Origin of the sequence: Mucilaginibacter sp. cycad4 (assembly GCF_034263275.1) — a bacterium.
In the GTDB taxonomy this organism is placed as follows: domain Bacteria; phylum Bacteroidota; class Bacteroidia; order Sphingobacteriales; family Sphingobacteriaceae; genus Mucilaginibacter.
In genome coordinates this window covers 6,861,738-6,919,408 of the sequence record NZ_CP139559.1, presented here as the reverse complement: position 1 = coordinate 6,919,408, position 57,671 = coordinate 6,861,738, and the positions used below count along the sequence as shown (strand labels likewise).

43 protein-coding genes (2 of these 43 cut by a window edge) are annotated in these 57,671 nt (G+C 43.7%); 16 read left to right on the top strand and 27 right to left on the bottom strand.

Annotation, left to right across the window (positions count from 1 at the left end; translation table 11 throughout):
- Nucleotides 1-1,447, bottom strand: the 5' portion of a protein-coding gene (locus SNE26_RS28535) for a SusC/RagA family TonB-linked outer membrane protein (protein ID WP_321557220.1). It extends 1,850 nt beyond the left edge of the window; 1,447 of the gene's 3,297 nt are visible here — the first part of the coding sequence; its start codon is at nt 1,445-1,447; its stop codon lies off the left edge, out of view.
- 178 nt (nt 1,448-1,625) lie between these two features.
- Nucleotides 1,626-2,210, bottom strand: a complete 585-nt coding sequence (locus tag SNE26_RS28530) for a phosphonate degradation HD-domain oxygenase (RefSeq protein ID WP_321557219.1) — start codon at nt 2,208-2,210, stop codon at nt 1,626-1,628.
- Between the two features lie 299 nt (nt 2,211-2,509).
- Here SNE26_RS28530 and SNE26_RS28525 point away from each other — a divergent pair, with 299 nt between their 5' ends.
- Nucleotides 2,510-3,088 carry an XRE family transcriptional regulator gene (locus SNE26_RS28525; protein WP_321557218.1) on the top strand — a complete coding sequence of 193 codons (579 nt, stop codon included), beginning with the start codon at nt 2,510-2,512 and terminating at the stop codon, nt 3,086-3,088.
- Nucleotides 3,089-3,195: 107 nt separating this feature from the next.
- Here SNE26_RS28525 and SNE26_RS28520 read toward each other — a convergent pair whose 3' ends face one another.
- Both SNE26_RS28520 and SNE26_RS28515 read right to left on the bottom strand, forming a co-directional pair.
- Nucleotides 3,196-3,951 (bottom strand): AraC family transcriptional regulator, encoded by a 756-nt coding sequence (locus SNE26_RS28520; RefSeq protein WP_321557217.1) that lies wholly within the window; start codon nt 3,949-3,951, stop codon nt 3,196-3,198.
- A gap of 101 nt (nt 3,952-4,052) precedes the next feature.
- The gene (locus tag SNE26_RS28515) at nt 4,053-5,015 is read right to left on the bottom strand and encodes an aldo/keto reductase (RefSeq protein WP_321557216.1); all 963 of its coding nucleotides are present in this window, start codon (nt 5,013-5,015) and stop codon (nt 4,053-4,055) included.
- Nucleotides 5,016-5,270: 255 nt separating this feature from the next.
- On the opposite strand from SNE26_RS28515, the gene SNE26_RS28510 reads away from it, so the two are divergent.
- The 7 genes from SNE26_RS28510 (at nt 5,271) to SNE26_RS28480 (ending at nt 13,827) form a co-directional block, all read left to right on the top strand.
- Nucleotides 5,271-5,957 carry an HAD hydrolase-like protein gene (locus tag SNE26_RS28510; protein ID WP_321557215.1) on the top strand — a complete coding sequence of 229 codons (687 nt, stop codon included), beginning with the start codon at nt 5,271-5,273 and terminating at the stop codon, nt 5,955-5,957.
- A gap of 5 nt (nt 5,958-5,962) precedes the next feature.
- Nucleotides 5,963-7,306, top strand: coding sequence for a DUF5690 family protein (locus tag SNE26_RS28505; protein ID WP_321557214.1), 1,344 nt, complete (start codon nt 5,963-5,965; stop codon nt 7,304-7,306).
- Nucleotides 7,307-7,355: 49 nt separating this feature from the next.
- The gene (locus SNE26_RS28500) at nt 7,356-8,540 is read left to right on the top strand and encodes a TIGR03364 family FAD-dependent oxidoreductase (RefSeq protein ID WP_321557213.1); all 1,185 of its coding nucleotides are present in this window, start codon (nt 7,356-7,358) and stop codon (nt 8,538-8,540) included.
- A 112-nt stretch (nt 8,541-8,652) separates the two neighbouring features.
- Entirely contained in the window at nt 8,653-11,208 is a 2,556-nt protein-coding gene (locus SNE26_RS28495; protein ID WP_321557212.1) for a phosphocholine-specific phospholipase C, read from the top strand.
- Between the two features lie 164 nt (nt 11,209-11,372).
- Nucleotides 11,373-12,323, top strand: a complete 951-nt coding sequence (locus SNE26_RS28490; RefSeq protein WP_321557211.1) for a bifunctional helix-turn-helix transcriptional regulator/GNAT family N-acetyltransferase — start codon at nt 11,373-11,375, stop codon at nt 12,321-12,323.
- Nucleotides 12,324-12,514: 191 nt separating this feature from the next.
- Nucleotides 12,515-13,570 carry a hypothetical protein gene (locus tag SNE26_RS28485; protein ID WP_321557210.1) on the top strand — a complete coding sequence of 352 codons (1,056 nt, stop codon included), beginning with the start codon at nt 12,515-12,517 and terminating at the stop codon, nt 13,568-13,570.
- 83 nt (nt 13,571-13,653) lie between these two features.
- Nucleotides 13,654-13,827 carry a hypothetical protein gene (locus SNE26_RS28480; RefSeq protein WP_321557209.1) on the top strand — a complete coding sequence of 58 codons (174 nt, stop codon included), beginning with the start codon at nt 13,654-13,656 and terminating at the stop codon, nt 13,825-13,827.
- A 46-nt stretch (nt 13,828-13,873) separates the two neighbouring features.
- Here SNE26_RS28480 and msrA read toward each other — a convergent pair whose 3' ends face one another.
- Entirely contained in the window at nt 13,874-14,542 is a 669-nt protein-coding gene (msrA, locus tag SNE26_RS28475) for a peptide-methionine (S)-S-oxide reductase MsrA (RefSeq protein WP_321557208.1), read from the bottom strand.
- 123 nt (nt 14,543-14,665) lie between these two features.
- Nucleotides 14,666-15,160, bottom strand: coding sequence for a peptide-methionine (R)-S-oxide reductase MsrB (gene msrB / locus SNE26_RS28470; RefSeq protein WP_321557207.1), 495 nt, complete (start codon nt 15,158-15,160; stop codon nt 14,666-14,668).
- A gap of 263 nt (nt 15,161-15,423) precedes the next feature.
- Between msrB and SNE26_RS28465 the strand changes: the two genes are divergently transcribed.
- The 6 genes from SNE26_RS28465 to SNE26_RS28440 all read left to right on the top strand — a co-directional run bounded on the left by SNE26_RS28465 (nt 15,424) and on the right by SNE26_RS28440 (nt 21,165).
- The gene (locus SNE26_RS28465) at nt 15,424-16,020 is read left to right on the top strand and encodes a sigma-70 family RNA polymerase sigma factor (protein WP_321557206.1); all 597 of its coding nucleotides are present in this window, start codon (nt 15,424-15,426) and stop codon (nt 16,018-16,020) included.
- Between the two features lie 11 nt (nt 16,021-16,031).
- Nucleotides 16,032-16,304 (top strand): hypothetical protein, encoded by a 273-nt coding sequence (locus tag SNE26_RS28460; protein WP_321557205.1) that lies wholly within the window; start codon nt 16,032-16,034, stop codon nt 16,302-16,304.
- 262 nt (nt 16,305-16,566) lie between these two features.
- Nucleotides 16,567-17,283: a DUF4397 domain-containing protein gene (locus SNE26_RS28455; protein ID WP_321557204.1), complete on the top strand. Its 717-nt coding sequence runs from the start codon at nt 16,567-16,569 to the stop codon at nt 17,281-17,283.
- Between the two features lie 142 nt (nt 17,284-17,425).
- A complete protein-coding gene (locus tag SNE26_RS28450) occupies nt 17,426-18,244 on the top strand; it encodes a glycosyltransferase family protein (RefSeq protein ID WP_321557203.1) in 819 nt (272 codons plus the stop codon).
- A 534-nt stretch (nt 18,245-18,778) separates the two neighbouring features.
- The gene (locus SNE26_RS28445) at nt 18,779-19,858 is read left to right on the top strand and encodes an IS110 family transposase (protein ID WP_321555355.1); all 1,080 of its coding nucleotides are present in this window, start codon (nt 18,779-18,781) and stop codon (nt 19,856-19,858) included.
- 224 nt (nt 19,859-20,082) lie between these two features.
- Complete coding sequence (locus tag SNE26_RS28440; protein WP_321557202.1) at nt 20,083-21,165, top strand: Ldh family oxidoreductase; 1,083 nt, start codon at nt 20,083-20,085, stop codon at nt 21,163-21,165.
- A gap of 188 nt (nt 21,166-21,353) precedes the next feature.
- Here SNE26_RS28440 and lepB (SNE26_RS28435) read toward each other — a convergent pair whose 3' ends face one another.
- From lepB (SNE26_RS28435) to SNE26_RS28405, 7 genes are all read right to left on the bottom strand, one after another.
- Nucleotides 21,354-22,832, bottom strand: a complete 1,479-nt coding sequence (gene lepB, locus SNE26_RS28435) for a signal peptidase I (RefSeq protein ID WP_321557201.1) — start codon at nt 22,830-22,832, stop codon at nt 21,354-21,356.
- A 22-nt stretch (nt 22,833-22,854) separates the two neighbouring features.
- Nucleotides 22,855-23,994 (bottom strand): signal peptidase I, encoded by a 1,140-nt coding sequence (gene lepB / locus SNE26_RS28430; protein WP_321557200.1) that lies wholly within the window; start codon nt 23,992-23,994, stop codon nt 22,855-22,857.
- Nucleotides 23,995-24,183: 189 nt separating this feature from the next.
- The gene (lepB, locus tag SNE26_RS28425; RefSeq protein ID WP_321557199.1) at nt 24,184-25,638 is read right to left on the bottom strand and encodes a signal peptidase I; all 1,455 of its coding nucleotides are present in this window, start codon (nt 25,636-25,638) and stop codon (nt 24,184-24,186) included.
- 16 nt (nt 25,639-25,654) lie between these two features.
- Entirely contained in the window at nt 25,655-26,404 is a 750-nt protein-coding gene (gene dapB, locus SNE26_RS28420; protein WP_321557198.1) for a 4-hydroxy-tetrahydrodipicolinate reductase, read from the bottom strand.
- Nucleotides 26,405-26,427: 23 nt separating this feature from the next.
- Complete coding sequence (locus SNE26_RS28415; RefSeq protein WP_321557197.1) at nt 26,428-27,105, bottom strand: DUF5683 domain-containing protein; 678 nt, start codon at nt 27,103-27,105, stop codon at nt 26,428-26,430.
- Nucleotides 27,106-27,117: 12 nt separating this feature from the next.
- Nucleotides 27,118-28,029, bottom strand: coding sequence for a ParB/RepB/Spo0J family partition protein (locus SNE26_RS28410; protein ID WP_321557196.1), 912 nt, complete (start codon nt 28,027-28,029; stop codon nt 27,118-27,120).
- 3 nt (nt 28,030-28,032) lie between these two features.
- Nucleotides 28,033-28,836, bottom strand: coding sequence for an AAA family ATPase (locus SNE26_RS28405; RefSeq protein ID WP_321557195.1), 804 nt, complete (start codon nt 28,834-28,836; stop codon nt 28,033-28,035).
- A gap of 300 nt (nt 28,837-29,136) precedes the next feature.
- On the opposite strand from SNE26_RS28405, the gene SNE26_RS28400 reads away from it, so the two are divergent.
- Nucleotides 29,137-29,658: an NADPH-dependent FMN reductase gene (locus SNE26_RS28400; protein ID WP_321557194.1), complete on the top strand. Its 522-nt coding sequence runs from the start codon at nt 29,137-29,139 to the stop codon at nt 29,656-29,658.
- A 64-nt stretch (nt 29,659-29,722) separates the two neighbouring features.
- On the opposite strand, the gene SNE26_RS28395 is transcribed toward SNE26_RS28400, so the two are convergent.
- The 10 genes from SNE26_RS28395 to SNE26_RS28350 form a co-directional block, all read right to left on the bottom strand.
- Nucleotides 29,723-31,636 carry a gliding motility-associated C-terminal domain-containing protein gene (locus SNE26_RS28395; protein WP_321557193.1) on the bottom strand — a complete coding sequence of 638 codons (1,914 nt, stop codon included), beginning with the start codon at nt 31,634-31,636 and terminating at the stop codon, nt 29,723-29,725.
- 291 nt (nt 31,637-31,927) lie between these two features.
- On the bottom strand, nt 31,928-32,854 hold the full coding sequence (locus tag SNE26_RS28390; RefSeq protein ID WP_321557192.1) for a hypothetical protein: 927 nt from the start codon (nt 32,852-32,854) through the stop codon (nt 31,928-31,930).
- A gap of 119 nt (nt 32,855-32,973) precedes the next feature.
- The gene (locus SNE26_RS28385) at nt 32,974-34,164 is read right to left on the bottom strand and encodes an amidohydrolase (RefSeq protein WP_321557191.1); all 1,191 of its coding nucleotides are present in this window, start codon (nt 34,162-34,164) and stop codon (nt 32,974-32,976) included.
- Nucleotides 34,157-34,621 (bottom strand): SPOR domain-containing protein, encoded by a 465-nt coding sequence (locus SNE26_RS28380; RefSeq protein ID WP_321557190.1) that lies wholly within the window; start codon nt 34,619-34,621, stop codon nt 34,157-34,159. Before SNE26_RS28380 ends, SNE26_RS28385 begins: the two co-directional genes overlap by 8 nt.
- 130 nt (nt 34,622-34,751) lie before the next feature.
- Nucleotides 34,752-38,063: a preprotein translocase subunit SecA gene (gene secA, locus SNE26_RS28375; RefSeq protein ID WP_321557189.1), complete on the bottom strand. Its 3,312-nt coding sequence runs from the start codon at nt 38,061-38,063 to the stop codon at nt 34,752-34,754.
- 417 nt (nt 38,064-38,480) lie between these two features.
- Complete coding sequence (locus SNE26_RS28370) at nt 38,481-40,874, bottom strand: ABC transporter permease (protein WP_321557188.1); 2,394 nt, start codon at nt 40,872-40,874, stop codon at nt 38,481-38,483.
- Nucleotides 40,875-40,963: 89 nt separating this feature from the next.
- Entirely contained in the window at nt 40,964-43,324 is a 2,361-nt protein-coding gene (locus SNE26_RS28365; protein WP_321557187.1) for an ABC transporter permease, read from the bottom strand.
- A gap of 78 nt (nt 43,325-43,402) precedes the next feature.
- The gene (locus SNE26_RS28360; protein ID WP_321557186.1) at nt 43,403-45,778 is read right to left on the bottom strand and encodes an ABC transporter permease; all 2,376 of its coding nucleotides are present in this window, start codon (nt 45,776-45,778) and stop codon (nt 43,403-43,405) included.
- Between the two features lie 103 nt (nt 45,779-45,881).
- Nucleotides 45,882-48,251: an FtsX-like permease family protein gene (locus SNE26_RS28355; RefSeq protein WP_321557185.1), complete on the bottom strand. Its 2,370-nt coding sequence runs from the start codon at nt 48,249-48,251 to the stop codon at nt 45,882-45,884.
- A gap of 375 nt (nt 48,252-48,626) precedes the next feature.
- Nucleotides 48,627-51,410, bottom strand: a complete 2,784-nt coding sequence (locus SNE26_RS28350; RefSeq protein WP_321557184.1) for an ABC transporter permease — start codon at nt 51,408-51,410, stop codon at nt 48,627-48,629.
- A gap of 450 nt (nt 51,411-51,860) precedes the next feature.
- Here SNE26_RS28350 and SNE26_RS28345 point away from each other — a divergent pair, with 450 nt between their 5' ends.
- The gene (locus SNE26_RS28345) at nt 51,861-54,359 is read left to right on the top strand and encodes a M1 family metallopeptidase (protein WP_321557183.1); all 2,499 of its coding nucleotides are present in this window, start codon (nt 51,861-51,863) and stop codon (nt 54,357-54,359) included.
- 132 nt (nt 54,360-54,491) lie between these two features.
- Here SNE26_RS28345 and pyrH read toward each other — a convergent pair whose 3' ends face one another.
- From pyrH to rpsB, 4 genes are all read right to left on the bottom strand, one after another.
- The gene (gene pyrH / locus SNE26_RS28340) at nt 54,492-55,196 is read right to left on the bottom strand and encodes a UMP kinase (protein ID WP_321557182.1); all 705 of its coding nucleotides are present in this window, start codon (nt 55,194-55,196) and stop codon (nt 54,492-54,494) included.
- Nucleotides 55,197-55,321: 125 nt separating this feature from the next.
- Nucleotides 55,322-56,446: an N-acetylglucosamine-6-phosphate deacetylase gene (gene nagA, locus SNE26_RS28335; protein ID WP_321557181.1), complete on the bottom strand. Its 1,125-nt coding sequence runs from the start codon at nt 56,444-56,446 to the stop codon at nt 55,322-55,324.
- Between the two features lie 156 nt (nt 56,447-56,602).
- Nucleotides 56,603-57,454 carry a translation elongation factor Ts gene (gene tsf, locus SNE26_RS28330; protein ID WP_321557180.1) on the bottom strand — a complete coding sequence of 284 codons (852 nt, stop codon included), beginning with the start codon at nt 57,452-57,454 and terminating at the stop codon, nt 56,603-56,605.
- Nucleotides 57,455-57,626: 172 nt separating this feature from the next.
- Nucleotides 57,627-57,671, bottom strand: partial view of a 30S ribosomal protein S2 gene (gene rpsB / locus SNE26_RS28325; RefSeq protein WP_090529482.1) — the end only. The gene runs 798 nt beyond the window's last position; 45 of the gene's 843 nt are visible here — the last part of the coding sequence; its start codon lies beyond the right edge, outside the window; the stop codon is at nt 57,627-57,629.

The window sequence follows — 57,671 nt, the reverse complement described above, 5'->3', positions numbered from 1 at the left end:
AAGTAACGTTTAAGTTATCGTTGATCTTGAAGTTTCCTGACAAGTAACCGTAAACGTCATTTTTGTAATGACCACGGGTCCATTTTTCAGTTAACAGGTAAGGGTTATGATAACGGGTATACTCGGCAAATACCGATTGTACACCTTCTTTACCTGGCTGCCAAATGGCTTTGATATCGGGTGCATTGATATTCCAGTCGGCACCTGTCCATACAGCAATGTTGTAAATGATACTGTTAGGGCCGTACTGTACGTCCGGAAAGTTATCAGTTGATTGCCTGTTGAAATCAACGTTTGCTTCAAATCTCCAGCGTTTTGTAGGAGTGAACTGAGCGTAAAAGTTGGCATTAGCTATATCAAGGTATTGAGAAGGGATATAGCTTGTTTGGTGTTGCTGTGAAACTGAAAAACGGGTTACATAAGTATCACCAACCGAACCTAATGAAACGTTGTTATTGGTTTGATAACCTGTTTTCAAAAAGTTTTTCAGGTTGTCTTTACCACGTGCAACCCATGGGGTACCCTGGCGTACGCCATTAACAACAGGGCTGTCATACTGAGGGATCAACTGACCGGCAAAATATGGGCCCCAAACGTCATAATCACTATCCACACCACCCGGTGCACCACCTTTACCATCAACAAAGGTGTAAAAAGTATTTTCGCCCGGGCCAAATGTGCTTTGTGTACGTGGGAAAGCAAGGAAGCCGGTATTCATTACCGTACTGCTGTTTATATCAACAGTTAAACCTTTTTTGTTTTTTTCACCTTTTTTAGTGGTGATCAAAATCGCACCGTTTTGTGCGCGGCTACCGTAAAGTGCCGCAGCCGACGGGCCTTTTAATACAGTATAGGTTTCGATATCGTCAGGGCTGATGTTATAGGTATCAGTGTTAATAGGGAAGCCGTCTACTACATATAATGAAACAGCGTTACCCCTGATCAATACAGATGGGTTACCCAAAAGTTCGGCAGATGGGCCTACTGATAAACCTGCTACTTTACCTGTTAAACCTGTAATGGGATTAGGGTCGCGGGCCATGGTAACATCTGCACCATTTACTGATTGTGTTGAGTAACCAATGCGCCTGGTTTCTTTTTTAACGCCCAGCGCGGTTACAACAACCTCATTTAATGCTTTGCTATCGCCAATCAGGCTTACATTTATAGTTGTTTTGTTATCAACCACCACATAAACCGGGGCATAACCCACAAACGAGTAAACAAGTGTTTGACCTGCGTTTGCAGTAATACTATAACGGCCGTCAATATCAGTAACAGTACCTTTATTCTGGTCTTTAATTCTTACACTTACGCCCGGCAGCGGCAAGTGTTTGTCATCGGTAACAGTACCGTTTATTTTGGTTTGTCCGAATAAAATAGATGGAGCTACGCAAAATAACAAAACCGTTATTACGGTTCTTAATCTCTGGTAAATCTTGTTCATCTGCTAAAATTTAAGGGTGAAAGGATGGATGTTTTCATACAGCAATACTAAACTTTGTTTATTATTAGTAAACCAATTTAGTATTAAGCTATACTTAACTTGATGTTCACCCTGTGTTAAGCAGGTGATTTTTGTAACAGACAGATTATAAATTAATCACAAAAACTTAATATGGCCTTTATCCGTTTACCACTTGCAGGTGCGCAAGGGCAATAGCTTTTAAATGATCAACGTTATTTACAGGCACGTGCATTTCCTTGGCCATATCGTCCCAGTAGCGCAACCTGATAATAAGCTCTGCATCCTGGTTCAATTCAAATTCGGCTGCTTCTTCGGCAGTCATCACGCCTCCCTGAAACTCGAGGGTAGCCTTACTGGCATCCGACAGGCGGTTATAATATTCGGGGTATTTATAGGTAAGATATCTTTTGGCAATTACGTGACCCTGCACAAGGTTGGCAACCCTTTCAGAAAAACCACGCTCCAGCAGGTAATCGGCACCCAGGCGCTCATGATCAACATTGCCCATGCCATCCATGCTGCCTGCTTCTTCAGCATCGGCACAAAGATGTCCTATATCATGAAAAAACGCGGCAAGCACAACCTCATCATCATACCCTTCGGCCTCGGCCAACGTTGCAGCCTGCGACATATGTTCCAGTTGAGAAACAGGTTCTCCTATATAATCGGCATCGCCAAATTTTTCGTATAATGAAAATACTTCATCAACTACAGCTTTCGGATTATATTGAGATGGTGCCATGCTATTAAAATTTTTAGGTGCAAATAAACGGCATACAGGTTAGGTAATTATTAAATATTCATGAAATATATTAATTAAAACCAATATTTATCATTAATTTTTAATACCGCAAGCCGCTTATCTTATTAAATATAAACAATTTCAAAACTCATGTATTGGTTATGAAAACTTAACTAAGGCAACAATATTATATAAATACCCGTTAACATTTAAACTACGTTGTTTCAAAGCGTAACAAAAAAATCATTTTGGATAAATAGCCTGATTAATTACTTTGCGCACCAAATAACCTGCTATAAATGGAAGAAGACATACTGATACAAATCAGTAACCGGATAAAAGAACGCCGCCGCGAAAAAAATATAACCGTACAGGAACTTGCTATAAGGGCCAACGTAAGCAAAGGCCTGATATCACAAATTGAAAACAGCCGCACCATCCCATCGCTCATTGTACTGATAGATATTATTAAAGCACTGGAAATAGACCTGAACGAGTTTTTTAAAGATATGCGTTCAAAAAGCGATCATTTGCCAGTTTTGGTAAAGCGCAAACACGAATACGATCATTTTGAAAAAGAGCATGCCGATGGTTTTCATTACCAGCGCATCTTTACCCAATCGATAAGCCAAAGCACTGTTGATATTGTAATATTGGAGCTTGAACCCGATGCCACCCGCCCGCTTGTTGAAACCGAAGCATTTGAATATAAATATATCCTGTCCGGCCAGGTAGCTTACCAGTTTAATGATGATACCATCACCCTTAACCAGGGCGATAGCATGCTCTTTGACGGACGCATCTCCCATACTCCAAAAAACATGGGCAATACCACAGCCAGTATGCTGGTGGTTTATTTTTTTGAAGAAAAGAAATGATGGAGAATGGTTGATTGAGTGAGTGGTTAATTGAATAAGGGTAATGTAACTTCTCTTTCAGAGGTTATTACAAAAATTTATTCGTTATCAACAGAAAAAAAAGCTGATCAGTGCATCCACTCGGTAGGTGCTTTGCCAAATTCTTTTTTAAACGAATGGGAAAAATGGGCCAGGCTCTCAAATCCTAAATCGAGGTAAATTTCGGATGGTTTCCGGTTTTTGTTTTCGATGAGGTGACGCGCCTCTGCAAGCCGCCTGGCTTGCAGCCAATGCCGGGGCGAAGTATCAAAAGTTTTTTGAAAATCGCGTTTAAACCCCGCAAGGCTCCGACCCGTAAGTTGCGCAAATTTCTCGACAGGTATATTGAAATGAAAATTGCTGAGCATAAATTTTTCCAGGTCGATTTTATGCGGCTCCGAAAAATCGAACAGAAAATCTTTAAGTTCGGGCATAGTGTGCAGCAGTAAGTGCACAGCTTCCCTTACTTTCAGCATGCCCAGTTGCTTGGTTATTTTTTCGTTGGGATGGTGAACATAAGGGATCACCGATTGAAAAAAACCTCGTAAAAATTCATTTTCGGGGATCCTGATATTGGGTTGACCGGTGTATTTCTGCCCCGGTTCTATCTGCTCTTCCAAAGCAAGCTGCCGCAGCATATCTTCTTTCAGGCAGATGATGATAGTTTGATAGTCGCCGCCATCTACCGGCATTTTGATGAGTTCGCCCAATTGATTTTTACGGATCAGCATCATTTCGCCACCTTTCATCGAGATTTTTTGATTAGCGGTTTCGATGCTGAATTGCCCCGAAACTTGTAGTACCAGGGTGCTATGCTCAAAAAAGCCTACCTTTTCTTTTCTCATCCTCGAGAAAAAAGAATAAAAGATAACGCCTGGAATTATTTCGGTTGGATTGGTCACTATGTAAATATATAAAATAGGAGGGGCTTATGCAGCCCATCCATTTATCGTTGCAGGTATGTACCACCTAATATTGCCCCCTGGGCAAAAGCGGTGTTGAGTGTATTCATTTCATCAGCACTAAATTCAATTTGCATAGCCTGTATGTTTTCAGGCAGGCGCGATCTGCGACTCATGCTCACCAGCGGCATAATATTATCATCCTGGGCGTTTACCCATGCTATGGCAAGCTGTGTAGGCGTGTAGCCTTTGTCGCCGGCCATCTGTTTTAATACTTCAACCCTTTCAAGATTTTTCACCAGGTTTTCTCCCTGGAAACGCGAAAAATGGTTATGATAACTATCTGCCGGAAGCGGTGCTTTCATATCGCCGGTAAGTAAACCTTCGGCGGTGTTGGCAAACGCTACTACGCCTATCCCCAGTTCTTTAGCAGTAGGCAGCAGGTCGTTTTCAATTTGCCTGTCGGCTAACGAGTATCCAATTTCCAGCGCGGTTACAGGGTGTATGCTGTTGGCTTTGCGTAATTGATCTGCAGTAATTTCAGAAACACCAAGATGGCGTACTTTTCCTTCCTTAATCAGGTCGGCAACGGTACCTATCACATCTTCTACCGGAACGCTGTTATCCAGGCGGCAGGGTTGATACAGATCGATGGTATCGATACCTAATCGTACTAACGAATAATTGATGAAGTTTTTGATGGCTATAGGGCGGAGATCTAAGCCAAGCCATTGGCCATTATAAAAAATGGCGCCAAATTTTACGCTGATAAAGGCGTCGTCGCGGCGGCCTTTAACAGCCTTGCCTACCAATAGCTCATTATGACCGGCGCCATAAAAATCGCCGGTGTTTAAAAAGTTGATGCCGTTATCTAACGCCGCCTGTATAGTGGCGACACTTTCGTTTTCGTCGTTAGCTGTACTGCCCCAAACTGATGACATGCGCATACAGCCCAACCCCAGTTTTGAAACCAGCGGGCCATTTTTGCCCAAATGTATTCTCATCATGTTTTCCATAGTTGATATTTTATTTGAAAACAAAGATCAATAGTTTTGTTCATGAGGAAATTTCTTGCACGGCTCAATTTACTTGTCCGTATGGCTCAAATTTTTATGATAATTACTTGGTAGAAACGCCTTACATGCATTTGCCGTTCAAATTAAGGACGCTCAATCAATCACCCCTTAACCAAACCTTAACACTAATTTAGTTTAATTTTAATAAAAAAAGTTTAGTATTGCTAAACAATTATATTTGTTATTATGAGCATAAAATTAGTGGTATTTGATATAGCCGGTACTACGGTTAAAGACGATCATGAGGTAAGTAAGGCTTTCAGGGCTGCTATGCAAAAGTCAGGTTATGAAGTTGAACTGGAGAAAATAGACCCATTGATGGGTTATGAGAAAACCCTCGCTATCCGTAAAATGCTTACCGAACATGAGGCCGATCAGTCAGTTATTACCGACGAGCTGGTAACTACCATACATAAAGAATTTGTACAGCAAATGATTAACTTTTACCAGTTTGAGCCGGGTATTGAACCGCTGCCAAACGTTGAAGAAACTTTTGCCAAACTGCACGAGCAAGGTGTTAAAGTGGGCATCAATACCGGCTTCTCGCGAGATATTGCCGATACTATTGTTAACCGGCTGCAATGGCATGAGAAAGGCCTGATCGATTACGTTGTTGGCTCGGACGAGGTTGAACTTGGTCGCCCGCATCCTTTCATGATCCGGAAAATGATGCTCGAAGCAAATATAACCGATGCAATGGAAGTTGCTAAAGTAGGCGATACCGAGGTTGACGTACGCGAAGGGCAAAACACCGGCTGCAAATATTCCATAGGTGTAACCACCGGCATTTTTACCCGCGCCGAGCTGGAAACCTATAACCCAACCCATATTATTGACGATATTGCACAGGTAGTTGACATCATAAACCAGTAAGTATTATGAAACTGATTGAAAGTTTACGTGCAAAAGTAGCCCAATGGCCTTATGCACTGATTTCAGTTTTGGCAGCGGTTTCGGCCTTTGGAACGTATACATCCATGTACGCTTTCCGTAAGGCATTTGCGGCGGCAACTTTCACAGGTCACGAATACTTTCATGTTGATTATAAAGTTTGGCTGGTTATAGCGCAGGTTATCGGCTATATGAGCAGCAAATTTTACGGCATCAAATTTATAGCCGAAGTAAACAGCAAAACACGCGCACGTTATATTTTAACGCTAATCGGTATCGCCTGGGCAGCTCTCCTCGCTTTTGCCTTTGTACCAGCCCCATGGAATATTGTGTTCCTTTTTATAAACGGTTTTCCGCTCGGTCTTATCTGGGGATTGGTTTTTGGTTATCTGGAAGGCAGGCGTTCAACCGAGTTTATGGCTTCAGTATTATCTATCAGCCTTATTTTTGCCTCAGGATTTGTGAAAACAACCGGGCGCACTTTAATAACCGGTTTTCATGTAAACGAATACTATATGCCCTTTTTAACAGGGGCCGTATTTGTGTTGCCGCTGTTATTTTTTGTAGGTTGTATGGAATTAATCCCGGCGCCTACCGCCGAAGATAAACGTCTGCGTTCCGAACGTACACCGATGAGTGCAACTGAGCGTAAACAATTCGTTATCCGCTTTTTGCCGGGCATTATCCTCACCCTTATCGTTTATGTGCTTCTCACCATCATGCGTGATGTGCGTGATAATTTTGAGGTGGAGATCTGGGCCAGCCTGGGCATTAAGGATAACAGCATTTTCACTACTACCGATATCAAAATCTCGCTGGTGGTATTAGTAGCGATGAGCTTGCTGATCCTTGTGAGGAAAAACCTCCGTGCTTTCAGCATCATCCATTTAATGATCATTGCCGGTTGCGTACTGGTAGGCATATCAAGTATCATGTTTACCCTTAAAATGATGGGGCCAACCTTATGGATGACATGTGTTGGCCTGGGCCTGTACATGGGCTATGTGCCCTACAATGCTATATTTTTTGAGCGGATGATAGCATCGTTTCACTATAAAAGCAACGTTGGTTTTATCATGTACATTGCCGATTCGATGGGATACCTGGGCAGCGTAAGTGTTTTACTGGTGAAAGAGCTTGGCCGCCCTTCAATAAGCTGGGGGACATTTTTCCAGGAAGGTGTAATGATAGTGGCCCTCGCCGGCGGCATTTGCGGGTCGTTATCCCTCATTTACTTTTTACAAAGCGCTGCCCGCGATAAAAAAAAATTGAGTACCGAAGAGGATACCGGCGAACAGATAAATTTTCAGACGATAAGTCCGCAGCCATGAGTTCAGAGTCAAAAAATGACGAATGAACAATGACCTAATGAATAATATAATGAGCGAAAATAATAACTCAAAAAACTCCCCCTTCAGGGGGCAGGGGGGCACGGCTATAATCATAGGCGCAGGTATAGTAGGTTTGGCTACAGCCCGCGCTTTGGCCATTCGCGGCTATAAGGTAACCGTGTTTGAGCGTAACGAACGTGCAGTAGGCGCTTCCATCCGTAATTTTGGTATGGTGTGGCCGATAGGCCAGGCTACCGGGCCAATGTTTGAGCGAGCCATGCTGTCAAAAAGCATTTGGAAAACAGTTTGTACCGAAGCTAACATCTGGCATAATGAGGTCGGCTCGTTACACCTTGCCTATCATGATGATGAGCTGCAGGTGATAGAAGAATATGTTGATGTAAACAAACAACATCGCGATTGCGCCGTGCTAAGTCCCGGCGAAGCCCTCTCCAAATCACCGGCCATCAATACCGATGGCTTAAAAGGTGCATTATGGAGCGGAGAGGAAATGATCGTTGAATCTCGTGTGGCAATAGGACAGGTAGCCGCTTATCTTGCCGAAAAATTTGGCGTGGAGTTTTACTGGAACACGGCTATCAGCCGCATTGAACATCCAAAAGTTAGTTCAGGCAGCCAAAGCCGGGAAGCCGACGAGATCTATGTTTGCAGTGGCGCCGATTTTGAGACATTGTATCCTGAATTATTCGCCCAAACAGAGATCACTAAATGTAAGCTTCAAATGATGCGTTTGGTTACCCAACCAGATGAATGGCGCATCGGCCCTTCGTTATGCGGCGGTTTGTCGATGATCCACTATCCCGGTTTTCAGGCGGCGGCTTCATTGCCTGCATTGCGTAAACGTTATGAAGAACAATATGCAACTCATTTGAAGTGGGGGATCCATGTGATGGTATCGCAAAACGGCAGTGGTGAGCTTACCATCGGCGATTCGCACGAATATGGTTTGGTTCATGATCCTTTCGACAAGGAATTTATTAATAATTTGATAATCGAGTACTTACATACGTTCGCCAAATTTAAGGACTGGAAAATGCTGCAGTCATGGCACGGCATCTACCCTAAAATGACCAACGGTGCATCCGAACTGGTAGTAGATATTGAGCCCGGTGTAACGCTCATTAACGGCCTCGGCGGCAACGGCATGACATTATCATTTGGCCTTTGCGAACAGGTTATTGCGCAGCGGAAAGACGGTGTAGTTCATGGTTGATGGATCATAGATTTTAAAAAATCAACCATAAATCCTGATATTGCCCGCTTACTAAAAACTAAAAACAACCATGATCTATCATCCATAGGCCATGAACTAATTAAAAATACACATGTCTGATTCAAGGAGAGATTTTCTTAAAAAAGCAGCCTTACTAACCGGAGCGGCCGGCCTCGCCAGCATTTTACCCGAATCTATTCAAAAAGCAATGGCCATTAACCCGGCGCCGGGCAGCACCTACCTGGATGCCGAGCATATTGTGATCCTGATGCAGGAAAACCGTTCGTTCGATCATACTTACGGCATGCTGAAAGGGGTACGCGGTTATAACGATCCGCGTGCAATCGATCTGCCAAATAAAAATAAGGTTTGGTTGCAATCAAACAAAAAAGGCGAAACCTATGCTCCTTTCCACCTTGATATCAAAAACACCAAAGCAACCTGGATGAGCTCATTGCCGCATTCATGGGCCAACCAGGTTAATGCCCGCAACGATGGCAAGTTTGACCAGTGGCTTAACGTTAAACGCAACAGCATTAAGGAATACTCAAACATGCCTTTAACTATGGGGTTCCACAACCGTGAGGATATCCCATTTTACTATGCCCTGGCCGATGCCTTTACCGTTTGTGATCAGAATTTTTGCTCATCCCTGACAGGCACCAATCCTAACAGGTTATATTTCTGGAGCGGTACCATTCGTGCCGAGCAGCATGAAAATTCACTTGCGCACGTTTGGAACGATGATATGGACTATGGTACCCTGAACTGGGCTACCTTCCCCGAGCGTTTGGAAGACCATAACATATCATGGAAACACTACCAGAACGAAATTGCCATTGATACCGGCTTACAAGGCGAAGAAGACCCATGGCTGTCAAATTTCCAGGATAACCCGCTGGAGTTCTTTGGACAGTACAATATCAAACTGTACGATAAGCACATCGCTCATCTGCAAAAAAAATCAACCATTTTGCCTGATGAAATTGCTGCTGTAGAAAAACAGATTGCAGCTTTGCCTGCCGGCGATGCCCATATTGATCATCTGCAGAAACAGCTTAAACAAAAACAGCGCGATCTGGAGAACACCAAAAAGGACATGGCCAGCCTTGATCCGGGTAAATTTGCAAGCCTGTCACAGCGCGAAAAGAACCTGCACCAAAAAGGCTTTGTAACCAATAGCAATGATCCGCATTACCGTACTTTAAGTCCACTGAAATATAATGATGATGGCACCGACCGCGAGGTTCTTGTACCTAAAGGCGATGTATTACACCAGTTCCGTGCCGATGTAAAGGACGGCCATCTGCCAACCGTAAGCTGGTTATCGGCCCCTGAGCATTTTTCTGATCACCCAAGTTCGGCCTGGTACGGTGCATGGTACGTATCCGAAGTACTGGACATCCTTACACAAAACCCCGATGTTTGGAAAAAGACCGTTTTCATTTTAGCTTACGATGAAAATGACGGTTACTTTGACCACATCCCTCCTTTCACCGCGCCAAATCCGCATAAGCCGGGCACCGGTAAAGTATCAGAAGGTATCGACCCAAGCGTTGAGTTCGTCACTTTAGAACAGGAAAAAGCACGCAATAACTTCCCCGAAGTGTTTGACCGCGAAAGCTCAATTGGCTTAGGCTTCCGTGTACCGCTGGTAATTGCTTCGCCATGGAGCCGAGGCGGCTGGGTTAACTCCGAAGTTTTTGACCATACCTCAACCCTACAGTTTTTAGAAAGCTTTTTAAGCCACAAAACCGGCAAAAAAGTAACCGAGCCTAATATCAGCGAATGGCGCCGTACCGTTTGCGGTGACCTATCAAGCGTTTTCCGCCCATACAACGGCGAGAAGATCGAGAACCCCGAGTTTGTTGCCAGGGAAGCATTTTTAGAAAGTATTCATAAGGCACAGTTCAAAAAACTGCCTTCAGACTATAAGTTGCTTACTGCCGATGAAATTGCGCAGATCAACAAAGATCCGCATTCATCGCCGTACATGCCACAACAGGAAAAAGGTATTAAACCATCATCGGCGCTGCCCTACCAGCTTTATGCAGATGGTAAGTTAAGCGCTGACAAAAAATCATTCGAAATTAAATTTACCGCAAGCAACAAGGCATTTGGTGCTAAGGCATTAGGTTCACCATTTAATGTGTATGCCCCGGGCAAATACGCAACGATGAATGATCCGCAGAAAATGGAAGACCTGCGTACGTGGGCCTATACCGTTAAAGCCGGTGACACGCTGGCTGATGTGTGGCCGCTGCATGAATTTGAAAACAGCGAATACCATTTGCGTACCTATGGCCCTAACGGTTTCTTCCGCGAGTATCAGGGTAACGCTGCTGATCCGTTGGTTGATGTGGTTTGTGAATATGAGCAGGTTGCAGGTAAGCTAACAGGTAATGTAGCTTTAAAGCTAACCAACCATACCAACAAAGCCCAAACTATTTCAGTAACCGATCATGGCTATAAAACCGGCGATCATAAAGTTGCTGTAAAAGCAGGTGCCAGCACAACCATTGCTTTAAACCTAAGCAAAACCCATGGTTGGTATGATTTCAGCACAAAGGTTGATGGCTTTGAGAAATTCGCGAAACGTTTCGCCGGCCGCGTGGAAACAGGTAAATCAAGCTTTAGCGACCCTTTAATGGGTAAAGCGTTGGCATAATATTTTAACACTTTTATAATTCAAAGCCGGGCTTCTGAGTCCGGCTTTTGCTTTTATAGGTTTTTATGAATTGTAGATGACACTAATCAGCAGTTAGCTATTGGGATTTTTAAAACAGAATTATATATTTGCGTAATCAGTTACATAATTAATTACTTATTATTATGGAGTTTTTTAACAAAGTAGGTAAAATGGCTATAGGCAGCAGGTTAAGGATGCTTACCGAAACCATGACAGAAGATGCCGCACGGATTTACAAGTTGTATGATATAGATTTTCAACCTAAATGGTTCCCGGTTTTTTATGTATTACAGGATGGCGGCGAATTTACAATCACCTCGATAGCCAAAGAGATTGGTCACTCCCACCCTTCGGTAAGCAAGATCATTGCCGAAATGGTGAAGAATGGTTTTGTTACAGAGAAAAAAGATAAAGCCGACGGCAGGCGTAATATGGTAAGCTTATCGACCAGGGGGCGCGAAGCAGGAGCAAAAATACAGGATCAGTATACCGATGTTACCAGCGCTGTTGAAGAGCTTTTATCGCAGGCAAATCACGATTTGTGGAAAGCCATTGAGGAATGGGAATATCTCCTGGAGCAAAAAACCCTGCTTCGCAGGGTACAGGAACATCAAAAAACAAGAGAAAGCAACAAAGTGCATATAGTGCCGTATGAACCGCGCTATGCCGCGGCTTTTAAGGCGCTTAACGAAGAATGGATCTCCCAATATTTCAAAATGGAAGAAGCCGATTACAAGGCCCTTGATAATGCCGACAGCTATATTATCAACAACGGGGGCCATATCCTGGTCGCGCTTTATAATGATGAGCCGGTTGGTGTATGTGCCCTTTTAAAAATGGATGATCCTGATTATGACTATGAACTTGCTAAAATGGCGGTATCGCCAAAAGCGCAAGGAAAAAACATAGGTTTTTTATTGGGACGGGCCATCATTGAAAAAGCAAAAGAACTTGGCGGAAGTAAACTATACCTGGAAAGTAATACCATTTTAAAACCGGCTATCAGCCTGTATCATAAACTGGGCTTTGTTAAGGTTGCAGGCAGGCCTTCGCCGTATGAACGTGCCAATATCCAAATGGAACTTTCTTTGTAATTAATGGCCAACTAAATATGCTGTCCGAAGTCTCCCGACTTCGGTCGACTATGCCTGTAGTTTATAACTACAGGATATATTGCTTCCATCAATAGATATATTAACTATTGTATAACAATTGTGAATAAAATCAACAAACAGTTCGGGCATTTTTTCGTTTATTGCAATTGAAACTTAAACATTATATCTATATGAAGCACAAAAAACTCCTGCTCCCTACACTAACATATCTGTTATCTTTAAAAAACTTCAAAAAACATCTTATCATTTGCCTGGGTATCTGCCTATTTTGCAGCACTGCTGTACAAGCCCAGTTTGGCGGTTTTGGGAAAGCCATATTGGATAAAGGAGCCGATATGGTATCGGGCGGCAGCCTTAATAAATTGCTAAAACAGCCGCAGGCCATTACCACCAGTTTTAATGACGTTAACAAGGAAGGCTCCAAACCACCATCGTTCATGGAAGGGCAGGTGGCCGAGCCTTTATACCTTTTGCCAAAAGCACCCGCGGGCGGCTTTAAGCTTTGTGCCGGTTTTTATGAAATGACCAGCAAAAGCTATTGTCTGCATGCGGGTACCCGTGGCCCCAGTACAGGCGACGGGTATATGCTTGCCCCGGTGCTGGGACCAAAGCGTGATGTGGTGATACTGATATTAAAACATGCTGAAACTCATCCCGAGGTTGACCAGCATAGCATCCAGATATTATTATGGTCGATTATTGCACGCACCAGGTTTGTTGATATGGGGTCCGATATTAAGCTTACCGCAACCAGGCTGCTATCAGCTAATGAACTGTTAATGCTGGAAGGCGGTGCGCTGGGTGTATTGCCCGCCAGTGTAATGGATAAAGCCAAAAGCCAATTGCCGCCTGCGGTTCAAAGTGTTTTTGAGGCTGAAAACAATATCCGCCGATTAGCTGCCTCTGGTAATTCATCTTACGAAGAGATGGAAAAGTATGCCATGTTAGCCGGTTTGGCCCCGGCGCCTGATCCGGCGGTACCGTCAGGCATATGGTCATTACACCCTGATGGATATTACATTCGGTTTTATCCGCATAGCTATTCAAAAACCACGGTACAGATCTACGTACCGAAAGAACTCCTCAGCACAAAACCCGGTTTGGTTTATGACGGGCCTAATGGCATTGCCTGTCCGGCCAATGTAGGTTCGCAGCGCCTGGCTCAAACTAATGAACCGCTAAATCCTGATTATCATCAAAAATTAAAAACGATCTGTAATCAATAGATAGGGAAAGGCGAAAGGTTTCGTTACTTTTCGCCTTTTTTTGTTTGCTGGTGACCAATGCTTTATTCTTAAACAATCGGCGGATGAAACTCGTTTCCGCTCCTGGCTATTACTATTGTTGCTACGCCGTTGCCTTTACATTGGTTATTGCCTGCGCTTCTAACATAAACCGGTCAACCCCTAAAAGTATTGCAACACCCTCAACAGGGATAACTTTTGTTGCTGCCAGGGAACTATTGAAGCCTTACGAAGTTTAAAAACTTTCGTAAGTCTGGATTATACATATATGACGGGCACTTACCCTTAACTCGGATCTTTATGCTGAAACTCGGGTTTCAACAAGCTGTTCATTGCCTTGCGCAGCTTCAATACTTTAGGCACCGAAACATGGGCGATATAGGGGCTATTCATATGCTGCCTGTAATATCCCTGGTGATAATTTTCTGCAGGATATAATACTTTAAACGGAACAACCTGTGTAACAATAGGGCCGCTGTAATGATGTGTAGCATTAACTTTAGCTATCACGCTTTCCAAAGTTTTCTTTTCTTCGGGTGTACGGTAAAAGGCTACTGAGCGGTAGTCGTCGCCCACGTCCGGGCCCTGCCTGTCGATAGTAGTAGGGTCGTGCGCATAAAAGAATGCTTCGGCTAAAGCGGCGTAACTTATCTCGGCAGGGTTATAGTAAACCTGTACCGATTCGGCATGGCCCGTATTTTTGCCGCAAACATCCTCGTACGACGGATTTTTAGTTGTGCCGCCGGCATATCCGGCTACTACTTTAGTAACGCCCTTTAATTCATACAAACCTTCCGAAAGGCTCCAGAAACAACCACCTGCAAAAGTGGCAACCTTTTCACCCGCCTTTGGAGCAGGCAGGTTTGCAAAACCGTTTCCGCCGGTTTGTGCATCGGCGCAGCCAAATAATATTAGCAGGCCAAGCAGGCATATATTTAACTTTTTTGTTAACATGATCTTTTTAATTTAAATAAAAGCTGAAAGCGAATGCACAAAGCCTAAAGCTAACAACCTGATTATTAATATTATTTAATTACTTTATGTAAAGTTAATTACTGGACTTTGTATAATGGTTAATTATTTAGCCGGAATAAACTTAAAAGCATATGAATCCATACAATAACGTTTGCCCGTAGGTGCCGGTCCGTCGTTAAAAACGTGGCCAAGATGTAAGCCGGTGCTGGCTTCAACCACTTCTTCGCGTACCATCCCGTACGATGTATCTTTTACAATTTTGATCGCTTTTGGGTCGATAGGTTTAAAAAAGCTCGGCCAGCCAGTACCGGATTCAAATTTGGCATCCGAGCTAAACAATGGTTTCCCGGTAGCCGCACTCACATACATCCCTTTTTCATGATTGTTCCAGTAAGGGTTATGGTAAGGCTGTTCCGTCCCCTTGTTTACCAGGATTTCATATGCCTCCGGCGTCAGCACCTGCTTCCAGTAACTGGCCGGTTTGGCCTGGGGATATGTTTTGGTATCAACGGTTTTATCGGCCTGCGGAGCGCTTTGGCTGCACGCGTTAAGGGCCAATAATATAAATGGTATTACAAACAGATTTATCTTTTTCATACCCCTTAGTCGGAGGAATACAGAAAACCTTACAGGAGGACTAAAGCATTTCTGTCATTTTATTGTCTGAAATTGATTTGGTCTGCATTGACCTGAAATTAAAGAATTACCTGAGTTTCTGATCCTGTTATTCTATTCCGTTTTAAAAAATAAAAAATCCTGTAAGGTTTCCTTCTTCTCCCCGACTAATGCAGAAATCAAAACAACAGGAATACTGCATGGGCAATAAACTTTTACTCAAACCATTACCGCAACATTGATTTATGCAAAGCCAAAACAGCAACAATATCAGTCTTGATAACATTACCGGTCCGCGTACCTGGGTAGCACTCCATGCCGACTATCTTTATAAATATGCCCTCACACGGATCAATGACCAGGAATTAGCCCGTGACCTTGTACAGGAAACTTTTTTAGCTGCATTGGAACGGCTGCAAAAATTTGAAGGTAAAAGCACCGAACGCACATGGCTTACCGCTATTATAAAGAACAAGATCATTGATGTTTACCGCAAAAAGGCATCGGCCTTTGTTAAAGAACCGGGACTAACATCTGCCGAACACGAAACAGATGATTTTTTTGAGCCGGATGCCCATAACTGGAAACCAAACCACCGACCGCAGGAATTCGGCATTGAACAAACCGATCATCTCGAAAGCAAAGAATTTGAACTTATACTGCAAAGGTGCCTGAAAAGGCTACCCTCACTCTGGCTTTCGGTTTTCACTATGAAACACCTTGATGATGAGCCCACAGATACCATTTGTGGCGACCTTAGGATTACACCCGCTAATTTTTGGGTGATCATCCATCGCGCCAAACTAAGCCTGAGAGAATGCCTTCAAAAAAACTGGATTTAAAATTATTGGATATGGACGAATTAACTAAAATAGCTTATAACTGCAAAAAGGCTACTTATTTAATGGAGAAGCAGGATATAGGAAAGATCACCCTCCGCGAAAAACTGGAACTAAAAATTCACCTGGCAGGCTGCCGGGTTTGCAGGGTGTACCAGCAACAAAGTACTGCAATAAACCGCATGATCAAAAGCATGTTCCATCAGCCCATTGCCGAAAACATTAAACTTGATGACGAATTTAAAAATGAACTGCAGCACCTTATTGACGAACAATTGGAAAAATAGAACCTATAGATAAAAACAATACTCACCCTCCCCTTTTATAACAGACTATTAAATAATATTAACAATCAAGCTATTAGCTTTAAGCGTTGTGTATGCTGATTTTAGCTGTCAAGTGAATTGAAATTCCATTATTATACACTAAAACAAAAACATGAGCGTATTATCCTAATCACACCGGGGTTAAAATTTTTAACCCAAAGTAGCGTAATGCCTGCTGGTTACGTAAAGTTAAAATATCAGTTTACTACCAATATTTTAGTTTATGAAAACAGTTCAGCAAAAATTAACAAGGCGGGCAGGCATTATCGGGATGGTGTGTTTGCTGGCAGCAACACTCAGTTCGTGTTTAAAAGACCACAACAATTACGTTCAGCCGCCGGTGGCGCTTGTTTCGGTCATCAACGCCTCACCCGATTCTGATCCGGTCGATTTTTATCTTGAGCCTAACAGGGCCAATACTTTCCCTATTCGTTACGGTCATGGTATAGATTACATTAATGCCTACACCGGTAAAAGAACAGCAACGTTTTATGTTTCCGGCACAAAGCAAAAAGTTGCTGACGATACCATTACCCTCGTAGCTAAAAAACTTTACTCGGTATACCTTGCCAACACTGCTGGCAAACGCGATGTAATTTTTGTTGCCGATTCTATCGTTCAGCCGGCCGCCGGGATGGCCAGCATCCGTTTGGCAAACTTAAGCGCCGATGTAGGTACGGTTGACCTGGTTACTTCAAAAGATTCGGTACTGGCAACGAACAAAGCTTACAAACAGGTATCTGATTTTGTGACTATTAAAGGCGGTGTTACTTACACACTTAATATCCGTAAAAAGGGTACCACCACTGTATTGGCCAGCCTTACCAATGTTAACATCCGTGCGGGTTCTGTTTATACCGTATGGCTGCAGGGTATCGCAACAGCCACAGATGATAAAAAACTAAGTGCCGATATTCAAACAAACGTTTACTATTATTAAATAACCTATACCTATATTGTAAAGCCCGGCCTGCGTGCCGGGTTTTATTTTTTACAGATTGCCCATTGGGTTAACAATTTAATAATATAAACTTCGCCATATTTAAACCTTACCATTATACATTTAACCCGTTAATGTTTTTTTGATAAACCTCAAATTTCCGGAAAAGATGGATGAGCGTGTAGTGATCATTGTGCCGGCCCGTATGGCATCAAGTCGTTTATATGGCAAAGTAATGCTGCCTATATTGGGTAAAAGTTTATTGGCCCGCATGGTTGAGCGGTTGGACATGATCCAGCACCAGGCCGGCATTGTCATTGCCACCTCCGAAGGTGCCGAAGATGATATTATTGCGCATGAAGCCGAAAACCTTAACATTCCGTGCTATCGCGGCAGCCTTGGCAACTTGTTGGACAGGCACTACCAGGCGGCCAAATTTTTCAATGCCGACGTAGTGGTAAAAATCCCTGCCGACTGCCCGCTGATCGATCCGCGGATCATTGATAAAGTGCTTGAATACTTTTTCAGCAACAGGCAAAAGTTTGATTATGTGAGCAACCTGTACCCGGCAACCTATCCCGACGGTAATGATGTAGAAGTGATGACCATGGCCTGCCTCAAACAAGCCTGGGAAAATGCCGGCCGTCCTCATGATCTGGAGCATACCTCGCCATACATCTATGAAAACCCGCTCATCTTTAACATAGGCAACGTAACCTGGGAAACCGGCCTGGATTATTCCATGTCGCACCGTTTTGCGCTTGACCACCCCGAAGATTTTTATTTTATCGAGCGCGTATTTAAAGAACTCTACCCGGTTTGTAACCGTTTTTCATGCCAGGATATCCTTAACCTGCTGAAACTAAAACCCGGAATCTACGAAATCAACGCCCGCTATAACAGCACCAACTGGTACAATAAACACCTGAGCGAAGTAAAGCCCGAGTTTGCGATGGCTTGAGGGGAGGGTAGAGATTAGAGGTTGGTGATTGGAGATTAGTCCGGGGTATCCGCTGCTATCAACGCAAAATCAACATCGGAATATGCCGGCAGTAATCTCTTTTGGCGCAAGTGTTGTGTGGCTGCCTGTGGGATATGGCTCACTTGTGCCTAACTTCAAAAGGTTTTTTTACTAATATGGCGTTACCTTCGGCCCGGGCTATCCGCTCATACTACTCTCTTTTGGCGCAAGTGTTGTGTGGCTGCCTGTGGGATATGGCTCACTTGTGCCTAACTTCAAAAGGTTTTTTACTGATTGTGGCGTTACCTTCGGCCCGGGCTCATATCTTTACATTTATAAATAAATCAGAATAAAAGGAGACACTTTGGGCCCGTGCATGACACGTACTATTACGATGTTGACGAGATAGGCTAATTCTCCTTTTTTAGCTTCTTAAAGTCTGGACAGTACCGAATGACAGGTTATGCGCCTGATCAGCTATTAATATGAGCAAAGACTGTGAAGGGTTTTTCTGATAAACAATAAATGTAAAGCATGAAGAACTTAAAGTATTCAGTAGGGATCGATGTCTCCATGAAAGATTTCGCCTGTTGTATTTCGGTCATCAATGATGAACAGGATGTCAAGGTAAAGGCTACTCACAAATTTGCCAATATTGAAAGTGGCTTTGGAGCATTATTGGAATGGGTAAAGCGCCATAAAAAAGAAGACTTACCTCTTATTTATACAATGGAAGCTACCGGCGTTTATCACGAGCAACTGGCTTGGTTTTTACACCATAAAGGTAATAGTGTAAGTATCCTTTTGCCTAATAAGGCAAAGAAACATTTGCAGGCAGACGGAATCAGGTCAAAGAACGATAAGATCGATGCCCGTGGTTTAGCCAAGGTAGGAGCTGAAAAGAAACTGGAACAATGGACGCCACCCAGCATGGAACTGTATACCTTACGCTATTATACACGACAGCATCAAAGCCTGAATGAATTTTATACAGCCACGGCCAATCAACTACATAGTATCGAGCATAGCCAGTTTAAAAACAAAGATATCATTAAACAACTCAAAAGTTCTTTAAAGCTATACGAGAAACATATGAAAGAATTGGAAAAACTGATCGCTCAATTGATCCAATCCGATCCAATTCTTAACAGGCACTACAAGAACATTTGTGCTATTAAAGGCTTAGGCTTGTTGTCCTTTGCTGTTATCGCTGCTGAAACAAACGGATTTATCCTATTTGATAACGCAGCCAGCCTGGTTAAGTATGCAGGTTACGATGTCATTGAAAATGAATCAGGTAAGCATACAGGCAGAACGAAGATATCAAAGAAAGGCAATTCAAGAATAAGGCGTATACTGCACATGCCTGCACTTTGTGCAGTAAGGGACGATCAGCCTCAATTTCAAAAACTGTTCGAACGGGTCTATGAACGGACAAGGATAAAAATGAAAGGATATGTCGCCGTGCAGAAAAAACTGCTTGTAATGATGTATTACCTATGGAAGAAAGAAGAAAAATATGATCCGGCTTTTAAAAAGGAAGTAGCCCCGGCTTTGCCTGGGGCTACACATGATGAACTTCTGAACGAAGCTCTCATTAAGCAACAAAATTAATGAAATTATATTTGGATGTAAAGACAGTACCTATCCGCTCATACTACACAGGGCCTTATCCGTCAGCTGACGGACGGTATCCGCTTCTATCCCCAACGCAAATTTACCATCAGATATTACCATTAGGAAATTGATATCAGGAAATCCTCAAATCAGGTATATCAAGGTTCTTCATCAGCGAAATCAACGTAATCATTTTAAAAATCAACGGTTATCTTTGCCGTATGCTGATATCGCCATCCACCCTACGCACATTTACCGAAAATATATTCAAAGCCATTGGCTGTAGTCATGAACATGCGGTATTAGCCGCCGACGTGCTCCTCAAATCCGATCTCCGTGGTATCGACTCGCATGGCGTAGCGCGCCTGAGCGGCTATGTACGCCTTTGGGAGAAGAACCGCATTAATCCCGTGCCCAACATCCAAATAGTACACGAAACGCCCACAACAGCCACTGTAGATGGCGATGCAGGCCTTGGGTTAGTAGTAGCTCCGTTTGCCATGGAGGTAGCTATTAAAAAAGCTGAGGTATACGGCTCAGGTTGGGTATCGGTACGTAATTCCAATCATTTTGGTATTGCAGGCTATCACGCGTTGATGGCTGTGGAGAAAGATATGATCGGCTTTGCCATGACCAACGCCAGTCCGCTGGTTGCGCCAACATTTTCTAATGAACGGCTTTTGGGTACCAACCCTATGTGCTATGCTTTCCCGGCAGGAAAATATCCCCCGGTAATAGTTGATATGGCAACATCAGCGGCAGCCAACGGAAAATTGGAAATAGCCCAGCGCTTGGGCAAACAAGTGCCTGAAGGCTGGATCCAGGATAAGGAAGGCAATTACACTACCGATCCGCATGCGCTTAAAACCGGCGGCTCACTCCTGCCCCTTGGCAGCGACCGCGACCATGGCAGTCATAAAGGCTTTGGTTTAAGCGCTACCGTTGATATATTATCAGCCGTGCTTTCAGGAGCCAATTACGGTCCATGGGTACCGCCCTTTGTAGCTTTTCTTGATCCGCCAAATGATCCGGTTGGTGCGGGCATAGGGCATTTTTTAGGCGCAATGCGCGTGGATGGCTTTCGTCCGGTTAATGAGTTTAAAGATCACTTAGATAACTGGGTAGAACGGTTTAAATCATCTGCTACGGTTGATCCGTCACAAAAGGTCATTATCCCCGGTGAACCGGAACTTGAAGCCGAAGCAGACAGAATTGCAAACGGCATTCCTTTAGTTGATGCGGTTGTTGAAGATTTGAATAAACTGGCGGAGCGGTTTAAAATCGGTCAACTGCCGCGGGTTTAGCGCAGCGTAACCCGTGGTAACCACAAAGTAAGCTTTCAGCTTACGGAACTTCAGCTGAAAGCTGAAATCATGCTAAACCACGGGCTGAAAGCCCGCGGCAGTGAGAATTTGTAAAATAAAGAAGCCGGTTTGTGACCAAACCGGCTTCTTTACTATTGTTCCCCCTTTAGGGGGTTAGGGGGCGTCGCCTAATGGATCAGATTAAACAACCTGCTCCAGCGGATCTTATGAATGAACGAAGCATTGTCGTCAACACTCATCCAAATGAACAGCGCTTTACCCACAATATGATCTTCAGGAACAAAGCCCCAAAAACGTGAATCTTCCGAGTTATGACGGTTATCGCCCATCATAAAATAGTAGTTGAGTTTAAAGGTATAGCTATCAGCCTTTTTGCCATTGATCAGAATATCTTTACCACTCACCTCAACCCTGTTGCCTTCATATACGGCAATCGCGCGGCCATAGATTGGGAATGTTAAACTATCCAGCTTTACTGCCCAGCCCTTTTTAGGTACAATGACAGGACCGAAGTTGTCCACATTCCATTTATAGTCGGGAGTGTTAGCTCCTATTTTGTAGTTGGAGAAGATGGCAGGATAAACCGGGTTCATCGGATCTGACGCTCCCCGCGGGGTTAACCGTGGTGTAACCGATTTGATATTTGAATATCCTTTCAGTGCCTTTGCCGATTCCTCGGTGGTATTGGTAATAAACTCGGTATTATTTACCGATGAAATATCCGATAAATGCAAATCTGTTGCTATTTGCGGGTTAAGTTCGTTCCCGTCGGTTTTAACATCATAGGTGATCTCGCCTTTTGGCGGTGTAACAGCAGCTTTCCCATTTATAAACACCTGCGCATTAACAACGCTCAGCGTATCTCCCGGGGTTCCCTGGCAGCGTTTAATATAGTTTTCGCGTTTATCAACCGGCCTGAAATAAGGCGAATCGGCATCCATCGGATAATTGAATACCACCACATCACCTTTTTTAATATCACTTAAACCAGGCAGGCGGTAATATGGCAGTTCAATACCATCCCAATAGGCTTTGGTATTGATAAGCGGCATGGTATGGTGTGCGAAAGGGAATGCAACAGGCGTCATGGGTAAGCGTGCCCCATAGTTAACTTTACTTACAAACAGGTAATCGCCAATAAGCAATGAACTTTCCATAGAAGCACTGGGAATTACATAGGCCTCAATAAACAGTGTACGGATCAGCGTTGCAGCAATCACAGCAAAAACGATAGCATCAGCCCATTCCCGTACCTGGGTTTTCTTAAGTGCCAATTTATATTTCTCCCTAAATTCCGGACTTGCCGACTGGCCTAAATATTTGGTATCCTTATCAAAACCCCATTTGGGTAAATAGATAAACTGCAGCACAACACCGGCGCAATGCTCAGCAAATGTAAACTTACCGTATGATTTAATAAAATCGATAGTAATACCCAGGGCAACAAGAAAACCCAAACCCGGTATGAGCAACAATATAAACCACCAGCCCGGCCTGCCACTCAGCCTGATCATAATGTAGAAATTGTACAAGGGTACTATAGCTTCCCAACCCGGCCTGCCTGCTTTTTCGAATAATTTCCATAAGCCTGCATAAGGCAATATGATTAAAACAATAAATGTTATTACAAATCCTACAACGTTCACTTTGGTGTTTTTATATTTTCAATTAATGTATGCCCCTGAACAACCTGTTCCATCTTATTTTATCAAAGAAGCTGGCTGTACTGTCAATACTCATCCAGGTAAATAAAGCTTTGCCTACTACGTGATCTTCGGGAACAAAACCCCAAAAGCGCGAATCTTCCGAATTGTGACGGTTATCGCCCATCATAAAATAGTAGTTGAGCTTAAAGGTATAAGTATCGGCTTTTTTCCCGTTAATCATGATATCCTTGCCAACAACATTTACCTTATTGTTTTCATAAATTTCAATGGCACGGCCATAAACCGGGAAAGTCAGGCTATCGAGTTTAACTGTCCACCCTTTTTTAGGAATAATAATGGGGCCATAGTTATCTACATTCCATTTAAAATCGGGAAAATTGGGTGTGATCTTATAACGCGGGTACTTGGCAGGGTAAACCGGGTTCAGCGGGTCACTGGTGCCCTTAAGCGTTAAGGCCGGCACAATTGATTTTACATTTGAATAAGTTTTTAGAGTAGCTGCCGACTCCTTAGACATCATCATTTCATAACGGTTGCCAGTATAGCCCCTGATCTCTATCTTAAGTTCATTTAAAATAGCCGGGTTAAACTCTTGCCCGTTTGTTTCAACAAAATAACCTTCTTTACCCCTTTCCGGATTGGGGGCAGCCTTACCATTTATATAAACCTGTGCATCAACTACACTCAAAGTATCGCCGGGGGTGCCCTGGCAACGTTTAATAATATTTTCACGCTTATCCACCGGCCTGAAATAAGGAGAATCGGCCTCTATCGGTGCGTTAAAAACCACGATATCCTGCTTTTTTATGTCACTTAAACCTGGCAAGCGGTAATAAGGCAATTTTACCCCGCCCCAGTAAGCCTGGGTACCCCAGGGTGTAGTGTGGTGCATAAAAGGAAATGAAACCGGGGTTATCGGCATCCTTGCACCATAATTAACCTTGCTTACAAACAGGTAGTCGCCAATTAAAAGCGAGTTTTCCATCGAGCCGCTGGGGATAACATAAGCCTCGATAAACAGCGTACGGATAAGGGTAGCGGCTATTACTGCAAATATGATAGCGTCGCCCCATTCACGAAGCGTACTCTTTTTCTTTTTTACTTTACTTGTATCTTTCTTTTTCCAGAATTTCCAGTTCATATCAATATTGGTGTGCAAATTATTTCAAATCCGCAGATTTCGGATGTGCAAATGTGCAGATTTTTTAATGTTTATATTTTATGTATAAGATATATGTTACACGTTATATGTTACGTTTGCCAATATTAATTATAGATTACATTTCCCACATCATCTGTAACTCTGAAATCCGCACATTTGTATATCTTTCTAATTAATCCTACTAAAGACCCTGTCCCACCTTATTTTACAAAATGAAGGCGAATTGACATCCCAGCTCATCCATACCAATACAGCTTTACCTACAATATGGTCTTCGGGGACAAAGCCCCAAAAACGCGAATCTTCAGAGTTGTGACGGTTGTCGCCCATCATCCAATAGTAATCCATTTTAAAGGTATACCTATCGGCCTTGCTCCCATTAATAAAAACCGCGTTTCCTTTAACCTGCACCTTGTTATTTTCATACACCTCAATGGCCCGGCGATAAAAGGGCATGGTCATACCGTCCAGTTTAACCGTCCAGCCCCTGCGCGGAATAATGATTGGCCCCAGGTTATCCTCGTTCCACCTAAAGCGCGGATCATGCGGAAAAACCTCATGATCGTACACCCCTCTTAATTTAATGTCGGGCTTTACAGTTTTAATATAAGGATATGTTTTTAGCTTTTCGACCGATTCGGCAGTTGTGTTCACCGTAAAATCGACCTTTGTAAATTGCTGAATGTCCTCCAGGTGAAGATCATAACGTGTATGGGGGCCAAACCCGCTTACCGAGCCATCTGTACGTACCCGGTATTCCATTTCGCCATTTGGCGGCGTAGCCATCGGCTTATTGTTGACATACACCTGGCCGTACTCCAGCTTTATGGTATCGCCGGGTGTGCCCTGGCATCGTTTGATATAATTCTCCTGTTTATCAACAGGACGATAAAACGGCGAATCAGCATCCATTGGATAGTTAAACACTACTGCATCACCCTTTTTTACTTCGCTGAAACCCGGTAGCCGATAGTAAGGCAGCTTAATCCCATCCCAATAGGCTTTGGTACCGATGAGCGGCATAGTGTGGTGTGCAAATGGAAATGCGATGGGGGTCATGGGCAGGCGGGCACCATAATTGATCTTGCTCACAAATAAAAAATCACCCACCATTAGTGAGCTTTCCATAGATGATGAAGGTATAGTATATGCCTCCATAAAAAGCCCCCGGATAACCGTTGCTGCTATTACAGCGAAAAGAATGGCTTCCGTCCATTCCCGCACAGGTGATTTATCAAGGTCACGGTATTTTTCCCTAAAATCGTCACTTGCCGATGGACCAACATAGCGGGTGTTTTTATCAAAGCCCCATTTGGGGATAAAAATAAATGGCAACAGCACCGACACTGTGATTTGCCCTATACCTACCTTACCGAATGATTTAATAAAATCAATGAGGATGCCGATACTTATAATGAAGTTTATGCCCGGTATTAAAAGCAGCAAAAGCAGCCACAGCGGCCGCTGGCTTAGCTTAAGCATAATGTAAAGATGATAAACCGGGATCAGTGCTTCCCAGCCCGGGCGACCGGCCTTTTCAAAAAGTTTCCAATATCCGGTCAGTATTAAAATCAATAGCGGGCCTGTAATGATGTAAAACCCTATATAGCCCGCTATTGCCATTTATATTAAAAAGCTATTAGCTGTTAAAATCAAACATGGCTTCAACAGAGTAAAAGCCCTTTTTATCGTGCAGCCACTCGGCAGCCAGTACAGCGCCTAAAGCAAAACCGTTACGGTTATGGGCGGTATGCTTAAATTCGATGCTGTCCACTTCCGAATCATAAATAACAGTGTGCGTACCCGGCACGCTGTCTATCCTTAATGATTCTATAAGCAATTGGTTAGGAGCAACATTGGCATCGTCATCGCTGTCATCAGTAGTTAATACATTAACCCACTCGTTTTTGGTGTCGGTGTTGTTAATGATGCCTTCGGCGATGGTTATGGCTGTACCGCTTGGCGAATCCATTTTTTGGGTATGGTGGATCTCTTCAACCTGTACCTCGTAATAAGGGTACCGGTTCATTACTTTAGCCAGCAACTTGTTAACATGGAAAAACACGTTAACACCAACGCTAAAGTTTGAGGCCCATAGTAGTGCCTTATTCCCGTCAATGCATTGCTGTTTTACTTCCGGCAAATGTTCGTACCAACCCGTTGTGCCAATAACAACAGGAACATTGGCATTAAAGCAATGCTCAATATTTGATAACACGGACGCCGGGGTAGTAAATTCAATTACCACATCTGCTTTTTGCAGGTTTTCGGGTGTGAGGTCATGAAGGGTTTCATGATCAATGGTAAGTACAATTTCATGCTTGCGGCTAAGGGCTATCTTTTCAATGATCTTGCCCATTTTTCCGTAGCCAAGTAACGCTATCTTCATTTCAGGTATTGTGGTTTTCCTTATTAAAACGTAAAGGTAACTTTTATACCCGGAATATAAGTATAATTAGCGCCCTGCGCATAAACCGGCTGATTAATTATACCCGGAGCTACTTTGAACGACAGGTTATTATCAACCGTATATGAGTGGATGAACTTGGCATCGATATAAGCATCAACAGCCTGGATACCCCATACGGCTAAAAAGCCCAGTATGCTCAAATCACGGTTACGCCTCGAATTTTCACGGGCATCGCTCAGGTTGGCATCGGGCACGTCTTTATAAAGGTTATATTCTGTATAATAAGGGTCGCCGGGATTAGGAGGAGTACCCTGGCGGTATCTTGATAATGTTAAATATTCCTTGTAATAATGCTGGTTGTATATAATGGCTGATGTTAATAAGCCCAGTCCCCCGTAAATTAGCGGCACTTTCCACCACCTATGGTTATACACCTGTCCCCAGCCTGGTATCATCAATGAATGTATTACTGCTTTATGCGGAATATGCGTACTATCGGGATGATAGATTTTTTCTTTGGCAGGATCAATCTTTGGGGCAAATGAGCCCGACGGGGTTTTAACAGGATGCTTTACTTTCAGCGTATCACTTTTTTTACTCCCCGTACTATCAACTACCTGAGCCTGCGCGGCAGAAATAAAAAAAGCGGATACAACTAAAAAAAACAGATATTTATACATTATAGCTAACAATTACCAATCAAGCATTTCAAGGATGCGGCCAAGGTCATCTTCCGAAAGGAAAGGGATCTCGATAACACCGCTTCCACGGCTGCCAACTTTTAGTTTTACCCTCGTACTAAATTTTGAAGCCAGGTCATCCTGGATCTTTTGCAACTGATATGATACCGGCTCGGGCTGTTTGCCTTCCTTTTTTACCGGCGACTTTTGCATCTCTCTTACCAGTTCTTCAACCTTACGAACGGATAAACCTTCCTTTATAATATGCTGATGTATAAATAATTGTTTGGCAGGATCGGTTAGCGTTAAAATAGCTTTGGCATGCCCCATTGAAAGTTCGCCATCACGAATAGAGGCCTGGATAACCGGCGGCAACCTTAACAGGCGAAGGTAGTTGGTCACTGTCGACCGGTTTTTGCTCACCCTGTCGCCCAATTCTTCCTGCTTCAGGTTACATTCCTCTATCATGCGCTGAAAACTCAGGGCAACTTCAATGGCATTCAGGTTTTCGCGCTGAATGTTTTCAATGAGCGCCATCTCCAGCATTTGCTGATCATTGGCGGTGCGCACATAAGCCGGGATCTGGGTTAGGCCGGCCAGCTTTGATGCGCGAAAACGACGCTCGCCCGATATCAGCTGGTACTTATGCGCACCAATTTTCCTGAGCGTTATTGGCTGAATTAAGCCCTGCAGCTTGATCGACTCTGAAAGCTCGGCCAATGCCTGTTCATCAAAATCGGTACGGGGCTGAAAAGGGTTAACCTCAATTTCGGCCAGTTGTATTTCATTAACCGAGCCAAGGTCATTTACCTCGGCAGGGCTTGCTGTTTCCCTGTTTCTGTTTTGGTATGGTTGTACGTTAGGCGTGTCGTTCAATAGCGCACTCAGTCCCTTGCCCAGGGCATTTCTCTTTTCACCACTCATTTACTATACTGTTGCTGTAGCTGTTGCCGATTCACCCTTTACCAGTCCGTTCTTTTCCAAAATTTCGCGGGCAAGGTTTAAATAATTTATTGCACCCTTACAGGTAGCATCATGCATAATTACCGATACGCCAAAGCTTGGCGCCTCGCTTAAACGGGTATTACGCTGTATAATGGTGTCAAAAACCATATCCTCAAAATGTGTTTTAACCTCATCAACCACCTGGTTGCTCAGGCGTAAACGCACATCATACATGGTTAACAGGATCCCTTCAATTTCCAGCTGAGGGTTAAGGCGCGATTGAACAATTTTGATGGTATTTAACAATTTACCCAAACCCTCCAACGCAAAATACTCGCACTGAACCGGTACAATTACCGAATCAGCCGCAGTTAAAGCATTGATGGTGATCAAACCCAATGAAGGCGAACAATCGATAATAATAAAATCATATTCGTCACGCACCTTGTCAAATACCTGTTTCATCTTAAACTCGCGGCCGCTTAAATTGATCATTTCAATTTCGGCACCTACCAGGTCAATGTGCGCAGGTAATAAGTCAAGATTGGGAGTTTCGGTTTTCTGAATGGCCTCATGAGGGTCAACCTCATTGATGATACATTCATAGATACTATTTTTTATATTGCGGGGATCGAAACCAATGCCCGAGGTTGAATTTGCCTGCGGGTCGGCGTCAACCAACAAGGTTTTATAATCTAATACAGCTAAACTTGCAGCCAGATTTATAGATGATGTAGTTTTCCCTACGCCGCCTTTCTGGTTGGCTAAAGCAATAATTTTACTCATTCTATAGTTTAAAAAAATTTATAGTTCTATGATTTATAACAACGTTAAATAGAAACAGAAATTTCTACTTTCGTAAAAGTTTTTATCCGGTGATAAAGATACGGAATTAAATAATGCAGAATTCCACAGCTTTTGCCTATTTACAAACAAAATTGATCAATTAGTGAACTATCGGCTTAGCAATTAATGAATATTATTGCTTAATCATATTTATCATTAAAGCATTCATTCACAAAATATTACTAAGTTAATCAACAGCGATAATACTCATCAGATCGTTTAGCAATTTACCAATAATAAATGATAACCATAATATCATCAACCAACAGGCCAGGAAGTTCAACGCTCAAACTTGCCAATGTTTACCGGCAAAAACTTCACGACAAAGGTGTGGACGCAGGCATTTTATCACTTGCCCAACTGCCGCCAAACGTTATTGAAACCGATCTCTACAACAAACGCAGTGCAGAGTTTGAGCCTATCCAGCAAATAATTACCAATACAGATAAATTCATATTCCTTATCCCCGAATATAACGGCAGCTTTCCGGGCGTGCTCAAGGTTTTCATTGATGCCTGCAGCTTTCCCGAAAGTTTTTATGATAAAAAAGCGGCTTTGGTGGGCTTATCATCGGGCAAATACGGTAACATTCGTGGGGTTGATCATTTTACCGGCGTTTGCCATTACCTGCACCTCAACATTATGGCGCTCAAATTACATATAGCCGCGATACACAAAGAGTTTGACGAAGAAGGCAACCTTTTTAAACCCGATACCATAAAGTTTGTAAACGAGCAGATAGAAAAGATCATCAAGTTTTGATTCTTTGATTTCACCGATTGGATTGATTCACTGATTGATGGCTTATCATACCAGAATAATGAAATCAATGTACAATAAGCACCCAACCCGATAATAATGGTGCATTGTTTTTAAGATCGATCACATAGTAATAAGTACCCGAAGGTAAAATATAGCCTTTATAGGCTCCATTCCAGGGTTTATCGTAACCTGTAGAGGTATATACTTTTTGCCCGCTGCGGTTAAAAACATTCATCGTACTTTGCGGATAGGTTGATAAAGCTTCGATATCCCAGTAATCATTTAAGCCATCTCCATTAGGCGAAAACGTGGTTGGGATGACAATTTTTTTATAAACCCGCACAAAAACAGAAACATTAACAGATCCACAGCCAATACCTGATGAAGCTTTTAGGGTATAAGTAATATCATCGGTAGGACTGGCAACAGGGTTTAGTTTGGTTGGATCATCAAGTCCGTTTGCCGGGCTCCATAAATAACTGCCGGCATATTTTGCCTCGGCATCCAGTACTACTGACTGCCCCTCAAAGATCTTTTTTTGCGGACTTATACTTGCCTCGGGTATAGGCATAACCGTTACGGTTACCGTTTGGGTTGCTGTACACCCCTCATTGCTGGTTACAGTTACAGTATAGATAGTGGTTTCGGCAGGCATGGCGGCAGGACTTGCTGAGGTTGGATCAGATAACCCGGTAACCGGCAACCAGCTATAGCTTTTGGCATTAGGGGTAGTTTCATTGAGAATGGTGGCGCTGCCCTTACAAATTGGAGCGGGGGTGATAAGCGGTATCACAGGTTTTAAATTGACAGTTGCCTTCACTTTATCCGATAGGGTTGGACATCCACCAGCCGAAACTATAGTAACCTGATAGTCACCTACTGCTGCAATAGTAGCATTATCAATAACCAAAGGGTTTTGAGCTTTATTAGCAGCCGTAACACCAGGACCGCTCCATTCATGACTTATTGCACCAGGTGCATTTGCGGTAAGTATAAGCGCGTCCCCTTCGCATACCGGCGGAGCGGTAATGGATGGTTTGTCAAGGTAAGCACTAACCGTTACAGTGCGCACATCCGAATAAACACGGCAAGTTGGCGAATTAATATTATCCCCCTCGGCAGCAGCCATTCTATACAGATAAGTGCCTGCCGGTTTATTTACATCAAATTGAAATGAATAACTGAGATTTGTTGCTCCGGGTATATTTACCCAGTTAACACCACCGTCGGTACTGCTTTGCCATTGCTCTTTAGGATTAATGTAGCCATTGTTCAGATCGGCAATTAGGGTATAATTTTGAACCTGCCCTTTACAAATATTTTTAGGTTGCGTGTCGTCAACTGTGGTAAACCCCACCTTAATAGTAGGACCGCAAGCCCGGAATTCAATATCATCAAGCAGCAAGTCGTTTCCGTAGCCACCCGGGCCATTATTTCTTATTTCCAGCACAATTTGAGTAACACCGGCACCTGTTGAAAATGGCACACTATATTTAATCCATTCGGGGTTTGCGGTAGGCTGTATGGTATTTGTATCATACTGGGCTAACACTGTTCCATCCGGCTTTTTTATGGTAAACAGTAAATCGGGCTGCACAGTGTTTGCATCGCTTGATGAGAGCTTCATCAGGTTAAGCACATATGCCGAGAACTCATAAGTCGTGTTTTCGCAAAGATTAAGATCTTTTGTTTCCGTAAAAAAAACGCTCGGCGCATATGATGCGTTCACGAGCATCATGTAGCCTCCTGCATTGCCTGTATGATCATGATTTACCGTATGCCATGTATCATGACATCCGGTTTGACTGCTTACAATAGAATATTGACCGTCATTGGCACAATCGGGTACGTATGTCATGCTTGTAATGCCTGGCGATAATGGGCCTCCAATAGTATTAACCCCAGATCCAAAATCAAGTTTCACTACCGGATCACCATAACTTCCGTTACAAACGGCTGTCTGCCTTTTAACTTGCATATAAGTTATAGCAAGTAAAACTGACAGAAATAATTTAACGGAATTCAAATGCATTAACCGGCGGAAAATATAAACATCGAGCTACCAAAAATATATTTTTTTGGCTACGCCGGCGCATAAAACCGGTTAAATCAAGAATATATTTCATGCTGCAAAACAAGCACTTACTCAAATGCCCGTCCGCTCCTCCTTTGTGGAAAGCAATGTTCCAGTTATGCTACAGCCACGGGTTAAACCCCCGCGGCTGTATATGCTTTTTTACCATTCCCCCTTTAGGGGGTTAGGGGGCACCTACTCCTTCTTATAATCCTTATGTACAATTAAAAAACTCGCACGCTCTTCTTTATGAAAAGGAATATTCCAGTTGCCCTGGTAGGTGATTTTGGTGGGTAGTGGTTCACCGTCAAAATTGTTAAGTTCGATGTTCATCTGCACATTAAAATCAAAGAACATATTGCTGAACTTCATATCGATATACCGGCCCAGGATCTGGAAAGTGCGCTCATCAAAAATGGTGGTCATTTCCTTGATCATGGTGTCACTGTCGGATGTGCTGGGCTTGCACCTTACCTTAAAACGATAAACAGGAATAGTATCGAGGTATTTGCCACGGGCAAATTCGTAATAATAATACTGGCGCATGTCGGCCGAAAAGATCTCTGTTTTACTGCTGATGAAAGGGATTCCACTTACTTTGCGCCCCGGCGTAAAGATCAGCGTTTTGAGTTTGCTTTTGTACGATTCATTTTTACCTCCCGAACCCGGCAGGGCATCGCCTTTGGTGAAATCAGAGTTATAGGCGTTCATGAAAATAAAGTCGAACATCTCAACGGTGTACAGCTGGTACTTGCCGTTCTTTTTGTAAACATCTCCACTGTCCTTTTTGGCTACGTATTCTATTTTATGCTTACCGGCTGCATTGCTGTGCAGTATCTTGCGGTAGATGCGCCCATTTACTTTATTCTTATTGTCGTAAGTAAAAATGCGGTTTTCGGCAGTAAAGCCGAAGCTTTTCATATTTTGGAAGGCTTTGTAAAAGCCGGTATCGGCCAGTACAGCATCAATAAAATCCTGCGCATTGAGTTTATGCGAGCGGATATCAACCAGCGAATCGATAACGATAGTACGAATGGTATCCGGATTAAAGCGATTGATCTGCTGGGCTTTTGCAAGCAGGCCTGTTGAAGCAAGGATAAGGATCAGGAGTAGTTTTTTCATTAAATTGAGTAAGTCATCCTGAACTTGTTTCAGGATTCCACAAGCATGGTCGCCATCATGCTGACGACCATGCTTTTGAGGTGCCGAAACAAGTTCGGCATGACGTTTTTTTAGTAATTTTAATTCCCTAACTGCTTAACCGCTAAATAAGCCATCAACCCTGTGCTTACTTTAAATGCATCTTCTTCCACATCAAAAGTTGGTGTATGTACAGATGAAGTGATACCGCGGGCCTCATTACGGGTACCGAGGCGATAGAAACAACTGCTGGCAGCCTGTGAGTAATAAGCAAAATCTTCGGCAGCCATCCAGATGTCAAGGTCGAGCACGTTTTCTTTACCTAAATAATCTTCAGCATGAGCCCGGGTGGCGTGGGTCAATTTTTCTTCATTAATGAGGAACGGATAACCACGCATGATATTGAAATCGCAGCTTCCGCCCATGCTTTCGGCAATGCCTTCGGCCATTTTTTTCATACGTTTATGGGCTTCCTCACGCCATTTCTCATCCATGGTACGGAAAGTACCCTCCAGGTAAACCTCATTAGGGATAACGTTAGTTGCACCGTTGGCAATTACTTTACCAAATGATAATACTGACGGGCTTTTTGGATCGGCGAAGCGGCTAATTACCTGCTGCAGGGCAGTTAATATATGAGCAGTAATGATTACCGGATCGATATTTTGTTGCGGCTGTGCGCCGTGACCGCCTTTACCTTTAACGGTAACATACAGCTCATCAGTTGAGGCCATGTATTTACCCGCACGGAAGCCTACCTTCCCCGCATCTATCAAAGGCATCACATGCTGCCCTAATACGGCGGCCGGTTTTGGATTTTCCAAAACGCCTTCCTTAATCATGAGACTTGCGCCGCCGGGCAGTTTTTCTTCGGCGGGCTGAAAGATCAGTTTAACCGTACCCGCAAACTGGCTTTTCAATTCGGTTAATATTTTAGCTGTGCCTAACAACGATGAAGTGTGCGCATCATGACCGCAGGCATGCATTACCCCCGGGTTTTGCGATTTATACGGAACATCATTGGCTTCCAGTATCGGCAGGGCATCCATATCGGCACGCAGGGCAACAACATTGCCCGCATCAGATGGCTTTTCGCCTTTGATGAGGGCTACCAATCCGGTATCAGCCATTTTGTGGTATTCCAAACCAAGCTCTTCAAGCTTGTTGGCTACAAAAACCGAGGTTTGCAATTCATGAAATGAAAGCTCGGGGTTGGCATGCAGGTGACGGCGGTTAGCCACTACCTCATTGAATATTTTTGCGGATAATTCCTGTATTTGCTCTTTAATCATTATTAGGATCCGTTTTAGGGAGGTTTATTTTTTCGGAAATGATGAATATGCTCGAAAACGATGAGCGCAGCTCCTGTACCAGTTTTTCGGCTTCGAGGCGGGTGCGGAAATCACCTGCTTTTACTTTAAAGTTGGGCTCGCGGTAACTGATGTAGGTACGCAGTTCGGGATATTGCTGCTGCAAGCGGTTTTGTGCGTTGTAGGCATCCTTACGGTTTGAGCCGCTGAAGAACTGCACCCGGTACCCATAGGATGAATAACCGGCTGCATCGGTACCCGCTATGCTGTTCAGCGTAAACCTTTTGGCTATCAGGCTGTCAACCAGTGGGTCTTTTATTACTTCAACCTTGCCACGGGTTTGGGCAAAGGTTTGGGTTGATGCTATTAGTAATAAAACAAAAAAGCAGAATCTGATAATGGCCGGTTTAGCTGATTGATCAAATACTGCTTTTTTCATTCTTTTTATCTAATAAAATATTGTCATGCCGAACTTGTTTCGGCACCTCACAAGCATGGTCGACTACATGGCTGCGACCTGTTCTATGAGATCCTGAAACAAGTTCAGGATGACGTTTTCAAGGATAGTCTTAATTCTGCCCTACGCCGTGGCAGTTTTTGTATTTTTTACCGCTACCGCAAGGGCAGGGGTCATTACGGCCAATTTTGTTTTCAACCCTTACCGGGGTGATTTTTTGCGGCTCCTGGGGAAAATCATCCATAGGCACACCGTTGCTCTCGCTTACTACTTCGGCCTTGGTGGTTTTCATTTTGCGCAGGTCGAGCTTTGGTTCGGGCTTTGCTTCCCTTACCTCTTCGGCCTGTTGCTGAACCGGGATGCCCCCGCGGAACAGGAAGCTTACAATTTCCTTGTTCACATTGGCTAACATGCCACGGAAAAGCTCAAACGCTTCAAACTTGTAAACCAATAATGGGTCCTTTTGTTCGTAAACCGCGTTTTGTACCGATTGTTTTAACTCGTCCATTTCGCGCAGGTGCTCTTTCCATGCATCATCGATCAGGTACAGGGTAACGTTTTTCTCGAAAGATTTAAACACCTCGTGACCATGGTTATCAACCGCTTTTTTAAGCGGAACAGCTACCTGGATGCCGTGAATACCATCACTGAAAGGAACAACAATATTTTCCACGTATTGACCGCGGGTTTCATAAACGTCTTTAATAACCGGGTAAGCCTGTTGTGCAACAGCTTCCTGTTTACGTTTATAGAAATCCATTACGGTTTGGAACACTTCATCAGTAAGTGCCGGGATTGATTTAGCAGTGAATGTATCAGCATCAATCTCCATATCAACCGAGAATAAACGGATCACTTCAAGCTTAAAGCCTTCGTAGTTGGCACTTTCTTTATATTCGGTAACAATGTCCTCAACTACATCAAAAATGGTGTTGCTCAGGTCAACATCCAAACGTTCGCCAAACAGGGCGTTTTTACGTTTAGTGTAGATCACCGTACGCTGTGAGTTCATCACGTCGTCATATTCCAGTAAGCGTTTACGAATCCCGAAGTTGTTTTCTTCCACTTTTTTCTGTGCACGCTCAATTGATTTAGAGATCATGGAGTGCTGGATCACCTCGCCTTCTTCAATACCCATACGTACCATCAGGCTGGAAATTCGCTCTGATCCGAATAAACGCATCAGGTTATCCTCTAACGATACAAAGAACTGTGAAGAACCCGGGTCACCCTGGCGACCTGAACGACCGCGCAACTGCCTGTCAACACGGCGCGACTCATGGCGCTCGGTACCTACAATGGCTAAACCGCCCGCGTCTTTAACGCCTGGGCCCAATTTAATATCCGTACCACGACCAGCCATGTTGGTAGCAATGGTCACCGTGCCTGCTTTACCGGCTTCGGCCACAATATCGGCCTCTTTCTGGTGCATTTTGGCGTTCAGTACGTTATGTTTGATACCGCGCAGCTTAAGCATACGGCTCAATAATTCAGAAATTTCAACAGATGTTGTACCTACCAGTACCGGGCGGCCGGCTTGTGTTAGCTTAACGATCTCTTCGGCAACAGCATTGTATTTTTCACGTACGGTACGGTAAACCAAATCCTGCCTGTCTTCGCGGGTGATGGCGGAGTTGGTTGGTATTTCAACTACATCCAGTTTATAGATCTCCCAAAACTCGCCCGCTTCAGTAACAGCTGTACCGGTCATGCCGCAAAGCTTGTGGTACATCCTGAAGTAGTTTTGCAGGGTGATAGTAGCAAAGGTTTGGGTAGCATCCTCAACCTTTACATTCTCTTTAGCCTCAATAGCCTGGTGTAAACCATCAGAGTAACGGCGGCCATCCAATACACGACCGGTTTGCTCATCAACTATTTTCACCTTGCCTTCGTCAAGAATGTATTCGGTATCTTTTTCAAACAGCGTATAAGCTTTCAACAATTGGTTAACCGAGTGGATCCGCTCAGATTTAATGGAGAAATCACGCATCAGCTCATCCTTGCGGGCAATCTTTTCTTCGGTACTTAATGCTGATTTTTCGATCTCGGCAATTTCAGTACCTACATCAGGCATTACAAAGAAGTGAGGGTCCTCGCCTGAAGCGGTAATCAGTTCGATACCTTTTTCAGAAAGCTCAACCTGGTTGTTCTTTTCGTCAATAACGAAGAATAGCTCAGAGTCAACCTTTGGCATTTCCTTGCCCTGGTCCTGCATGTAGTGGTTCTCTACCTTTTGCAATATGGTACGGTTACCGCCTTCACTCAAAAATTTGATTAATGCCTTGCTTTTTGGCAAACCACGGAAAGCACGTAATAAAGCTAAACCACCGCCGTCAACATCAGTATTACCATCGTTAATCGCTTTTTTAGCTTCGTTCAATACGCCGTTAACATAGTTTTTTTGCGCGTTAACCAAACGCTCAATGCGTGGTTTCAACTCATAAAACTCATGCTCATCACCACGTGGGATAGGGCCTGATATAATTAAAGGTGTACGGGCATCGTCAATTAAAACGGAGTCAACCTCATCCACCATGGCATAATGCAATTTGCGTTGTACCAGCTCTTCCGGGCTGCGTGTCATATTGTCACGCAGGTAATCAAAACCAAATTCGTTATTGGTACCAAAAGTAATATCAGCAAGGTAAGCGGCACGGCGCTGCTCAGAGTTTGGCTCATGCTTATCGATACAATCAACTGATAAACCATGGAACTCATACAGCGGCCCCATCCACTCACTATCCCTGCGGGCCAGGTAATCATTCACGGTTACGATGTGAACACCCTGACCTGCCAATGCGTTCAGGTATGCAGGCAGCGTGGCTACCAGCGTTTTACCTTCACCTGTTGCCATTTCTGATATTTTACCCTGGTGCAGTACGGTACCGCCAATCAGCTGTACATCATAATGAACCATGTTCCAGGTAACTTCGTTGCCGGCTGCAATCCAGGTGCTGCTATGAAAAGCTTTATCGCCTTTAATAGTAACGTTGGGTTTGCGGGCAGCAAGGGTGCGGTCAAACTCGGTAGCGGTAACTTCTAATGAACTATTGGCAGACAGGCGGCTTGCTGTTTCTTTAACTACAGCAAATGCCTCCGGCAATATATTCATCAATATATCTTCAAGCTCTTTATTACGGTCTTTTTCAAGCTTATCAAGTTGAGTATAAAGCTCAACCTTTTCTGCTACATCCATATCAAGCTCGTTTTCTGTACGATCTTTAATGCCCTGTATTTCACTGTCGATGCCAGAAAGGCCTTCGGCAATGGTTTCTTTAAAATATATGGTCTTAGCCCTAAGCTCATCATTACTCAGGGAGCCAAGTTTTGCATATTCAGCCTTAATTTTCTCAACTATAGGCTGTATACTTTTTACATCCCGTTCTGATTTGCTTCCGAAAAGCTTACTGATAAAATCTAACATATTATTTTATTATGATACAACCCGGTTCAACAATTGCGCCATAGCGGCTATTAGAGCCAAATTGACAGGCAAATGTAAGATTTTGCGCCGAATGCCGAAAGGATAATACCTTAAAGCGCTGCACAGGATGTAAGATTGACATTACGGTGTTTGTTATTGTTGTTGTCTTGAATCAGAATTTGCAGAGTTAGAGGATTTACAGGATAATGTCTGAACCTGAATTTATAAGATTTAATGAACTAACAGAAGCTTGGCAAATCCGATAAACTCCTTAATCTCTTTAATTCAGGTTCAGAAGACTCCCCACCCCCTCCTGTCCTTACGACAACATGCATACGTTACTTTGAAGCGGATCAGTTACCATGAGGGCAGGACAACTGGTGAAAACTGATCTCCGATCTCCAATTACTAACCATTCTATTCCGTTTTCAAACTTTTTACGGGATTCATAGAAGCTGCTTTGATGCTTTGATAACTTACCGTGAGCAGCGTTATGGCGATAGCCCCTATTGCGGTGAGGCCAAATATCCACCATGATAAATCGGCCCGGTATTTATAATCCTGCAGCCAGCCCTGCATAAAGTAATAAGCTATTGGTATGGCTATCAACAATGATACCGACACCAGGAGCACAAATTCCTTCGACATTAATTGCCATAGGCTGAATACCGAAGCACCCAGCACTTTGCGTACACCAATTTCTTTAGTGCGCTGTTCGGCCATGAATGATGCCATACCGAATAAACCCATACAGCTGATAAAGATGGCCAGCAGTGTAAAGAAACCGGCCAGTTTGCCTATCCGTTCCTCATTGGTGAACTTACGGGCATACTCTTCATCTGTAAACTTATATTCGAAGGGGCTGCCGGGGGCATATTGTTTAAAAACGGCCTCTATCTTAGCAATAGCATCATGGGCACTCATTTTTGAATTTAAGCGGATATCGACAAGCCCGCCCGGATCATTATCCAGCACAAATATTGAGGACTTAACCGGTTCGTATGGCGACGACATCACCATATCCTTCACTACACCGATGATCTTGAATTTTTTGCCCCAGTCTATTGTTTCGCCAACAGCGTGTTTAAAATTCATGAAGCGGGCGGCAGTTTCATTGATGATCATACTTGATGAATCGCCCACTTTATTGCGTTCAAAATCGCGGCCTTCAATCAATTTCCACTGGGCAACTCTGCCAAATTCCGGGCTAAGTGTTATCGTGGCAAAGTCGTCCTGTAAACCTGCAGGTTTACCCCGCCAGTTTAGGCCGCTATTGTTTGAATACACCGCGGTAAGCGGGCTACCCGACTCGGCAATTTCAATAATAGCCCCCGATTTAAGCAGATCGTTCCTTACGGCTTCAAAATGTTTATGAATTTCATCGGTGCGCATATCTATCTGTACCAGCCCCGTACGTTCATAGCCGATAGGCCTGTTTTTGGTGTACTGCACCTGCCTGAACACTATGATGGTACCTATGATCAAAGTAACCGACACGGCAAACTGTAATACCACAAGCACCTTACGGGGTATTGCCGCATAGCGGCCCGCTTTGAATGTGCCCTTCAAAACTTTAACCGGCCGAAAGGACGACAGGTAAAATGCAGGATAGCTTCCCGCTATCAGCCCGGTAATAATGCTGAAACTTAAACCCAACAACCAAAAAACCGCATTTCCCCAAAGGATGTGCATTGTTTTATCGGCCACGGCATTAAACCACGACAGCGTAAGCTGCGCCAGCAAAACCGAAATTAAAAAAGCAAACAAAGCTAATATTACCGACTCAATAAAAAACTGACTGATCAGCTGGCTCCTTAACGAACCTACTGTTTTGCGGATCCCCACTTCCTTAGCACGCTTTTCGCTACGGGCTGTGCTCAGGTTCATGAAATTGATACAAGCCAGCATCAGCACAAACACGCCGATAATACCAAACATCCACACAAATTTGACATCGCCGCCAACATTAAAGCCATCTTTAAAGCTTGAATAAAGATGCCATTTACTCATTGGATGCAGAAACACTACCGGTTTAAAGCTGGCACCAACATCATCGCCCTGGGCTTTAATGGCGTGTAATTTAAGATCTTTGATCTCGGCCGATACTTTGCCGGCATCAACCCCGGGCTTCAATTGCGCAAAGATTTGCCAGGAATTATTGCCCCAGCGTGTTTCCGCCCGTTTTAACCAGGCTGCGGTGGTCATATACAAATCCCATGGCGCTATAAAACCCAATTCACGAAATTCAGAATTATGCGGCATGTCTTCATAAACCCCGGTCACTTTAACATTCCAAACATTATCAATTTTGATGGTTTTAAACATCGGGTCGGTATCACCAAACAAAGCCTTAGCCAATGAAGCTGAAAGTAAAACAGACGATTTGTCTTTCAAACCATCACGTGTGCCTTTCAGCATTTTTAAAGTAAGCAGATCAGGCGCTTCGGCTTGCATATAACTTCCCTCTTTAGTGAGTTTTTTTTCGCCGTAGGCCATAATATGCCCGTAGTTCCAGGAAGAAAGCACCACATATTTAAAATCGTGTTTATAATCATCCCTTAACTTATACCCCAAAGGTATAGGCATAGCGGTTTGCGAACCTGTTACCCCGTTAAAAGTTTGATTTTGCCATACCTGAACTATCCTGTCGTAGTTATCGAAATTCTTATTGTATGATAACTCGTCCCAAATCCAAAGCCCAATAAGCATAGCCACCGCCATCCCTACCGATAAGCCCGTGATATTAATAAACGTATGCGCCTTGTTCTTAACAAGGTTTCGCCACGCAACGGTTAAATAGTTTTTAAACATTTACCCCTCCTAACCTCCCCAAAGGGGAGGGATCTTTGATTTTAATAATAATTTTTAGCCCTCTCCTTTGGAAAGGGTTGGGTGAGGTCTTACTCACTCCTCAAATTCTTCACCGGGTTGGCCAGCGCCGCCTTTATAGCATGATAGCTTACCGTTAGCAAAGTAATTACCACAGCCCCAACTCCTGATGCCGCGAAGATCCACCAGGTTATGGTCGACCGGTACTCATACTTATGCAGCCAATTGTTCATGTAATAGTATGTTGCAGGAATAGCTATAAAGAGGGATATCGTAACTAAAACCACAAACTCGGTGGAGAGCAACCGCCAAAGATTAGCTACCGAAGCACCCAATACTTTGCGCACCCCTATCTCCTTGATGCGCTGTTCGGCAACAAATGAAGCCAGGCCGAATAAGCCAAGGCACGATATAAATATAGCCAGCACGGCAAATATGGTAGCCAGGTTCCCTATCCGCTGTTCATCCGAAAACTTGCTTGCGTACTCATCATCATTAAACTTAAAATCAAACGGGCTGCCGGGGTTATATTTTTTGAACACCGGTTCTATCTTTTTTAAAGCCTCCTGCATGGGCATGGTTGGTTTAACCCTCAGCGTTATGAAGTTAACCCAGCCCGGCAACATCATAAATACAGTAGCTACCGGTTTTTTGTAAGGCGATTCCATCACCATATCCTTCACAACGCCGGTAACAACATGATCCTGTTTGTTCCACCTGATCACTTTCCCTACCGGATTTTTAATGCCGCTCATTTTCACTGCCGATTCGTTCAGGATAAAAGCCCCGGTATCTGTCGGGAAGTTTCTTGAAAAATCGCGCCCCTGGATAATCTTCCAGCCTACGGTATGCCCAAAATCATAAGTTGTAGCAACGGTACCAAAAGTTGGGTCGAAGCCCGCAGGCTTGCCCTCCCAGTCGAAACCTCCGTTATTTGCCCAAATCTCTGTAGTAGTGCTGTTCGATTCGGCCATATCTTCAACCGCACCGGTTTGGATCAGGTCGTTACGCATGGTTTCATAATGTCCATAAATCTCAGGAGTCTTCATTTCGATAGAAAGCAAGCCCGCGCGCGAATAACCCACCGGCCTGTCTTTAGCATACTGGATTTGCCTGAACACGACGATAGTACCGATAATCAGCGCTATGGATACCGTAAACTGTACAACAACCAAAACCTTACGCGGCAGGGACGCAAAACGGCCAACCTTGAAAGTCCCCTTTAAAACCTTCACCGGTTCAAATGATGAGAGGTAAAATGCCGGATAACTGCCTGCTATGACGCCTGTAAATAAGGTAAAACCCAAAGCCAGGAGCCAAAACCAAACATTGCTAAATGGCATAGCTATTTGTTTATCGGCAATATGATTAAATGATGGCAGCGCTATCAAAACTATACCCAGTGTAACTACCAGCGCCAAACAGGCAAATATTACCGATTCGCTTAAAAACTGGTTGATGAGCTGTGAGCGCATGGAGCCGATAGATTTTCTGATCCCTACTTCTTTGGCGCGTTTTTCGCTTCGGGCAGTGCTCAGGTTCATGAAATTGATGCAAGCCAATAACAATACAAATACACCGATAATACCAAACAGCCAAACCATTTCAATCAGTCCACCAACAGGTTTGCTGTTTTTAAAATCGCTATACAGGTGCCATTTGCTCATAGGATGCACCTGTATGCTTTCATCATTCATCTTAAAATGTGGCTTGGTAATGTTCCTGATCTTGGCCGATACTTTATCAAAATCCACATTATCGGCCAGTTGAACATACAATGAGCAGCCATGATTGTCCCATGCTCCCGTTTGCGTGCTCCACCAATTATTTTTGTTAAAAAAGGGCATCAGGAACTTTGTTTCATAAAATGAAGTATTGCGTGGCAGGTCTTCATATACGCCAATAACTTTTAGGTTTGTTTGATTATCAGCCTTGATAGTTTTATTCACCGGATCGGCATTACCAAACAGCGCTTTGGCAATTGATTGAGATATAACTATTGATGAGGGATCCCTGAATTCGGTATAACTGCCTTTTACCATTTTCAACGCAAGCATAGCCGGCAAATCACCTTCGGCCCAGGCCCCAATTTGTGATATCTTTTTATCACCTGCCGAAAGAATATGCGCCCCACCCCAAAAAAGCGAAGTATGTTTAAAATCGCTGGCATACTTAGTGCGCAATTCAGCACTCAGCGGCACTACAGTCGATCGAAAAGTAGGCGTTTCTCCGTTTGCCGTTTGTGTAACCATGATCTGCCCCATTCGGTTATAGGTGCTATGGTACTTATCAAACGATAGCTCGTCCCAGATCCAAAGGCCGATAAGCATAGCCACCGCCATCCCTACCGATAAACCCGCAATGTTAATAAAGGCATGCACCTTGTTTTTAACAATGTTGCGGAATGCGATTTTGAGGTAATTCTTTAACATGATATTTTCATTAAGTCATTAGGTCATTGTTCCATTTTGCCTGCTTAATGACGCGCGGCAAATGACTCAATGATATTATTACTCCGATCTCAAACTTTTTATCGGGTTGATCAATGCTGCTTTAATACTTTGAAAACTTACAGTTGCCAGGGCTATCAAAATAATTAACGCGCCTGATAGTACAAACATCCACCACTGTACAGGTGTACGGTAAGCATAACCCTGCAGCCATTTTGAAGCTGCATACCATGCTATCGGCGACGCGATGAGCAGGGCGATTACTACCAGCATCATAAACTCCGATGATAGCAGCCTGAACAGTGAGCTCACGCTCGCGCCCAGTACCTTGCGGATGCCTATTTCTTTTACACGCTGCTCGGCTGTGAACATAGCTAAACCAAGCAAGCCAAGACATGATATAAAGATGGCTAAAAAGGCAAATGCGTCCGATAGTTTACCAATAACCTGCTCATTCTGGTACAACTTCTTATATTCCTCATCCGAAAAATTGTAATTGAACGGGAAGGCCGGGTTAAGTTGTTTACATATTTTTTCCATACTGGCCAATGCCTCGCGGGTTTTGCCGGGCTGGGTGCGCAACAGGATACTGCCATAGTTCTCATTTTCGGCACACCGTAGTACTAATGGCTTAATTTCTTCATGCATGGAGTTAAAGTGAAAATCCTTGATAATACCTACTATTTTTCCATGCTTGCCCCAAAAGGTCAACGGCTGGCCTATCGGGTTTTTATACCCTATCCTTTTCAGCGCGGCTTCGTTAAGGATATAACCAACAGAATCTGTAGGGAAATCTTTCGAAAAATCGCGACCCTCCAGCACTTTGATCTTCATAGTTTTCACAAAATCGTACCCTACCGATGCCTGGGTAAACTGGATGCTGACATTCGGGTCCTTACCAATCCATTCAACGCCACCCGTTCCATTCTGGATATTAGTTGGCGTAGTGGTGATCCGCGTAATTGACTGTACCCCCGGCATTCCTAAAGCTTCTTGCTTAACTGCGCTGTATTTAGCCGTTAAGGCGCCTTCAAGCGGAATATAAACCAGGTTTTCACGATCATATCCTAAATTTTTTGATTGGATAAAATTCATCTGCCCCGATATAACTATTGTACCGGTAATCAGCACCACTGATAGTACAAACTGAAACACCACCAACCCTTTACGAAACAAAGTGGTACCGGTATCAAGTTTCAACCCTCCTTTGAGCACTTTAACCGGATTGAACGACGACAGGAACAAAGCCGGGTAACTCCCGGATACTAACCCGGTTACGAGCGTAATTACTACAAGTTTGAACCAAAAAGCTACATCATGAAACGGCAGCTCAATTTGCTTTTGGGTTACCTGGTTAAACAGCGGCAGCAACACAACCAGCAATATTAATGATACTAAAACCGAAAGTGTAGTGATCAGCAATGACTCAGCAATGAACTGGCCTATTAAAGCCGAACGCATGGCCCCAACTACCTTGCGTACGCCAATCTCTTTAGCCCGCTTAACCGAGCGGGCTGTGGTCAGGTTCATGAAATTGATACAGGCAATCAGCAGGATAAACACAGCCACTATACTAAAAATGCGTACGTATTCAATACGCCCCCCTACAATTTTCCCATCTTCAAAATTGCCGCGGAGATAAACATCGCTATAACGTATCATACCCAGATCAATAATAAAGTTTGATGTTTTGCGGTCGGTGCCGTTAAAAGTATCTAAGAAATGCGGGATCTTTTTGGCAAACTTTACCGGGTCGGCATCCGGGCGCAGCATAACAACAGTAGCTGGCCCCTGGTTGCCCCAATCGCGCGCCCAGGTATTTTCATCCAAAAAGTTATACCAGTTCATTATAAAATCAAATTTTTGCGAACTGTTATTGGGCATATCCTCATAAACAGCGGTAACTGTAAAGTTTTTGGAGTTTTCATAGCGGATGGTTTTACCAATAGCGGCGTCTGCACTGCCAAAAAACCGGTTAGCCATTTTACGCGAGATGGATAAGCTTTTAGGTGTATTTAAAGCAGTTTTGGCCGAACCCTGCAGCAGCTTAAAATCAAAGATCTTAAAATAATCTTCCCCGGCAGATGTGCCGCCTATCTTCAGTATCTTATCTCCCACCTGGAAGGTATTCCACTGATCAAAGCCCATATTTACGCCATATTGCACCTCGGGCAATGTCTTTTTCATCTCCTCGGCAGTACGGCCGGGAGTGTTATAGCTGCCATGCAGCTTATGGTCGTAATTCTGCAGCTCATAAACTGCATAGATTCGTGAGCCATTTTTAAACCACGAGTCCATGTCCAGCTCATTTTGTACCCAAAGCATGATCAGCAGGCTGCACACCAAACCTACCGAAAGCCCCGCGGCGTTAATAAACGCGTGCGTTTTATTACGCATTAAATTACGCCAGGCCACTTTTAAATAATTCTTTATCATGATTTTAGTTCATTTACTTTATATCATTGAGTCATCAGGTCATTAAGTCATTTTTTTATATTAATGACCTAATGACGCAAAGCAAGTGACGTAATGACTTTCATCATTCCGCCTTCAGGCTCTTCACCGGGTTCATCCTTGCGGCTTTTATGGCCTGTGAGCTTACCGTTACCAGGGCTATTACCATGGCCAGTACGCCGGCCAGGGCAAACATCCACCAGCTTATGGTTACCCGGTATTCAAATGCCTGCAGCCATTTGCTCATGCCCCACCAGGCTATTGGCGTGGCTATGACAAGGGCAATCAGCACCAGCTTTACAAAATCTTTTGACAGCAACTGTACAATGCCCGTTACGCTTGCGCCAAGCACCTTGCGTACGCCAATCTCTTTACTGCGCTGCTCCGCACTGAAGGCCGCCAGGCCAAACAGGCCAAGGCAGGAGATCACTATCGCCATCAGCGTAAAGGCATTGATAATTTGCGACAGGGTAACCTCAGTTTCGTATTGCTTTTGTACCTCAGTATCTAAAAACGAATATTCAAATGGTGCGTCGGCTATGTCTTTACGCCACAATGCTTCCATTTTGCCCAGCAGCGATTTATAGTTTTTGCTATTGGTTGATACCACCATTACATTAAATTGCCGCGGATCATTACGATAAACCAGCATAAACGGTTTTACTTCCATATGCAGGGAGTTATAGTTAAAGTCCTTCATTACACCGGCCACTTCAACAAAGGTCACCGGGTCCGGATCATATTGAGTATACAATCGTGTACCCGGAGCGGTCTGCGGGTTTAGTCCCAGTCGCTTACATAAGGTTTCATTAATGAGTACCCGGGTGGTATCTCCTATCCGGAAATCCCGGCCGGCAATTATTTTAATACCGTTAGCTTTGGCAAAAAACTCATCGGTATTAATGTTTTGCGCATCGGTGGCGGTGGCCATATTGCCCCCTGCCGTGTAAACTCCATGATCATGCGGCACAAACTGGCTCAGGTAGTTATCGGCGTTGCTTACGGTTTTAACTTCGGCCAGTCCTCTTAAATCATTTGCAAAATCTTTCATTTTGCCCTGCGTGGTATTGGTATAAAAATTAAAGATGAGCTTTTGATTTTGGTCGAAGCCGAGGTCTTTATTTTTTACAAAATTGAGCTGGCTGTAGATCACAATAATACCTGTTATAAGTACTATCGACAGCACAAACTGAAATACTACCAATGATTTACGGATCCCCGCTGCTGAAATATGATTGGTAAAATTTCCTTTGATCACCTTGATAGCTTTAAATGCCGATAAATAAAAGGCCGGGTAGCTCCCTGCCACAAAACCGGTAACCACAACTATCCCCATCAGCATTACCCAAAGTATATAATTGCTAAAAAACGTTAAGTGAATATCCGTGCGGGTAACCTGGTTTAAATATGGCAGCAGCAATATGAGCAATGGCAACGCTATGGCCACGCCCATGAGCGTCAGCATAAACGATTCGCCTAAAAACTGCTTCATCAAATCGCCCTGGCCGGCGCCTATTACTTTACGTACGCCTACTTCTTTGGCCCGTTTGGATGCACGCGCGGTCGAAAGGTTCATGAAGTTGATACAGGCCACCACCTGTATCAGTACAGCCACCAATATCATGATATACAGAAACGATGGATCGAGTGTTTTAGTAAGCTCATGCTCGCGCCCCGGCGTTGTGTGTATGGTAGTTATGGGCTGCAGGTGCAATACCTTTTTCATGCCGATGGCTTTCAGCTGGTCGGCACCGTATTTATTTAAAAAGTCCGGAAGTTTTTTTTCCAGCGCAGCAGCGCTGGCATTGGGGCGGAGTTTTACATAAGCATATAAAAAGTTATTACCGGCCCAGGCGTTGTTCCGCCTTACATACTCGCCCAAACCGCCGCTGTTCATGGCCATAAACATGCTGGCATGAATGTGCGACCGGCCTGCGCTTTCGTCGATAACCCCCATAACTTTAAAATCATGCTTACCAAATGAATTGTCGATAGAGATCATCTTCCCTACAGCATTTTCACTGCCAAAAAGTTTATCAGCAACCGGTTTCATCAGTACAATGCTATAAGGTTCGGACAGTACTTTATTGGCATTACCGTTAACAAAATGAAAGTTGAACACATCAAAAAAGGTAGAATCAACATAAGCAGCATCCTGCTGATAAAATGATTTTTCCTTGTAGCGTAACAGGTGCTGCTTGGCCCCAAATCCATCGGTGGTTACCAGGCGGGTAAACTGCAATACCTCGCCAAAATCATTTTTCATAGCCGGTGTAATAGGCGGCGAACTCGTGGCGCTGTTATGCTTATCACCGGTTAGCTCAAGCGATGTGGTGATACGGTAAATATCTTTAACATCTTTATGCTGCTTGTCATAGCTATACTGGTCTTGCACGTACAACAAAATGTAAAGGCAGCACAGTGTACCTGTGGCTAATCCTACTATGTTTATCAAACTAAAGGTTTTGTTCTTCAACAAAAATCGCCATGCTGTTTTTAAATAACTTTTTAACATCTTGAACCTTGATTTATATGATTTCAGGATTGGCATGATCCTGTTGATCAGCAAGCCTGTTTTAATTATTGTTTATAATGGCGTTCCCGTTAGCTAACGGGCCGGGCTTTACGCTCATACTGCACAAGGCCTTATCCGTCAGCCGACGGACGGTATCCGCTTCAATCCCTAACGCTGTCTGAACCGGGATTTGGAGGGGATTTTTTTGATTCCCGGGATTTTCCATCCTGATCAACAAAATCCTATGATCCGGCAAATCCTATAAATCCAGGTTCAGACAATTCCGAAATCGAACATCCGAAATCCGAAATTCAATTACTCCGTCTTTAAACTCTTTACCGGGTTCATCAGCGCGGCTTTAATGCTTTGATAGCTTACCGTAAGCAGCGCTATCATGATTGCCGCTATACCGGCGAGGGCGAACATCCACCAGCTCAAGGGCACACGGTAGGTAAAATCCTGCAGCCATTTGGTCATAGCATAATAAGCTATAGGTGTTGCTATTACAATGGCTATGAATACCAGCTTTACAAAATTCATGGACAGCATGGTGGTAATATTACCTATGGTAGCACCCAGTACCTTGCGGATACCTATCTCTTTGCTGCGCTGCTCGGCCATAAAGGCAGCTAAGGCAAACAGGCCCAGGCAGGCTATGATAATGGCCAATACCGCGAAACTGGTAAAGATGCGGCCCATGCGCTGTACATCGGCATACATGCTGGCAAAACGCTCATCCATAAAAGTATAACGGATAGGCTGGTTTGGTGCAAACTGTTTCCAGGTTGCGGTGATCTGCGCCAGGGCGTTCTTTACGTCGCCGGCTTTTATTTTTACCGATACTATCGATTCGCTTGCCGACAAATGAAGCACCATCGGTTCAATGCCATCACGCATGGATTCAAAATTAAAATCCTGTACCACACCAATAATGGTTCGGCCTGCGCCGTAATTAACAATCTTTTTACCTATCGGATTTTTAAGGCCCAGTTTTTTGGCCATAGTTTGATTAATGATCACCGCCTGCGAATCGGTTTTCATATCCGGGTCAAAATTGCGCCCGGCTACCAGTTTAATGCCCAGCGTTTGCAGGTAATCATGATCTATATCCCAAAACTGACCGCCAATACCGGCTTCCACTTTTTGCTTACCATCATTAAAAAACTGGTTCCCGTTACGCTTGGTACCCGAAACCGGCAGGAAATCGCTGATAGAAGCACTCTTAACGGTTGGCAGTTTTACCAGTTCATTCTTAAATGCCTTTACCTGGTTATCAAGCGTATTGGTACCCTGGATCATCACCACCTGGTCTTTTTCAAAACCCACTTTTTTATTGAGGATAAACTGCATCTGGTTGTAAATAACCACCGTACTAATAATGAGGATGATAGATGTTGTAAACTGGAAAACCACCAGTGCATTTCTGAGTACCGAACTTTTGCTGCCGGTGCTTAGTTTTCCTTTAAGTACGTCGGCAGGTTTAAAGCCCGATAGATAAAACGCAGGATAAATACCGGCTACAATACCAATCAAAAATGCGGATGCCAATACAACCGGTACCAGCCACCAGGCTGCCCATGGCATGCTGAGCGATTTGGAAGCCAGCACATTAAAATAAGGCAACAGTGCCCAGGCCAATATCAATCCTAAAACAAAAGAGCAAAAGCTGTATAACAATGATTCGGCTAAAAACTGCTGGATGAGCCCGCTGCGTTGTGAACCAACCACTTTACGCAAGCCTACCTCCTTGGCCCTGTTAGCTGATTTAGCGGTAGAAAGATTAATAAAATTGATGCAGGCAATCACCAAAATAAAGCCTGCAACTGCACCAAACAGCCAGATGAACCGGATATCCCCGTGCGACATACCATCATGGATATCATAGGAGCGCAAATTGATATCCTGGATGTTTTGCACTTTCATGCTAAATATATCCATTACCCGGTTCGCCCGCTTGTCGCCATTTTTGGTCATGTTGGGCACATAATAATTTTTAAGAATATTCGCGCTGACCTTTTTTTCAAAAGCCGGTATATTGGCGCCGGGCTTCAGCGCCATATAAATATGGTAGTTGTTGGCATCCCAGGTGGCTTGTTCCCCATTCCAGAACTCAACGCCCGAAAGGGTTATCAAAAACTTAAAATCGTGCAGGTGCGAATTACCCGGCATATCCTGCATCACAGCGGCTATTTTAAATGGCCTGGTTTTGTTATTATTCAAAAATATTACTTTACCTACCGGGTTTTGATCGGGAAAGTATTTATCGGCCTTGCTTTTTGAAATTACAATGCTCAAAGGTTCAGTCAGTGCATGTTTGGCGTCGCCGTAAACCATTGGTACATTTAAAATATCAATCAGGCCCTGGTCGGCATAGGCAAAACCTTCTTCGTGTGTATTATCAGCCTGGTCAGCTCGTTTAAGCTCATTGCTGCCCGCTCCCCAAAACAACGAATTAGGCATCAAACGACCCGATTTTTCTACCTCCGGAAAATCCTGTTTGATCACCTTCCCCATAACCGATGGCCAGTCAACGCCTTTTTCATGTGCACCACCGTCATGATAGTCGCCAATTAAACGGTAAATATTATTGGCATTGGGATAGTTTTTGTCAAAGCTCAGTTCATCGCGAATATACAGGGCAATTAAAAGGCAGGCTGCAATACTAAACGCAAAACCGCCTATTTTAATAGCTGTATACATTTTTTGCTTGCGCAGCTGTCTTAAAGCGATCTTTAAATAATTTTTGATCATGGCGGTGCTGTTTAAAAACGGGCTATGTTGTTTTAATTTTTCAGTACTGTTATAATTAGTTTGCCTGGTTTTCGCCGGTTTAACCGGAGATAGCTCCTCAGCTGTAAACGCTGGTGAACTTGTATCCTCAATATCTTTGATCTTTGCCTGGATCCTGCCGAACAAAGCCGAACTATCACTCTTTGGCTTTTCTTCTCCGTCATCCCACCATTTTGACATTAACCTGAGCTGACTATGAAGTTCGGGGTTTTCGGCCAGCAAAGCGTTTAACTCCTGCAACTCCTTTTCCGAAGCTTCATTAGCTAATTTCTTTGAAGCCAGGTTCCAAATGCGGTCATCCAGGTTCATATCTCAAAGGCTTTAGTTTATCAAAAGGCAGTGCACTACTGGCAATGTTGAATAAAACATGTGCCATTTATATAAATATCTAATTACCAACTAATTAAATAAAAATCACCGTTATTACTGTACGAAAGCGTACATCTGGTGTTCGGTTTTAGGGGTAGTTTTTTGGAGAAAGGTTGAAGGTTTTTTAAAGTGAGAGATCAGGAGCACCCGCTACCTTTTCCTGGCGCATGTATTGTGCGGAGGCCCGGGGCCTGGCTTACTTGTGCCTTCTCAAACCAAACCAGTACCTTTATTTAAGATCTTAAGCCCAAAAATCATCCTCCCCCGTAACATAATCCCTCCCCGCGCGTCATAGGTGATTTACGCACAAAACATTTTAGCTGCCGGGATGTATATTTGAAAATTAACTATCCTTAACAGCTTGTAAAAAGCAAACTTTTTGTACTATATATGACTGATCGCAAATTAATTACAAAACTCATGCTGTCGTGTGTGTTTACCACAGCTATGGCAACTGCTTACGGGCAGCAAACCCCTTCCCCCGAAAACCCGGCATTAAAAATCTACCGGGCCGCACCAACCAAAATCAACGACCTTGTCCACACCAAACTTGATGTTCGTTTCGATTACAAAAAACGCTACCTGTACGGTAAGGAATGGGTGACTTTGAAACCTCACTTTTATCCAACCGATAGCTTAAGGCTCGACGCCAAAGGCATGGACCTTAAAAACATCTCGGTAGTAAAAAATGGTAAAAACGTACCGCTTAAGTTTACTTACCAGGACAGCCTTTCGGTAGCCATTAAACTGGATAAGGTTTACCGCAATAACGAAAACTATACCATTTACATTGATTATACCGCCAAACCCAATGAGCTGAAAGCTAAAGGCAGCGCAGCTATCAATGATGCAAAAGGGTTATACTTCATCAACCCCGACGGCACGGAAAAAGATAAGCCAACCCAGATCTGGACACAGGGTGAAACCGAAGCTTCGTCGGCCTGGTTCCCTACCATCGATAAGCCAAGTCAAAAAACTACCGAAGAGATTACAATGACCGTACCGGCAAAGTATGTAACCTTATCAAACGGTAAACTAACCGCTCAAAAAACAAATGCCGACGGTACCCGTACCGATACCTGGAAACAGGAGCTTCCGCATTCGCCCTATTTGTTTATGATGGCCGTTGGCGATTTCAAGATCTATAAAGACAAGTGGAAAGATAAAGAAGTAAACTATTACCTCGAGCCTAAATATGCTCCTTATGCCAAAGAAATTTTTGGTTTTACGCCTGAGGTGATCGACTTTTATTCAAAAACTTTGGGCGTTGATTATCCATGGGTTAAATACTCGCAAATTGTAGTGCGCGATTACGTGAGCGGTGCAATGGAAAATACATCAGCTACCCTTCATGGCGATTACGTACAGGCTACCCACCGCGAACTGATTGATGCTAACTTCAACAATGGCCGCAGCACCATCGTTCACGAACTTTTCCATCAGTGGTTTGGCGATTATGTTACTGCCGAAAGCTGGAGCAACCTTACCGTAAACGAATCATTCGCCAACTTCAGCGAAACCATCTGGGCCGAACATAAATATGGTAAAGATGAGGGCGATGCTCACAACTATGCCGATATGCAAACTTACTTACGCTCGCAGGGAGGTAACACCAAAAACCTGGTGCGTTTTTATTATGCAGATAAAGAAGATGTTTTTGACGCTGTAACCTATCAAAAAGGCGGCCGCATCCTGAACATGCTCCGCAACTATTTAGGCGATGCCGCATTTTATAAAGGTCTTAATATCTATCTTAAAACAAACGCTTTTAAAAACGGCGAAGCCCAGCAGTTACGTTTAGCATTTGAAGAAGCCAGCGGCCAGGACCTTAACTGGTATTTTAACCAGTGGTATTATGGCGCCGGTCACCCGATACTGAACATCAGCTACAAATGGGATGAGGCTACCAAAACCGAAACCGTTTACCTGAAACAAACGCAAGACGGCCAAACCTTTAAACTGCCAATGGCTATAGATATTTACCAGGGCGGTAAAAAGGTACGCCATAAAGAATGGATGAATGACAAGGTAGATTCTATCAGCTACCAACTGGCCGGCAAACCGGATTTAGTGAATGTTGATGCCGATAAGATCCTGTTGACCAAAAAGACCGACAATAAAACTATTGATGAGTTTTCATTCCAATATTTCAACGCTCCTAATTACCTCGACCGCTTTGAGGCGATAGAAGCTGCTGCATCAGATCAAACCCGTCCGCAAGCACAAAAAATACTCATCGCCGCTTTAAAGGATAAATATTACGGCTTACGTATTAAAACTATCAGAGCGCTAAACCTTACCAAGGATGATGTGCGCAACGCCGCCCAACCAATATTGATCACATTAGCACAAACTGATAATAACACCCTGGTAAGGGCAGCTGCAATTACCGCATTAGGGAAACTAAAAGCAAGCGGTAACATGACCTTGTTTACCCAATCAATGTCAAGCGAATCATACGCTGTGCAGGGAGCTGCCTTAAATGCCATTGCACAACTTGACCCTGCAAAAGCCATGAGCTTAGCCAAAGGCTTTGAAAAAGATAACAAGAGCGCACTTACCGCCGCAATGATGAACCTATATTCAACTAACGGTAATGATGCCGAATGGCCTTTTGTATACCAGCACTTCATTGATGCGGGCATACAGGAAAAATTCAACGCCCTTAAAAACTTTGCCGATATGACCGCGAAAGTAAATAAGCCCGAATATGCCCAGCAAGGCATTGGCCAGTTGAAAGAAGCCGGTATTAAATTTAAGGTTTACGGTGCAGCGCCATTTATAATTACCCAACTGGAAGGCATAAAAGCCGCACGCACTGCCATGAAGGATGATACATCGGCAAAAGCTGCTGATGACGCTATTAAAGCTGTCAACGAAGCTAAATAACCGCGTATAAAAGTCCCAAAAAGGAAAGGCCACCTTTTATAAGGCGGCCTTTCCTTTTTGCTGAAAGCTTTTTTTGATGGTCTGTATTTTATAGCTTTTTGCTTTGAGCCTTCGGCTTTCAGCTTAAAGAGCTTACTTCACCAGTGTACCAATGGCCTCGCCGTTGGCAATTTTCATGAAGTTACCTTCTTTGTTCATATCAAATACAATGATAGGCAGTTTATTTTCCTGGCAAAGGGTTATAGCGGTCATGTCCATTACATTCAGGCCTTTGTCATATACTTCCTGGAAGGTGATCTCGTCGTAACGGGTTGCGCCTGGGTCTTTTTCCGGATCGGCAGTATAGATCCCGTCAACGCGGGTACCTTTCAATACCACATCGGCTTTAATTTCAATGGCGCGCAATGAAGCGGCAGTATCGGTAGTAAAATAAGGGTTACCTGTACCGGCACCGAAGATCACGATCTTGCCCATTTCCAGGTGGTGCATAGCACGGCGGCGAATGTAAGGCTCACAGATCTGTTCCATTTTAATGGCCGATTGCAGGCGGGTTTCCACACCAATGCTTTCTAAAGCATTTTGCAGTGCCATACAGTTAATCACTGTTGCAAGCATACCCATATAATCGGCCTGCGCACGTTCCATGCCCGATTTTTCGGCACTTAATCCCCTGAAAATATTACCGCCTCCAACAACTACCGCAATCTCAATCCCGGCATCATAAACGTTTTTAATGTCATGAGCATACTGCAAAACCTGGTTATTATCAATACCATATTGCCTTGTGCCCATCAGCGATTCGCCCGAAAGTTTCAGTAATATTCTTTTGTATTTCATTTGGTGTGATTTGCTAATAATAGAAATAGATGAAACCTGCTTTTGTTTATATCAAGAATTGATAAAGCTCTGTTCATACGGGAGTAGTTCGCCAAAAATAGCGAATAAATTTCAGTGTTAAAATTTTATGTTGTCTTTGTTAAAAAATCACCTTTTAATATTGTTTCAAGCACTTCAAAATCAGCGCTAAAAACAACAAGGTCGGCATCAAAGCCTTTCTCAATTTTACCCTTTTTTGTTTGCGATGCCAGCTCGGCAGGATATAATGATGCCATATTCACAGCCTCGGCAAGGTCTATCCCCACCAATTTAACGCAGTTTTCTACCGCTTTAAGCATGGTAAGGCACGAGCCTGATAACGTACCATCGGGCATAGTATACCTGTCGCCTCTAAGTTCATGCTGGTAAGCACCTTCTTTGGTTGAGGTAACAGCATCCGTGATCAGGAAAAGTTTATCACCAAGCTCGCGTTTAGCCAAACGCACCATCGCAAAATCAACATGGATACCATCAGCTACGATACTGGTATATGGCCTCTTCTCAAAAATAGCAGGAATATAACCTGGCTCGCGGTGGTGCATGGACGGCATGGCATTAAACAAATGCGTAACTGCCTGTACCGGTTTCTTTAAAAATGATTTGCCTTCGGCATAGGTGGCGTTACTGTGGCCTGATGATATGATAACACCCTGCTCATATAAATAATCTATCACCTCCTGATCCTGCAGTTCGGGCGCAATGGTGATCATTTTGATAACACCATCAGCCTTTTCCAGCCAGCCTTTAACCTCGGCAAGGGTAGCTTTTTTGATAAATTTTTCGGGATGGGCGCCTTTTTTGGCAGGATTTAAATAAGGTCCCTCCAGATGCACCCCCCAAAAAGCACCCCTACTTTTTTCGCGATAGATCTTAGCCGCTTCAATACCGGTTTCTACAATTTCATTGGTATTGGTACCGATAGTGGCAAACACACCGATGGTACCCTGGTTCAGCAGGTCATTCTCCAGCTGTTCAAGTGCTTCAACTGTAGGCGTACCGGCAAAAAGTTTGCCGCCGCTGCCGTAGATCTGCAAATCGATAAAACCCGGGGCGAGGTAGGCACCGTTGAGGTTTTTTTTATCGGCCCCAGCTGGGATAGCGCTTTCGTCAATAATATCGGTAATTATACCGTCGGAGATTAAAACGGCTTTGCCTTCGGCAATGGTGCCGGTGGAGATGAGTTTAAGGTTGTGGAGGGCGAGGATAGACATGTTTCTTCGTTTTACGTCATTGCGAGGTACGAAGCAATCGCGAACTCTACAGAGTGGCTCTGCATATCGGGGATTGCTTCGTACCTCGCAATGACGGGCTGATTAAAAACAAATGGGCAAAAAAAATCCCCCGATTTTCATCGGGGGATAATATGATTAAGCTCCTAAAGCTACCCGCTTAAAGGCGGTTACTGTAAGGCCTTTTTCAACCGAGTCAAGGAATTGTGAAATGCTCTTAGACGAATCTTTCACAAACTCCTGGTTTAACAGGGTTGAGTCTTTGTAGAATTTGTTTAGTTTACCGGCAGCAATTTTTTCAACCATTGCTTCTGGTTTACCTTCTGCACGGATCTGCTCTTTAGCAATTTCAAGCTCACGCTCAATTACTGAAGCATCAACGCCGTCTTTATCCAAAGCGATAGGGTTCATAGCAGCAATTTGCATAGCTACATCTTTACCGGCATCTTCTGCACCTGCACCATCAGCGCTCAATGCTACCAATACACCTAAACGGAAATTACCGTGGATGTAAGCAACAACCTTTTCGCCGCTAATAACTTCATATTTAGATACACCGATTTTTTCGCCGATTTTACCGGTTTTTTCGATGATAGCATCACCAATTTTAACGCGAACAGTTTCAACGTCAATTTCAAGGGCATAAAGCTCTTCGATTGAAGCTGGTTTAGCCTCAACAGCTTTGTTAGCAATTTCATTTGCAAAAGCGATGAACTCAGCATTTTTAGCTACGAAGTCAGTTTCGCAGTTTAGCTCGATGATAACACCGGTTTTAAAATCTTCAGAAGTACGTGCAATAACAACACCTTCGTTTGATTCCCTGTCCTGACGGCTTGCTGCAACTTTAGCACCTTTTTTTCTTAAAAAATCGATAGCTGCTTCAAAATCACCGTTAGTTTCGGTTAATGCTTTTTTGCAATCCATCATACCGGCACCGGTTTGCTGGCGCAGTTTGTTTACGTCGGCTGCAGAAATTTGTACTGTAGACATGTTTTTTTGAGTTTTAAGATTTTTTTTATCGGGTTACAAGTTACCGCTATGGTATTATGCTACTGTAACCTGCAACTATTTTTAATATTAAAAATCCTCCCTGATGCTTTTAACGGAATCAGGGAGGCTTTAAATATTTGTTCCTTGTTCCCCTTTCAGGGGGTTAGGGGGCTTATTCTTCTGTTTCAGCAGCCGGAGCTTCAGCTTCGCCTTCAGC

Coding starts and splice junctions, on each gene's coding strand:
- SNE26_RS28530 (WP_321557219.1), bottom strand. CDS start 2,210: ATGGCACCATCTCAATATAATCCGAAAGCTGTAGTTGATGAAGTATTT.
- SNE26_RS28525 (WP_321557218.1), top strand. CDS start 2,510: ATGGAAGAAGACATACTGATACAAATCAGTAACCGGATAAAAGAACGC.
- SNE26_RS28520 (WP_321557217.1), bottom strand. CDS start 3,951: ATGAGAAAAGAAAAGGTAGGCTTTTTTGAGCATAGCACCCTGGTACTA.
- SNE26_RS28515 (WP_321557216.1), bottom strand. CDS start 5,015: ATGATGAGAATACATTTGGGCAAAAATGGCCCGCTGGTTTCAAAACTG.
- SNE26_RS28510 (WP_321557215.1), top strand. CDS start 5,271: ATGAGCATAAAATTAGTGGTATTTGATATAGCCGGTACTACGGTTAAA.
- SNE26_RS28505 (WP_321557214.1), top strand. CDS start 5,963: ATGAAACTGATTGAAAGTTTACGTGCAAAAGTAGCCCAATGGCCTTAT.
- SNE26_RS28500 (WP_321557213.1), top strand. CDS start 7,356: ATGAGCGAAAATAATAACTCAAAAAACTCCCCCTTCAGGGGGCAGGGG.
- SNE26_RS28495 (WP_321557212.1), top strand. CDS start 8,653: ATGTCTGATTCAAGGAGAGATTTTCTTAAAAAAGCAGCCTTACTAACC.
- SNE26_RS28490 (WP_321557211.1), top strand. CDS start 11,373: ATGGAGTTTTTTAACAAAGTAGGTAAAATGGCTATAGGCAGCAGGTTA.
- SNE26_RS28485 (WP_321557210.1), top strand. CDS start 12,515: ATGAAGCACAAAAAACTCCTGCTCCCTACACTAACATATCTGTTATCT.
- SNE26_RS28480 (WP_321557209.1), top strand. CDS start 13,654: ATGAAACTCGTTTCCGCTCCTGGCTATTACTATTGTTGCTACGCCGTT.
- msrA (WP_321557208.1), bottom strand. CDS start 14,542: ATGTTAACAAAAAAGTTAAATATATGCCTGCTTGGCCTGCTAATATTA.
- msrB (WP_321557207.1), bottom strand. CDS start 15,160: ATGAAAAAGATAAATCTGTTTGTAATACCATTTATATTATTGGCCCTT.
- SNE26_RS28465 (WP_321557206.1), top strand. CDS start 15,424: ATGCAAAGCCAAAACAGCAACAATATCAGTCTTGATAACATTACCGGT.
- SNE26_RS28460 (WP_321557205.1), top strand. CDS start 16,032: ATGGACGAATTAACTAAAATAGCTTATAACTGCAAAAAGGCTACTTAT.
- SNE26_RS28455 (WP_321557204.1), top strand. CDS start 16,567: ATGAAAACAGTTCAGCAAAAATTAACAAGGCGGGCAGGCATTATCGGG.
- SNE26_RS28445 (WP_321555355.1), top strand. CDS start 18,779: ATGAAGAACTTAAAGTATTCAGTAGGGATCGATGTCTCCATGAAAGAT.
- SNE26_RS28440 (WP_321557202.1), top strand. CDS start 20,083: ATGCTGATATCGCCATCCACCCTACGCACATTTACCGAAAATATATTC.
- lepB (WP_321557200.1), bottom strand. CDS start 23,994: ATGAACTGGAAATTCTGGAAAAAGAAAGATACAAGTAAAGTAAAAAAG.
- lepB (WP_321557199.1), bottom strand. CDS start 25,638: ATGGCAATAGCGGGCTATATAGGGTTTTACATCATTACAGGCCCGCTA.
- dapB (WP_321557198.1), bottom strand. CDS start 26,404: ATGAAGATAGCGTTACTTGGCTACGGAAAAATGGGCAAGATCATTGAA.
- SNE26_RS28415 (WP_321557197.1), bottom strand. CDS start 27,105: ATGTATAAATATCTGTTTTTTTTAGTTGTATCCGCTTTTTTTATTTCT.
- SNE26_RS28410 (WP_321557196.1), bottom strand. CDS start 28,029: ATGAGTGGTGAAAAGAGAAATGCCCTGGGCAAGGGACTGAGTGCGCTA.
- SNE26_RS28405 (WP_321557195.1), bottom strand. CDS start 28,836: ATGAGTAAAATTATTGCTTTAGCCAACCAGAAAGGCGGCGTAGGGAAA.
- SNE26_RS28400 (WP_321557194.1), top strand. CDS start 29,137: ATGATAACCATAATATCATCAACCAACAGGCCAGGAAGTTCAACGCTC.
- SNE26_RS28395 (WP_321557193.1), bottom strand. CDS start 31,636: ATGCAAGTTAAAAGGCAGACAGCCGTTTGTAACGGAAGTTATGGTGAT.
- SNE26_RS28390 (WP_321557192.1), bottom strand. CDS start 32,854: ATGAAAAAACTACTCCTGATCCTTATCCTTGCTTCAACAGGCCTGCTT.
- SNE26_RS28385 (WP_321557191.1), bottom strand. CDS start 34,164: ATGATTAAAGAGCAAATACAGGAATTATCCGCAAAAATATTCAATGAG.
- SNE26_RS28380 (WP_321557190.1), bottom strand. CDS start 34,621: ATGAAAAAAGCAGTATTTGATCAATCAGCTAAACCGGCCATTATCAGA.
- secA (WP_321557189.1), bottom strand. CDS start 38,063: ATGTTAGATTTTATCAGTAAGCTTTTCGGAAGCAAATCAGAACGGGAT.
- SNE26_RS28370 (WP_321557188.1), bottom strand. CDS start 40,874: ATGTTTAAAAACTATTTAACCGTTGCGTGGCGAAACCTTGTTAAGAAC.
- SNE26_RS28365 (WP_321557187.1), bottom strand. CDS start 43,324: ATGTTAAAGAATTACCTCAAAATCGCATTCCGCAACATTGTTAAAAAC.
- SNE26_RS28360 (WP_321557186.1), bottom strand. CDS start 45,778: ATGATAAAGAATTATTTAAAAGTGGCCTGGCGTAATTTAATGCGTAAT.
- SNE26_RS28350 (WP_321557184.1), bottom strand. CDS start 51,410: ATGAACCTGGATGACCGCATTTGGAACCTGGCTTCAAAGAAATTAGCT.
- SNE26_RS28345 (WP_321557183.1), top strand. CDS start 51,861: ATGACTGATCGCAAATTAATTACAAAACTCATGCTGTCGTGTGTGTTT.
- pyrH (WP_321557182.1), bottom strand. CDS start 55,196: ATGAAATACAAAAGAATATTACTGAAACTTTCGGGCGAATCGCTGATG.
- nagA (WP_321557181.1), bottom strand. CDS start 56,446: ATGTCTATCCTCGCCCTCCACAACCTTAAACTCATCTCCACCGGCACC.
- tsf (WP_321557180.1), bottom strand. CDS start 57,454: ATGTCTACAGTACAAATTTCTGCAGCCGACGTAAACAAACTGCGCCAG.